Origin of the sequence: Plantactinospora sp. BB1 (genome assembly GCF_003030385.1) — a bacterium.
Taxonomy (GTDB): domain Bacteria; phylum Actinomycetota; class Actinomycetes; order Mycobacteriales; family Micromonosporaceae; genus Plantactinospora.
This window is the reverse complement of sequence record NZ_CP028159.1, coordinates 2,067,827-2,123,016: the sequence shown is the minus strand read 5'-3', so window position 1 is coordinate 2,123,016 and position 55,190 is coordinate 2,067,827. Positions and strand designations below refer to the sequence as shown.

Here is a 55,190-nt window from a genome sequence, read left to right as displayed (position 1 = left end):
CGCCTGGGCCAAGCTCCGGTTCGGCGGGCTGGAGTGGATGACCGGCTCGGTACTCGCCCGGGCCATCATCCGGCGCGGCACCGAGCTGGCCGACCTGATCGCCCAGGTGCCGTACCTGCTGATCGCGGCACAGTTCGGGATCATCGCGTTCGAGCTGCTCAGCCCGCTGGTCTTCGTGGTGTCACCGCGCTGGCGACAGGCCGTGGTGGCGTTCTTCTACTCGTTCCACCTGGTCACCATCGCCACCATCACCATCTCGTTCGCCCCGCACCTGGTGGCGATGACCAGCTTCCTGGCGCTGGAGCGGCTCCGCCCGGTCGAACGGCTGCGCCAGCTCGCCCGCCGAGGCGGTCAGGACGCCGAGGCGGTCCCGGCGGAGCCGCCCGCCGCGCGGTCGCCGGCCGTACCGTAGAGCCGGTCCCGGGTCGCCTGCGGCAGCGAGCAGGCCGCCGTACCGCCCGGCAGGCGGTGCCGGTTGCGGGCCACCCAGCGGTACGCCGGCCAGGCGAGCAGGCGCACCGGAGGCAGCCGCAGGCCGGCGCCGAGCAGCCGCCAGCCGGGGCGGCTCGCGCCGAGCAGCCGGGCGATCGCGTCCGGGCCGGCGGCGCGTACGCCGTCGGTGCCGACCCACCAGACCGCCTCCTCGCACTGGTCGACGGTCAGCCCGAGCGCGTCGAGGTCGGCGAACTGCCAGGGCACCACCTTGGCCCCGGTCGGAATCCGCCGGCCGATGAACTCGGCGCAGGTGGTGCAGAAGGCGCAGTCGCCGTCGTACACGAAGGTGGGCTGGTCCATGGGACCAGTCTCCCCCGCCGACGGCGGCGCCGGCTAATCCACGTGGGCGAGGTAACCCGACAGGGTGCGATCCAGGATCTCCTGGCCCGGCCGGGCCCAGACCTCGGCGTTGAAGACCTCGACCTCGATCGGCCCCCGATAGCCGGCGGCCTCCACCGCCTCCCGGAACCGGCGCAGTTCCACACAGCCGTCGCCGGGCAGGGCGCGACCGAGCAGCACCCCCTCGGGCAGCGGGGTCGCCCAGTCCGCGACCTGGAAGCAGGCGATCCGCTCCTCCCGGCCGGCCCGGTCGATCTGCGCCCAGACCTGGTCGTCCCACCAGATGTGGTAGGTGTCCACCACGACACCGACCGTCTCGGCCGGATGCGGCGCGGCCAGGTCCAGCGCCTGACCGAGGCTGGACACCACGCAGCGGTCCGAGCAGTACATCGGGTGCAGCGGCTCGATCGCCAGCCGTACCCCGGCGGCGCGGGCGTGCGGCACCAGCTCGCCGATCGCCTCGCCGACGTGTGCCCGGGCCGCGTCCACGTCCCGGCTGCCGTCCGGCAGGCCGCCGGAGACCAGCACCAGCACCGGCGCCCCGAGGGTGGCGGCCTCGTCGATCGCCCGGCGGTTCTCGTCGTACCAGTCGGGGGTCTGGAAGAAACCACCCCGGCACAGCGAGGTGACCGCGAGCCCGGAGTCGCGCATCAGCGTGGCGGTCTTCTCCAGCCCGTGCGCGAGGGTCTCCTCCCGCCAGAGCCCGACCTGGGTCACCCCGGTCGACAGGCAGCCGTCGACCAGCTCGGGAATCGGCCAGTACTTGGCGGTGGCCTGGTTGAACGAGAACCGTTCCCGCACGGTACTCATCGGGCGGGCTCGCCGTCGAGGTCCGGGATCTCGATCCGCCGGCCGTCCCGGGCGGAGGCGAGCCCCAGCTCGGCGAGCTGTACGCCCCGGGCGCCCGCCCAGAGGTCCCAGCCGTACGGTTCGTCGACGACCACGTGCCGGAGGAACAGCTCCCACTGCGCCTTGAAGCCGTTGTCGAACTCCTCGTTGTCCGGCACGACCTGCCACTGTGACCGGAAGTCCTCGGTCGCCGGCAGGTCCGGGTTCCACACCGGCTTCGGCGTGGTCGCCCGGTGCTGGATCCGGCAGTTGCGCAGCCCGGCCACCGCGCTGCCCTCGGTGCCGTCGACCTGGAACTCGACCAGCTCGTCCCGGTAGACCCGGACCGACCAGGAGGAGTTGATCTGGGCCACGATCCGGCCCGACTGCCCGGGCCGCTCGATCTCGAAGATGCCGTAGGCCGCGTCGTCGGCGGTGGCGTCGTAGCGCTCGCCGGCCTCGTCCCACCGGTGCGGGATGTGCGTGGTGACGTGCGCCGTCACCGCGGCTACCCGGCCGAAGATCTGCTCCAGCACGTAGTGCCAGTGGGGGAACATGTCGACCGTGATGCCGCCCCCGTCGGCGGCCCGGTAGTTCCAGGACGGCCGCTGCGCCGCCTGCCAGTCGCCCTCGAAGACCCAGTAGCCGAACTCGCCGCGTACCGAGAGGATGCGGCCGAAGAAGCCGCCCTTCACCAGCCGGTCGAGCTTGCGCAGGCCGGGCAGGAAGAGCTTGTCCTGCACCACGCCGTGCTTGATGCCGGCGGCGTCGGCCAGCCGGGCCAACTCGATCGCCCCGGCGAGGTCCTCGGCGGTCGGCTTCTCGGTGTAGATGTGCTTGCCGGCCTCGATCGCCAGCTTCAGCGCCTTCTCCCGCTGGGCGGTGACCTGGGAGTCGAAGTAGATCTGCACGTCCGGGCGGGCCAGCGCGGCGGGCAGGTCGGTGGTCCACTCGGTCAGCCCGTGCCGCTGGGCGATCTCCTGGAGCTTGGCCTCGCTGCGCCCGACCAGGATCGGTTCGGGCCAGAGCCGGCGGCCGTCGGGCAGCGCCAGTCCGCCCTGCTCCCGGATGGCGAGCAGTGATCGGACCAGGTGCTGCCGGTAGCCCATCCGGCCGGTCACGCCGTTGAGCACGATGCCGATCGTGGTGCGGCCCATGTACGTCGCCTCCTCAGGCTGGCTGATCCGCGGGTGCCACTCGTCGAGCGCGCGGGGGTACGTGTGGTGCGGTGGGGGTTCGTCCTGGCGCGCGATGGTCGCGGTGGAGCACGCCGTACGTCGGTAAGCGCTTTCCCGATTACGCTACCGACTCCGTTCCGATTCGGGCAAGAGCCTCCCGGCACCGGCGGTGATCTCCAGCCGCCGGGGTCACCGGCCCGCGACGGCCGTGAATGGCCGCGACGCCGCCGCGATATCCTCACCTGCAACCCGCCACCGGGCGGTCGGGGAGGGAACGGGTCGATGGCCACTCTGGCGGATGTCGCGCGGCGGGCCGGCGTGTCACCCGCCACCGCGTCGAGAATCATCAACGGCAGTCCGAAGCCGGTGACCGACGCGCTCCGCGAGCGGGTGCTCGCGGCGGTCGAGGAGTTGCAGTACGTCCCCAACGCGCACGCCCAGCAGCTCGCCCGCAACCACCGCAGCGCGGTCGGCGTGATCGTGCACGACGTCTCCGACCCGTACTTCGCGGAGATCACCCGAGGGCTGCAACGGGTCGCCACCGAGCACGGCCGGCTGGTCATCATCTGCAACACCTACCGGGACCCGGACAAGGAACTGGAGTACGTCGAGCTGCTCCGGGCCAACCAGGCCGCCGCGATCATCCTGGCCGGCTCGGGCTACCACGACGAGCAGTTCACCAACACGCTCGACGCCAAGCTGCGGGTCTACCAGTCCACCGGCGGGCACGTCGCGGTGATCGGCCGGCACGAGCACAGCGGGCATGCTGTCATCCCGGCCAACGAGGCCGGCGGGCACCTGATCGGCGCCGAACTCTACGGCCTCGGACACACCCGGATCGGCGTCGTCGCCGGGCCGCGACACCTCACCACCACCACCGACCGGCTCGCCGGGCTGCGCCGGGCCGCCCGGGAGCACGGCCAGAAGCTCACCACCCGGCAGATCGTCTACGCCGACTTCGACCGCTCGGGCGGCGCCACCGCCACCGCCACGCTGCTGGATACCCATCCCGAGGTCACCGCGATCGTCGCGCTGAACGACTCGATGGCGATCGGCGCCCTCGCGCTGCTGCGGTCCCGAGGCATCGACGTACCGGGCCAAATCAGCGTGGTGGGCTTCGACGACATGCCGATCGCCCGGGACGTGACGCCCGCGCTCACCACGATCCGGCTGCCCCTGGCCGACATGGGCGCCCGGGCGATGACCCTCGCGCTGCAACCGCCCGAGCCGCTGAACACCCCGCAGATCGAACACGTCGCCGCGGAACTGGTCCGCCGGGAGAGCAGTGCCCCGCCCCCCGACGGCCGGTAGCCGCAGGTCCCCGGTCAACTGACTCCGGCGGCGCCGGGGTCGTCGGCGCCGGGCGTGGCGAGTTGCGTCGGGCGTCGTACGTATGTTCGAATAATGGCCATGCGCTGGGAAAACCTGAGGTCGGCTCCCCCCGACAGCGGGCCCCCACCGGGGGCAGCGCCAGCGGCTCCACCCCTGCCGCTGGCGCTGCCCGGCGCGACCGTCCGCACCTTCGACACACCCGACTTCGCCGGCATGACCTTCTACGAGGTGCACGCCAAGTCGATCATCAACCGGGTGCCGGGCGCCTCCCGGGTGCCGTTCCAGTGGACGATCAACCCCTACCGGGGGTGCAGCCACGCCTGCGCCTACTGCCTGGCCGGCGACACCGCGATCCTGCTCGCCGACGGGCGCACCCGACCCCTTTCCGAGCTGCGGATCGGCGACCAGATCTACGGCACCGTCGCCCAGGGCAACCACCGGCGCTACGTCCGGACCGAGGTGCTGGCGCACTGGTCGACGGTGAAGCCGGCATACCGGATCGTGCTGGCCGACGGCACCGAGCTGACCGCCAGCGGCGACCACCGGTTCCTCACCCCGCGCGGCTGGAAGCACGTGGTCGGCGCACCGCCCGGCGAGCCGCCCCGGCCCTATCTGGCGATCACCGACAGCCTGGTCGGCACCGGTCGGGCCACGCCGGGCCCCGCCGACCTCCCGGCCGGCGGCCTCGACGGGACCATCCTCGGCGGCCGGGCGGTGCTGCGGATCCGCCGCATCGAGCCGCTCAACCAGGATCTCCAGCTCTACGACATCACCACCGGCACCGGCGACTTCGTCGCCAACGGCGTGGTCAGCCACAACTGCTTCGCCCGCGGCACCCACACCTATCTCGACCTGGACCCGGGGCGCGACTTCGACAGCAAGGTGGTGGTCAAGGTCAACGCGGGCGAGCTGGTCCGCCGCGAGCTGGCGGCACCGAGGTGGTCGGGCGAGCACGTCGCGATGGGCACCAACGTCGACTGCTACCAGCGGGCCGAGGGGCGCTACCGGCTGATGCCGCCGATCCTGACGGCGCTGCGCGACTTCGCCAACCCGTTCTCGATCCTGACCAAGGGCACCCTGATCCTGCGTGACCTGCCGCTGCTCCAGCAGGCGGCCACCGTCACCCGGGTCGGCATCTCGATGTCGGTCGGCTTCGTCGACGAGCGGATGTGGCGTGCCGTCGAGTCGGGCACACCCAGCCCGCGACGCCGGCTCGACGCGGTACGCCGGCTGACCGACGCCGGCTTTCCGGTCGGGGTGCTGATGGCCCCGATCCTGCCCGGGCTGACCGACAGCGACGAGTCCATCGAGGAGACGGTGGCGGCGATCGCGGCAGCGGGGGCGGTGAGTGTCACCCCGTTGCCGCTGCACCTGCGCCCCGGGGCCCGGGAGTGGTACGCGAGCTGGCTCGGCCGGGAGTTTCCGCAGCTGGTGCCGCGCTACCGGAGCCTCTACGGCCGGGGCTCCTACCTGCCACAGGCATACCAGCGCGAGCTGACCGCCCGGGTCCGGATGGCGGCCCGGCGCCACGGCCTGCACCGCTCCGAGCCGGGCGAGGCCCGCCAGGTGCCGGCACCCGCACCGACGCCCGCCGTCGAGCAGCTCACCCTGCTCTGACGGTGCCCATGGCGGGTTCGAGCCGAGCCGGCCGCACCGGAGCCGAGCTAGAGTCGCGGGGTGCGTAGCCCTCAGCAGATCCTGGCCGAGGCCGGAGTGATCGCCGTGGTCGGGGCGTCCCGCGACCCCGGCAAGCCGTCCCACAGCGTCCCGGCGCTGATGCAGCGGTACGGCTGGCGGATCATCCCGGTCAACCCGGTGGCGGACGAACTCTTCGGCGAGCGGGTCTACCGCTCGCTGGCCGAGATCCCGCACCCGGTCGACCTGGTCGACGTGTTCCGGCCGGCCGAGGACGCCGTGCAGGTGGTCCGCGAGGCGGTCGCGATCGGCGCCCCGGCGGTCTGGCTGCAACTCGGCATCGTCTCGGCCGAGGCCCGGCGGATCGCCGAGGAGGCCGGCATCGACTATGTCGAGGACCGCTGCCTGGCGGTGGAACGCGCCACCGGCGGGCTCTCCCGGCGCAGCTGACCGCCGCCGGAACTCCGCGCGTCTCCGCCACCGCAACTCCGCGCGTCTCCGCCGCCGGAACTCGGCGCGTCTCCACCACCGGAACTCCGCGCGTCTCCCGCCGCCGGAACTCGGGGCGTCTCCGCACCCACGGGTGCATCATTGCGGGCATTCGTCGCAAAGGCCGCCTCGACCGGTAGCGTTGCCGGGTGAGGAGGGGAACGCGATGAGCAACCCAGAGCCGGGTGAGCCGCAGGATCCGCACGGACGCCCGGCGCAGCCCCCGCCCGGCTTCGGTGACCGCCCCGACCAGCCCGGCCAGTACGGCTACCCGGGCCAACCCGAGCAGCCCGGCTACTACGGCCAGCCGGGCCAACCCGAGCAGCCCGGCCACTACGGCCAGCCGGGCCAACCGGGCTACTACGGCCAACCCGGCCAGCCCGGCCAGTACGGCTACCAGGAGCAGCCCGGCTACTACGGTCAGCCGGGGCAGCCCGGTACCAGGGGCGAGCCCGGCTACTACGGTCAGCCGGGCGGGCAGTCCGGGATCAACCTGCTGGCGATCCTCTCCCTGGTCTTCGCCTTCGTCTTCGCGCCGGCCGGCATCGTGCTCGGGCACCTGGCCCGGCGCCAGATCCGGCGCACCGGTGAACAGGGCGGCCAGTTGGCCACCTGGGGACTGATCCTCAGCTACGTCTTCACCGCGCTCTACCTGATCGCCTGCTGCGGCTGGCTCGCCCTGGTGGGCTGGGCCGGCTCCGAGGGCAACGGCGGCACGTACTGAGCCGTCGGGCGAGGTGTCCCGGCGGCACGGTGCACCGCCGGACGCCCGAGGCGGTGCCGAGGGGCTACCCGGCTACCGGTACTCCGCCTCCCGCACGCTGTTGCCGCCGTCCACCACCAGCATCTGGCCGGTGATGTAGGAGGCGGCCGGCGAGCAGAGGAAGGCGATCGCGGCGGCGACCTCGTCCGGGGTGCCGGGGCGGCCGACCGGGGTACCGAGCCCCTGCTTCAGTTCGGCCATGGTGGACGCCGCCGTGTAGATCGTCCCCGGCGCCACCGCGTTGACGGTCACCCCGTCGGCGATCATCTCCATCGCCAGTGCCCGGGTCAGCCCGACGACGCCGGCCTTCGCGGCCGCGTACGCCGCCTCGGTGGGCAGCGCGTTGACCGGGCCGGCGGTGGCGGCGAGGTTGACGATCCGACCCCAGCCCCGCTCGGCCATGCCGCCGCTGAACGCCCGGCTGCACAGGAACGCCGTACTCAGGTTGCGTTCGATCTCCCGGTGCCACTCGTCGTAGCTCAACTGGGCGACCGGCCGGAGCACCTCCGGACTGGCCCGGCTCGCCAGCCCGGCGTTGTTGACCAGCACCTCGACCTCGCCGAGCTGCTCGACGATGGCGTCCGCCAGCGCGCCGACCTCGGCCTCGTCGGTCAGGTCGGCGACGAAGCCCGTCGCGCCCAGCTCGCTGGCCCGATCGTGGATGCGGCGGGTGGTCGAGACTATCGCCACCCGGGCACCGAGCGCGCAGAGCCGGCGGGCCGTCGCGTACCCGATTCCGTCCGGACTGCCGGCGCCGGTGACCAACGCCACCCGCCCGTCCAGGCGCATCGTCACCGGTTCGGTGTCGCCGGCCGGTGCCACCGGCCGGCCCGGGTCGATGCTCTGCGAGACGGTGCCCTGCGAGCCGGTACGGGGCCGGCGGGCCAGCGCGGGGCGCGTGGCGTCCCGACGAGGCCGATTACCGGATCTGTCCCCGGCGCGCGCGTCGAATACCATGCCCGCGATCCTGCCCGGTCGAGTCGATACGGGCAACGCCGCACCGCCGTGGCAGCGCCGACCGGGCGCCGGTCGGCGCCGACCCGGCCCGTTCGGCCGATCCCCGCCGGCCCGTCGGCGGCGACGGGCCGGGCGGATACGGGGACACCGATCTGGCGTACGCCGACTACCCTGGCGACGCATCCGAACGGACGAAGTGAGAGACCTCGAATGACCGACCCCCAGCAGAGCGGCTACTCCAGCGATCCGTCCTGGCAGGCGCAACCACCGGCCCAACCCGGGGGCTACCAGGATCCGGGTGGCTACCAGCCGATGTACCAGGACCCTACGGCGCAGGCAGCCGCCCCCGCCCAGCCCTACCAGCCGGGATACCCGGCCGATCCCGGCTATCCGCCCCAGGCGTACCCGGCCGGCACGGATCCGATCAGCGGCCAGCCGGTGATGGCTCCGGGCTATCCACCGGCCGGCTATCCGGTCGTCACCCCGGGTCCGTCGACCAACGGCCTGTCGATCGCCGCGATGGTGGTCGCCATCGTGGGCGCGCTCGGGCTCTGCGGTTACGGGCTGGGCGGCTACCTCGGTGCCGTCGGAGCGATCATGGGCCACGTCGCCAGCAAGCAGATCCGCGAGCGCGGCGAGGGCGGCGCGGGATTCGCCAAGGCCGGCATCATCGTCGGCTGGATCTCCACCGCCATCGCGGTCCTCGCCACCATCGCCATCGTGATCTTCTTCGTCTGGTTGGCCAACCAACCGTCGTCGTACGACACCGGCTACTGAGCATCCGGACCAGCAGGAGGGCGCCGTGAACCCAGGCAGCACCGGTAACCCGTCCGAGCCCACCAGCGACCCGGGTGTCGTCACGCAGCCCGCCCTCGACGCCGGGCAGTACCCGGGCCAGGCCGGCGCCGCACCGCCGCCGGGCTGGGCACCGGGCTACCCCGGCTACCCGTACGTGGTGCGCCGGCCGACGAACGGGATGGCGATCGCGGCGCTGGTCACCGGGATCGTCGCCCTGTTCAGCTGCCAACTGGTCGGCGGGGTCGCGATCTATCTGGCGAAGAAGGCGCGTACCGAGATCCAGGCGAGCGGCGAGGAGGGCAGCGGCTTCGCCACCGCCGGCCTGGTGCTCGGCTGGGTCTCCCTCGGGCTGGTCGCCCTGGGCCTGCTCTTCTTCCTCGCCTACCTGGGCTTCATGGGGGTGCTCTTCGCCACCACGGCGAGCACCTCGGGCTGAACCCGCCCGTCGGACCGCCGGCCCCGCCCCACGATTCGAGTGGAGGCGGGGTCAGCCGGTCCGGTACGTCCCACCCGCACCCGGCCCGGCATTCGGCGAATGCGGCCCGGTTTCCGCCGAGTCCGGCCCGGTCTCCGTCGAGTGCGGCCCGGCATTCGGCATGTGCGGCTCGGTTTCCGGCAGCGGGCCCGCCTCCGGTGGCGCGGGTAGCGGCTCCGGCTGGGCGGCGGTGCCGGACCGCCGGGCGGTACGCGACTCGCCGTGCAGCACGACGGCGACGCCGGCCAGCAGCAGGGCCAGCCCGGGCAGGGCGGCCGTCCGGGGTACCTGGCCGAGCCAGGCCCAGGCGAGCAGTGCGGCGCCGGGCGCTTCGAGCAGGAAGAGGACGCTGATCGTCGTCGCCGAGATGCGGCGCAGCGCGTAGTTGAACATCGAGTGGCCGAGCAGTTGGGCCCCGACCACCAGCCCGAGTACGGCGAGCCAGGTGTGCAGGTCGTACCCGCCGAGCCGTACGCCGCCGGCCAGGCAGACCACCAGCAGCGCCGCCGCGCAGACTCCGTAGCAGATGGTGGTGTAGCCGACGGTGCTGACGGTGCTCCGGACCCGTTCGCCGAGCGCGGTGTAGACCGCCGCCGCCATGCCACCGGCGACCGCGAGCAGATCACCGGCGACAGCCCGGCCGGAGACCCCGAAGTCGGCGCCGACCGCCCAGATCGCGCCGACCACCGCCAACCCGATGCCGACCCAGGCGAGTACGGAGAGCCGTCGGCCCTGGCCGAGCGCGATCAGCCCCTGCCAGACCGGCTGGGTGACCACCAGTGCGGTGGCGGTGGCCACCGAGGTCAGTTGGGCGCTCGGCATCCAGGTGCCGAAGTGCACCGCGAGGGCGAGACCGGCGAGTACGCAGTAGCCGGCGTCCCGGCGACCGGCGCGCTCGGCCAGCGCCCGGAACTCGGCGCGTCGCCGGAACAGCGCGACCGGTCCGAGCACCCCGACGGCGAGGAAGTTGCGCCAGAAGGCGATCGCCAGCGCGGGTGCGGCGGCGAAGGCGATCAGCGGTGCCGACGAGGAGACCGCCGCGATGGCGACCGCGACCGCGCCGATGCTCAGCGGGTCGATCGAGGTCCGGGCCGGTGGTACGACGACAGGCACGGAAAAATCCTCACATGTCACTGCGGGCCACCATCAGGTCGACAACTCGTTACCATCGTCCGATCGCACCTGGCTCCATCCGGTTCCGGAGGCCTGCTCCCCCATGCCCACACACCGGTTCCCCTCGCCGCTTGCCCACTCCCAAGCCCTCGACGACCAGCCAGCCCGCCCCGCCGACCCCCACCGCCCGCCGCACGACGACCCCGATCCACCGGCGGACGATCCCGAGCCACCGCACGACGATCCCGAGCCGCCGCACGACGATCCCGAGCCGTCACCCCGGATCGCAGGGCAGTCGCGCCCGGTTCCGGAGTGGTCGGGGCGGGGCGGGCAGGGGTCGCCCGCGTACCGGGCGGTGATCTTCGACTTCTTCGGCACCCTCACCTGTGGCAGCGGGCGGGGCCAGCAGCACGCCGTGGTCGCCGCCCTGCTCGGCTGTGCCGTGGAGGCGCTGTTCGAGGTGCTCGACCGGTCCTTCCACCTGCGCGCCACCGGGGCACTCGGCGACGCCACGGACACCATGCGGTGGATCTGCGAACAGGCCGGCGCCCGACCCTCCGCCGCCGACCTGCGGGCCGCCGTCGAGGCCCGGGTCGAGGCGGTACGCGCCGACACCCGGCTCCGTCCCGAGGCGGTGACGGTGCTGCGCGCCGTACGGCGTCGTGGGGCCCGTACCGCCCTGATCAGCGACTGTACCCACGAACTTCCCGCCTTCTGGCCGCAACTGCCGGTGGCACCCCTGCTCGACGCGCGGGTCTTCTCGGTGCAGGTGGGCCGCTGCAAGCCCGATCCGGCGATCTATCTCGCCGCCTGCCAACGGCTCGGCGTCGCACCCGGCGACTGCCTCTATGTCGGCGACGGCGGCAGTCAGGAACTCACCGGCGCCGCCCGGGCCGGGATGACCCCGGTGCGGCTGGCCGCCGCCGACCTCGACGGTCACCTGGTCTTCAACCGGGACCGGGGCTGGAGCGGCCCGGCACTCGCCTCGCTGAGCGAGGTTCCCGGGCTGCTCGACGTACCCCGAAACCGGCCCGGGTCGGAGCCGGCGGGTTCCGTGCCGGTCCCGGGTGGGGCAGGATGCGGGGTGTGACGGACGAAGCGGAGGTCCCGGTCTCGCCCCTGGTCACCGAGGCGGTGAAGAAGGCCGCGGTGGCCTGGGTTTCGGTCGGCCACCGGCCAGCGGTCGCACTGTGGTGCGTCCCACTCGACGGCGCGCTGTTCGTGGTGAGCGGCCCCGGCGAGCAGTCCGCGCCGGGGCTCGCCGAGACGGACACTGCCGCCGTCACCCTGCGCGGCGACCACGGCGGGCAGATCGTCACCTGGCCGGCCGAGGTGACCCGGGTCGCACCGGACGGCGAGGAGTGGGCGAGCCTGGCCCCGCAGGTCGCGGCCAAGCGGCTCAACGCCTCCGGCAGCCCGGTGGATCTCGCCGAGCGCTGGCGGGCCGAGTGTGTGCTCAGCCGGCTGGCCCCGGCGGGGGCGCCGCTGGCCGCCGGGCAGACCCTGCCGGACGACTCGCTCGCCGCACCGCCGCGCGAGACCACCGCGGTCCGGCCGACCCGCCGGCCGTTCCGGTTGCACCGGGTCCGGCGCCGCTGACCGGGTCGGCCGTTCCGGAGCATCGGGCACGTCGCCGGTCAGTCGCTCGCCGAGCTTGCCGAGTTCGGCGAGGTCCGCCACGGCCCGCCCCCGCCGGAGAGGGCGTCGCCGGGCGGAATCGGGCATCACCGGGCGGCTCGACGGCACAGAAAACGCCGCGCGCCTCAAGGGGCTAGGCGCGCGGCGAACTTCAACGATCGTCGCACCCCGACGGGTACGGCGTCTACCGTCAAATCGCCAATTTCCCCACCCATGGCTGAACGCCCGACTTGCCGCCACGCCGTGCGGATTCCCCCTCGGCTGTTCGAGTGCCGCTGTGCTGCCGTCCGTCCTGGCACGGCCGGCCGGGCGGGCCGGTCGGCGACGTAGCATTGCGAGCATGTCTGCTCCCGCCGTTCCCGGCCAGGAGGCCGTCGCCTCCGGCACCGACTCCGCAGTCCGGCCCACGAACGCCGTCGAGGAGGCGGTGCAGGCCGCGCTGGCCACCGTCGACGACCCGGAGATCCGCCGGCCGATCACCGAACTCGGCATGGTGCGCTCCGCCGTGGTCGCCGCCGACGGCACGGTACGGGTGGAGCTGCTGCTCACCGTTGCCGGCTGCCCGCTGCGGGACAAGCTGCGTACCGACATCACCGCAGCGGTCGGCGCGGTGCCCGGCGTGACCGGAGTCACCATCGACTTCGGCGTGATGAGCCCGGAGCAGCGGCAGGCCCTCCAGGCCCGGCTACGTGGCGGCGGGCAGAGCCAGGAGCCGGTGATCCCGTTCGCCCAGCCCGGCTCCCGGACCCGGGTCTACGCCGTGGCCAGCGGCAAGGGCGGGGTCGGCAAGTCGAGTGTCACGGTCAACCTGGCCGCCGCGCTCGCCGCCCGGGGACTCTCGGTGGGCGTCGTCGACGCGGACATCTACGGCCACTCGGTGCCCCGGATGCTCGGGGTCGACGGCCGGCCGACCCGGGTCGAGGACATGATCATGCCGCCGCAGGCGCACGGGGTGAAGGTGATCTCGATCGGCATGTTCACCGACGGCAACGCGGCGGTGGTCTGGCGAGGCCCGATGCTGCACCGCGCCCTCCAGCAGTTCCTCGCCGACGTCTACTGGGGCGACCTCGACGTCCTGCTGCTGGACCTGCCGCCGGGCACCGGCGACGTCGCCATCTCGCTGGCCCAACTGCTGCCGAACGCGGAGATCCTGGTGGTGACCACGCCGCAGACCGCCGCCGCCGAGGTGGCCGAGCGGGCCGGCGGGATCGCCCTGCAGACCCACCAGCGGCTGGTCGGTGTGGTGGAGAACATGTCGTGGCTGGACCTGCCGGACGGCTCCCGGATGGAGGTCTTCGGCTCGGGCGGTGGCGCGATGGTCGCCGAGTCGCTGACCAGGGTGATCGGCGCTCAGGTGCCGCTGCTGGGTCAGATCCCGCTGGACACCCGGGTACGCGAGGCCGGCGACGCGGGTGACCCCGTCGTACTCGCCGAGCCCGAGGCGCCGGCGGCCAAGGCGCTGGCCGCGGTCGCGGACCGGCTCGCCGTCCGCCGCGAGTCGCTGCTCGGCAAGCCCCTCGGGCTACGCCCCGCCGGCCGCTGACGCAGCCCCGCACCGGCGGCCGCTGACCCGGCGCCGCCCGCCGAGGGAGGCCGGCCGGCCCCCGATCAGGCGGGGGTCAGGTCAGGTGGGGCTCAGGTCGGGGGTGGGGCTCCGGTTCAGCGATCAGGTGGCGTCGACGTCGAAGGCGCGGCGCTGGACCGGTGTCACGTCGCTGCCGCCGGCCGGCGTCGGGGCGGTCGCGCCGTTCGTCGAGCGGCCGGACGAGCGGAAGTCCGCCGAGGCAGCCACGTCGTCGACCTCGCGGCGTACGTCGGTCAGGTCGGAGCGGAGCTTCTCGAACGTCCCCTCCAGCGGCTTCCGGATCGCCTGCTCGTCTTCCTCGCTCAGCAGGTGCTTGCGGATGAACGCCTTCGGGTGCAGGTCCTCCAGCTGGATGTCGGTGCCCAGCTCCCGGCTGAGGTCGCCGGTGGCGTTGCGGGCCATGTTGCGCAGGTTGCGCAGCATCCGGAGGCCGTCGCTGATCACGTTGGGCAGCCGGTCGCCGAAGATCAGCAGCGCGACCAGCAGCAGCGCACCGATCTCCCACCAGTTCAGGTTCTCGAACACGCCTGCCTCCTCATCCCCGCCCACGGCAAGAGTACGCACGTCATGGTGGCCGGTGGGAGGGGGAGCGGACCGCTACTTGCCGGCCCGCCGCCACCGTCGCGCCCCCACCCGGCCGGTACGGTCCCGCGTTCAGGACCGGGTCGTCTCCGGGTCAGACCGACGTCACTTCGCGTCGGCGGCCAGGGTCACCGAGGCGGCCTGCCGCTCCGAGCCGCGCCGGTACTCGACGCTCACCACCGAGCCGGGGGCGTACTTGCGGACCAGCGCGATCAGGTCGCTCGGGTCCTCCAGCGGCTTGCCGTCGAGCTTGAGTACCACGTCTCCGGCGCGCAGCCCGGCGGCGGCGGCCGGTCCGGTCGGCTCGACGAAGGAGACCCGGACCCCGCCCGACCCGCCGGAGCGGGTGCCGCCGACCGTCGCGCCGATCACGGTCCGGCGCGCCTTGCCGGTGTCGATGATCTCCTGGGCCAGCCGCTTGGCCTGGTTGATCGGGATCGCGAAGGCCAGGCCGACGTTGCCGGCGGTCTCCTCGTCGGCGGCCGGCGTCTGGATCACCGAGTTCACCCCGATCACCCGCCCGCCGCCGTCGACCAGCGGCCCGCCGGAGTTGCCGCGGTTCACCGCGGCGTCGGTCTGGATGGCGGCGTAGTAGCGCACCTGGCCGCCCGTCTCACCCTGCCGGAACGTCCGGTCCAGCGCGCTGACGATGCCGGCGGTGACGGTGTTCGCCAGCGACAGCGGCGTACCGAAGGCGAGCACCGGGTCGCCGACCGCCACGGCGTCGGAGTCGCCGAACTCCACCGGTGTGAGACCGGTCCGGGACACCTTGATCACCGCGATGTCCGCCTCGGGATCCTTCCCCACCACCTCGGCCGGTGCGGTCGAGCCGTCGTTGAAGACCACCGTCGCGGTGTCGGCGCCGACCCCGACCACGTGATCGTTGGTGATCACGTAACCGTCCTGGGTGGCGACGAATCCGGAGCCGAGGCCGATCCCGCCGTTGCCGCTGACCCGTACGGTGACGACGCTGGGCAGCAGCCGTTCCGCGACACCGGCCAGCGAGTCCGGCGGGCGTCGGGCGGTGGCGGGCGGTTCCGCGGCGGTCGAGCCGAGCGTGGTCGTACCGGTGGCACCGCCGCGCACCGCGAAGGCGTACCCGAGCGAACCGCCGAGCGCACCGGCCAGCAGCGCGGTGATCAGCGAGACCAGGAAGACCGGGGCGAGCCCGCGCCGGCCGGCGGCGTTCGGGTCGGTCACCGGCTCGGGGTCGGCGCCCGCGCCTGAGACCGGCCCCGCCTGCACCACCACGGCCGCCGGGGTGGCCGGATTCCGCCAAGGGTCGTGCAACGCGTCGGACCACCACGGGGACGATCCCGGGTCGCCGGCCGACCCGGAGACCGCCGGCGTGCCAACCGCCGGGGGCGTCGGCGGCGGGGAGTTCCCCGGCGTCGCCGTCCCATCGGGCTGGCGCCAGTTCCAGCCGTCCGTCACGTTCGCTGCCTCCCAGTCCGTCCCTGAAGCCGGGCGCCGCGCGGGCCGGGGCGACCGGTTCCGGCCGCGGCGTCCGGGTTCCGCATCCAGGATCGCACGGATGGCCGAATACCGGTCATCGGTTGGTCGGAGGCCGGCTGACCGTCCGAGGTAGGCGCCTGCCGATCACGTACCGCCACCCTTAGGCTCATACCCGCGACCCCACCCCGGTCCGCCCGCACCGCCGCCCGTTCCACCGCCGCCGTTCCACCGTCGCCCCGCGAACCCGCCGTCCGCAAGCTCCGCCCGCCGGAAATCCCGCACCCTCCAAGACGCACCGCCGACCCAGTTCCATCCCTCAGCCGAGTCCCTCGCCGCCCGGAGGTGCCCCATCGCCACGGTCGCCCGGTCAGTCAGTACGACGACCGCCCAAGCACTCCAGTTCGCCGAAGCGTACGTCGCGGAGGACCTGGTCCTGCGTACCGCCCGCAGCCTCGCCAGGGAGGTCGGCCTCGACGCCGTCACGCCGGGGACCGGTGCCACGCTCCGGCTGCTGGCGGCGGCCGGCAGTGCCCGGGCCGTCGTGGAGATCGGCACCGGTACCGGAGTCAGCGGGCTCTGGCTGCTCCGCGGCATGCGCCCCGACGGGATCCTCACCACGATCGACGTGGAGACGGAGCACCAGCGGATCGCCCGGCGGATCTTCCAGGAGGCGGGCTTCGCCTCGGGGCGTACCCGGATCATCACCGGCCGGGCGCTGGACGTGCTGCCCCGGCTCGCCGACGGCGTCTACGACCTGATCTTCGTCGACTCGGAGGTCGCCGAATACAGCGCCTGCGTCGAGGCCGCGCTGCGGCTGCTCCGCCCCGGCGGGGTACTCGCGCTGCACGGCGCGCTGGCCGCCGGCCGGATCGGCGACCCCGCCGCCCGGGACGTGGAGACGGTGACCGTCCGGGAGGTGGCCAAGGCGGTTCGGGAGTCGGAGGAGTGGACCCCGGCGCTGCTGCCCACCGGCGAGGGGCTGCTCGTCGCGGTCAAGCGCTGACCGGCACCGGTCCGGTATCCGCCGGTGTGCACCCGGTCGGACCGCCGCGCACCGGTTACGGGCAGGTCGCCAGCCAGCGCAGCAGGGTGCGTACGCCCCAGCCGGTGGCGCCCTTGACCAGCTCGCCGTCGTTGCCGTCGGACCAGGCCGGCGCCGACATGTCCATGTGCACCCAGCGGTCCCGCAGGTCACCGGTGAACTCGCGGAGGTAGAGCGCGGCGAGCACCGAGCCGGCGCCCTGGGTCGGTGCGCTGTAGAGGTCGGCGATGTCGCTGCCGAGGTATTCGGCGTAGTCGGCCGGCAGTGGCATCCGCCAGGCCCGCTCGCCGGCCGCCTCGGCGGCCGACCGCACCGCCTCGGCCAGCTCGTCGGTGTGGCTGTAGAGGGCGGCGGTCCGCTTGCCGAGCGCGACCGCGTTCGCCCCGGTCAGGGTGGCGAGGTCGACCAGCAGGTCCGGCGCGAGCCGCGCCACGGCGTAGCCGAGCGCGTCGGCCAGCACCAGCCGGCCCTCGGCGTCGGTGTTGGTGCTCTCGCTGGTCATCCCGTTGTAGTGCCGCACGATGTCGCCCGGCCGGTACGCCGAGCCGCTGACCATGTTCTCGGCGAGCGGGGCGAGCGCGGTGATTCGGACCGGCAGCCCGAGCGCGGCGGCACCGATGGTGGCGGCGAGCACCGCCGCGGCACCGCCCATGTCCTTGCGCATCAGCTTCATGCCGTCCCGGGGCTTGATCGAGATGCCGCCGGTGTCGAAGGTGATCCCCTTGCCGACGAGTACCACGTGCCGGTCCGCGCCCTCGGGCCGCCAGCTCAGCTCGACCAGTCGGGGAGGCTGCGCCGATCCGCCGCCGACGGCGAGGATGCCGCCGAACCCCTCGGCGGCGAGCCGGTCCGGTTCCCAAACCTCGACGGTCAGCCCGTCCCGGCCGGCGGCGGCCTCGACGACCCGGTCGGCGAACCAGGCCGGGCTCTTCACCGAGGAGGGGGTGTTGGTCAGGTCCCGGGCGAACCGGGTGGCTTCGGCGACCACCCGGGCGGTCTCCAGGGCCGCCCGGTACGGCTCGGGGTCGGCGACCGCGAGCAGCACCTCGGTCAGCGTGGGCGGGTCGCCGGCGGCCCCGTTGGCGTCGGGCATCCGGAACCGGTACGACGCCAGCCAGATCCCCTCGGCGAGCCCGCGTACCGCCTCCGGGGTGACATCGACCGGGATCGCTATAGTGATCGAACTCTCACGCGTGGTCGCCCGGGCCACCGCCGCGCCGGCGGAGCGCCAGCCGGCCTCGTCCCCGGCACCCACGCCAACCAGCAGCAGCCGGGTGGGCCCGCCCTGCGGCCGGATCGACCGGTGCAGCGCGCCCGCACCGCCGGGCTGGTCGAGGTGGGGCAGCAGCGCGGTCGCCTCGGCGGTCAGCTCGGCGGGGAGGGCGGGGAGGGTGGGCAGCAGTGTGCCGCTGGGCCCGTCGGCGGGCTGATCCGGCGCCTCCTGGGGCGCGACCGGCAGGGTCAGGGTTTCGCACCCGGTCGGGTCGACTACCAGACGGATCGACAGCACGCCGACGTTACCTCCAGACGATCATGGATGGGCGGGAAGTAGGCGACCCGCCCGACATCACGACCCTGGGCCACCGGCATGTCGCCGGTGGCCCAGGGTGAGAAACCCCGCCGGACGGGACGAGCCGCCCGGCGGAGTCGGCGTTCACTTAGCCGGCGGCGGCCTTCAGCGCGTCACCGAGCGCGTTGGCCTCGTCGGGAGTCATCTCGACGACGAGCCGGCCACCACCCTCCAGCGGAACCCGCATGACGATGCCCCGGCCCTCCTTGGTGACTTCCAGCGGACCGTCGCCCGTCCGCGGCTTCATCGCCGCCATGTTGTCTCCCCTCAGACCTTCATCAGGGTCGGTGGGTTACCCCACATCCATTTGGTCAGCATCACCGCCCAAGGCCGCGGTGCCGACCAACGATTTTCCCTGATGAACACCGCCGGACCCAAACCGAACCGGCGTTGATGTAACAGCATCTAGCTTATCTTGAGAAGGGGTGTCACAATGTGCGGTCATGCAGGCACGGTCGGCACTCTTCGACCTGTATGGCGACTACCTCCGCTCGCGGGGTGGGCGCGCACCGGTGTCCGCGCTGGTCAAACTACTATCCCCACTCGGCATCGCCGCACCCGCGGTCCGGACCGCCGTCTCCCGGATGGTTCGGCAGGGCTGGCTGCACCCGCTCCGACTGGCGGCCGGACCGGGCTATCTGCTCACCCCGCGAGCGGCCCGACGACTCGACGAGGCGGCCGCCCGGATCTACCGGACCGGCAAGATCGGATGGGACGGCCGTTTCGACCTGATCGTGCTTGAATCCGGTACGAACCGGCGGGACCGGCAACGCCTCGCCGCCAACCTGAGCTACCTGGGCTACGGCATGCTCGACGAGCAGACCTGGGTCGCCACCCGGCCGGGCGAGGACGTGGACGGCCTGCTCACCGAGGCCGGGGTGCGCTACGAGCGGTTCACCGCCGCACACGCCGCCGGTACGCCCGGGGCGATGGGGGTGGTCCGGCGGGCCTGGGACCTCGACGAGATCGCCAACGCGTACCAGGAGTTCGTCGCCGCGCAGCGGCCCCTGCTCGCCGCGGTGACCGTACGCAGCTGCGACGAGGACGCGTACGCCGCCCGGTTCCGGCTGGTGCACGCATGGCGTACCTTCCTCTTCCGGGACCCGCAGCTGCCTCCCGCGCTACTGCCGGAACGCTGGCCGGGGACCAGTGCGGCGGCCTTCTTCGACCGGCACGCCGCGCGGCTGCGCCCGGCCGCCGACCGTTTCGTCGAGCAGTGCCTCGACGGTTCCCACCGGATTCCCCGACAGAAGGGTCAACACCTGTGACCGAGCCGTTGCTCATCGACCGCTCCGACTCCGTGGTCACGCTGACCCTGAACCGGCCGACCGCGATGAACGCCCTGGACGTGGCGCTGAAGGAGGCGCTGCGGGACACCCTCGCCGAGCTGGAGCACGACCGCTCCTGCCGGGCAGTGGTGCTCACCGGTGCCGGTTCGGCCTTCTGTGCCGGCCAGGACCTGCGGGAACACGCCGCCACGCTGGCCGACGGCAGCACCGACCCGCTCGGCACCGTCCGGACCCACTACAACCCGATCGCCGCCCGGCTGGCCAGCCTGCCCAAGCCGGTCGTCGCGGCGGTACGCGGCATGGCGGCCGGCGCCGGAGCCTCCCTCGCCTTCCTCGCCGACTTCCGGATCGGCGGCCCCGGCACCAGCTTCCTGATGGCCTTCGCCAAGGTCGGCCTGGCCGGTGACACCGGTGCCTCCTGGTCGCTGCCCCGGCTCGTCGGGCACGCCAAGGCGATCGAGCTGCTGATGCTCGCCGAGCCGGTACCGGCCGACGAGGCGTACCGGCTGGGGCTGCTGAACCGGCTGGTCGACGACGAGCAGGTGCTGGAGACCGCGCGGGAACTGGCCGCCCGGCTGGCCGCCGGACCGACGGTGGCGTACGGGGCGATCAAGCGGCAGCTCTCGGTCGGTGACGCCGGCACCCTCTCCGAGGCGCTGGCCGCCGAGGCACAGGCCCAGGCGATCTGCGGCGCCACCGCCGACCACCGGGCGGCCACCGCCGCCTTCGTGCAGAAGCGCCGGCCGACCTTCGACGGCCGCTGACCGGCCCGGCACAGCTCGGCAGGCCGACGCAGACCCGGCTCGATCGCCGGCCTTACCGGGCTCGTACACGACCGGCCTAGGGTCGGCCGCATGGTCGATCGGGACGCCGTCGTACATCTGCTGCGCCGCGCCACCTTCGGGCCGACAGCCGCCGAGGTGGAGGCGGCCGGTCGCGTGGGGCTGGCGGCCACGCTGGACCGGTTGCTCGCCCCGGTCGGCGCCGACCCCGGGGCGGCGGCCACCCCGCCACCCGACCTCGGTGCCGACCCGTACGCCGGGATCACCAAGGAGTCCAGCCGGGAGCAGCGGCAGCAGGCCCAGAAGAAGCGGGCCGAGCAGGTGCGGGTACTGCTCGACTGGTGGCTGGACCGGATGGTCGCCGCCGAGCACCAGCTCACCGAGAAGCTGGTCTTCTTCTGGCACGGGCACTGGGCGACCAGCGTACGCAAGGTCAAATCCGCCCAGCTCATGCTCGGGCAGCTCGACACCTTCCGGCGGTACGGGCGGGGACCGTTCGAGGCGCTGGTCCGGGCGATGGTGCGGGACCCGGCCCTGATCCTCTGGCTGGACGGGCAGAAGAACACCCGTACCGCCCCGAACGAGAACCTGGCCCGGGAGCTGATGGAGCTGTTCACCCTCGGCATCGGGCACTACACCGAGGCGGACGTCAAGGCCGGGGCGCGGGCGCTGACCGGTTGGCAGGTCGACCGCCGTACCGGCGAGGCGAGGTTCGTCCGGCGCCGGCACGATCCGGCCGGGAAGACGATCCTGGGCCGGACGGAGGCGTTCGACGCCGACTCGTACGCCCGGCTGCTGGCCGCCCGCCCCGAGGCCGGCGCCTTCGTCGCGGCCCGGCTCTGGGCCCGGTTCGCCGGCACCGACCTGCCGCTGCCGGCGGCGCTGGCCGGGACGACCGGAACCACCACCGACGTGCTCCGGGCGCTCTTCGCCGCGCCGGAGTTCGGGCAGGCCCGGGGCGGGCTGGTGAAGCAGCCGGTGGAGTGGGCGGTCGGGGCGATGCGCCAGCTCGGGATCCGGCCCGGCAAGCTCTCCGACCAGCAGCGCCGGGAGCTGTCCAACCGGCTGGCCGGGATGGACCAGGTGCCGCTGCGACCGCCGAGCGTCGGCGGCTGGCCGGCCGGGTCCGCCTGGCTGACCACCTCGTCGTTGCAGTCCCGGATGCGCCTGGCCGCGCTGCTGGCCGGGGCGGCGGCCCCCGAGGTGACCCGGCGGCTCGCCGGTACGCCCTCGAACGAGCGGCCGGAGGCGCTGGCCCGGCTGCTGGTGGTGGACCGGTGGACGCCACGCAGCCGGGCCGCCCTGGCCCCGCTGGCCGAGGACCCGGGCCGGCTGCTGGTCGCCGGGCTGGTCAGCCCCGAGTACACCGTCAGTTGACGAGGAGGAGAGAAAGCGGATGGACATCCTCACCCGACGCAGGTTCCTGCTCGCCAGTGGCGTGGCCGGGGCGGGCGCGCTCGCGGCCGGCGCGGGCGCGTACGGCCTGTCGGAGCTGTTCGACACGGCCGGTGACCGGGACCCGCAGGCTCGTACCCTGGTGCTGGTCACCCTCTACGGCGGCAACGACGGCCTGAACACGGTCGTCCCGTACGCCGACCCGGCCTATCAGGACGCCCGCCCCGATCTGGCGTACTCGGCCGAGGAGGTGAAGCGGCTGGACGACAGTGTGGGGCTGAACCCGGCGCTGGTCGGGCTGCACCGGCTGTACGGCGACGGCCGCCTCGCGATCGTGCGCGGTGTCGGATATCCGACACCCGACCGGAGTCACTTCCGCTCGATGGACATCTGGCAGACCGCCCGCCCCGACCGGCCGGAGCAGACCGGCTGGCTGGGCCGCTGGCTGGACGGGGCGGGCGGCGACCCCCGGCTCGCGGTCTCGTTCGAGCCCACCCTGCCACCGCTGCTCGCCGGTGCCCGCAGCGCGGGTGCCGCCGTACCGGTCACCGAGCGGAAGGCCCGGCGCCCGGTCGGCGACCCGACGCTGGCCAAGCTGGCGGTGGCCGAGCCCGGCGAGCCGGCCGGGCAGGCCCGGGCCGCCGCCTGCTTCGCCGACCTGCGCGCCGTCGACGCGATGATCACCGAGGTACGTGACGCGGCCACGGCGGAGGAGGCCGACGACGGCGGGAACGACGACCGGCCGGCGGCGACCGCCACCGGCGGGGCGCGCAGTGCGCTCGCCACCCAGCTCGACCTGGTGGCGCAGTGCGTCGAGGCCGGGGTGTCGAGCCGGGTCTTCTCGGTCTCGCTGGGCGGCTTCGACACCCACGCCGACGAGAAACAGCTCCAGGCGGTACTGCTCGGCCAGGTCGACAAGGCGCTGACCGCGTTCGTCGACCGGATGGCCGGCACCGAGGCCGGCCGCAAGGTGGTGGTGGCGGTCTACTCGGAGTTCGGCCGGCGGGTCCGGGCCAACGCTTCGGACGGCACCGACCACGGCACCGCGTCCGACGTCTTCCTGCTCGGCGCCGGGGTGCGCGGCGGCCTGCACGGCGAACCGCCGGACCTGACCCGGCTCGACGACGGCGACCTGCGGTTCAGCACCGACTTCCGGGACGTCTACGCCAGCCTGCTGGAACGGGTCCTCGACACCGAGCCGGAGCAGGTGCTGGCCGGCTGGCGGGGCCGGCTCACCGGGGTGCTCACCTGACGGCGGCCGGCGACCCGGGTCCGACGGCGGCCGGCGACCCGGCTCCGACGGCGGCCGGCGACCCGGGTCCGACAGCGGCGTGCCGGCTCGACGGGGGCGACGGCCACGGCCCGTCCCCAGGGCCGCTCCGGCGGTCTCAGTCCTCGTCCTCTTCCGGGTCCTGGTTGGCCTCGACGCCGAGCACGAACGCCTGCATCGCCAGCTCGTCGTCCGACGGCGCGACGAACGCCGGCAGCTCGCGCGGGCCCAGCTCCTGGACGTACGCCCAGAACAGCCGGACCGCCTCGGCCGGTGACCCCGCCTCGATCGGCAGGTCGAGGCTGACCAGGTAGTTCCGGCGCTCCGGCGCCGGGCCGACCCGCCCGGCCAGCTCCTGGAAGACCGCCGGGTCGACCGGAGTCACCGGGCCGTCGAGGGAGAGCCGGTCGGCCGGCACCGGCGCGTCGAAGACCTGCCGGGTGTACGTCACCGCGAGCGCCGCGCTCTCGCCCGGTCCGGACTGCGGATCGTCGGGGTCCCGCTCCCCGACACCGCCGACGGCGGTCACCCGGCCGAGTGCGACCACCAGTGGCGGCTGTTCGTCGCGCACCACCAGCACCGGGTCGCCGGGGCCGGGTCGGGGCCCACCGTTGAGCCCGGTCAGCTCCAGGGTGTCGTGGTGGAAGAGCCGCTCGGCCTCGTAGCGCTCGCCGGGGATGACCACTGCCCACGTCCCGGCCGAACCCGCTGCACTCATGCCGCTATCCCATCACGGCGGCGGCCGGCGGCTTCACGTGGCAGCCGTCGAGGTGGTCGTCGACCATGCCGGTCGCCTGCATCAGCGCGTACGCCGTGGTGGGGCCGACGAACCGGAAACCGCGCTTCCGGAGCGCCTTGGCCATCGCGGTCGACTCGGGGGTGATCGCCGGCACCTCGGCGAACGACCGGGGTCGGCCCGTCCGGGCGGCCGGGGCGAACGACCAGAGCAGGGCCGCCAGCCCGTCCGGCAGGTCGAGCGCGGCCCGCGCGTTGGCGATCGCCGCGTCGATCTTGGCCCGGTTCCGGACGATCCCGGCGTCGGCCATCAACCGGGCCACCTCCGCGTCGCCGTAGCCGGCCACGGTCGCCAGGTGGAACCCGTCGAAGGCGCGCCGGAACGCCGGCCGCTTCCGCAGGATGGTCAACCAGGAGAGCCCGGACTGGAACGCCTCCAGCGTCAACCGCTCGTAGAGCGCGTCGTCGCCGTGCAGCGGCCGGCCCCACTCCTCGTCGTGGTAGACGGCATAGTCGGGGGTGCCCGCGCCCCAGCCGCAACGGGCCAGTCCGTCGGCGCCAATCACCAGATCAGTCACGGCGTCAACGGTAGGCCAACCGCCCGACAACCTGCCGCTGAGCGGGCCGGGGACGGTTCCGCGGTGATCAGGGCAGTTGGCCGCGTTCGACCAGCCGGGCGAACCGCTTCAGCGCCTGGGTGAGGCCGAACTTGGAGCCGGGCCAGAGCACCGGCCAGGCCATCCGGCCGGTCGGGCCGCCGGGCAGGTGGAACCACTCGTGCCAGACCACCTGGGTCCGGTCCTCGGCCATCTGGGTGCAGCGCAGCACCCCGGGACCGCGCAACAGGCGCCCGCAGTGCACCACCCGTACCTCGTACGGCGGGTCCAGCCGGACCACCCGCATCTCGTCCCGGAGTACCGCCGGTCCGACCGTGGTGACCGCCTCCACCAGGCTGCCCTCGCCGCCGTCCCCCTCGACCAGGCGGACCCGGGTGAACGGGATCCAGTCGCCCTGTCGTTCCCAGGCGGTCAGCGCGGCGAAGACCCGGGGCGCGGGGGCCGCCACGATGACCGTCGCGGTGACCTCCCCGGAGCCGGGTTCGGCCGCCGCCCGGAGCCCCTCGGTGCCGTCCGGATCGGCAGCGCCCGCATCGGCGGCACTCACGCCCGCTCCGGCTGCTCCGCCGGCCCGGCCGTCCCCTCCGTCCGCACCGGCCGCTCGATCCGGCTGGTCGGCGTCCCGTCCGCCGCCCCGTCGGCCTCGACGGCGGCGTCGGCCCGGGCCGGCCGGGTCCGCTGGTCGTCGTCCGCCTCCCCGTTGCCGGGAGCGGCTCCGTCCCTGCTGCTCGGAACGACCTCGTCCCTGCTGGTCGGAACGACCTCGTCCCTGCTGGTCGGGACGGCTCCGTCCCTGCCGCCCAGAGCGGCCTCGTCGCCGCTGCCCGGCTCGGTCGGTCCGGCGTCACCGGCCGGTCGGGTCGGTGCGGTGGCCTCGGTCAGGTCGCCGTCCTCGGCCTCGATCACGGAGCCGCCCGCCCGGACCGGCCGGGTCGGCACCGGCTCGGCGTCGTCCGCCCGCTCCTCGGCCGCGGGCGGGGCTGCCGCCGTGGCGGGCTCGGGCCGGCTGGCGGAAGCGTCGAGGTCGTCCTGCTGGGGCCCGGACGGCGCGCTCTCGGCCGGGCCGGACCGCCCGCCGGAGCTGCCCGTACCGGTTCCGCCGTTCTCGATCGGGCCGCCGACCGACGGCACCGGCGACGAGCGGACCGCGCTCCCGCCGGTCGTCACCGAGGCCAGGGTACGGGCCGGGGAGCCGTCCAACCCGGCGTCCGGCGCGGCCGGGGCCGACCCGGCCGGTACGAGAGCCGCCTCCCGGGCCCGGCGGAGCACCTCGGCGTCCTCCAGCCGCCCCTCCCGCAGCGCGGTGACCTCCGCCTGGAGCACCCCGATCAGCTCGTCCTTGTAGCCGATGTCGTACGCGGTGCGGCGCAGTGCCTGGTCGACCTGGGCCATCCGGTAGCCCCGCAGTGCCAGGTCGAACCGGACCTGCCCGACGTCGGTCTCCAGCAGCGGCCGGTTGCCCGGCAGCGGCACCGCCCGTCCGTCCGGCTCGGCGGCGCCCAGCCCCGGATCGGAGCCGGTCACCAGCACCGTCACCCCGAAGACCACCGCCGCGACGGTCAGCGCCACGACCAAGAGGAGCAGAACCTGACCCATCCGCCGATGGTGGCATGGCGAGCCGGGCCGGGCGACCCCGCCACCCCGGTCATTCTTCGACACACGTGAAACCCTGCCCCCCGGTGGGCCGGACAGCGGTCTCCGACGTGCCGCCGCCCCCGGCTGCCGGCCCCGACCGACGCGGCCGCCCGCACGGGTACCCCGACCCGCCGCCGACTAGCGTGATCAGCGCCGAGACGGTGGAGGAGGAGTGGATGGCGGACGCGCTTCGACTGGGGCGGCGCACGTTCGGGCCCGGAGACCTCGCCGTGATGGCGATCGTGAACCGGACTCCGGACTCGTTCTTCGACCGGGGCGTCACCTTCGCCGCGGACAGCGCGCTGCGGGCGGTGGAGCGGGCGGTGACCGAGGGCGCCGAGATCGTCGACATCGGCGGGGTGAAGGCCGGGCCCGGTGCCGAGGTGGATGTGACCGAGGAGATCCGTCGTACCGTCGGCACCATCGCCGCTGTCCGGGCCGCCTTCCCGGAGGTGGTGCTCTCGATCGACACCTGGCGGGCCGAGGTGGCCGTCGAGGCGGTCGCCGCCGGGGCGGACCTGCTCAACGACACCTGGTCCGGTGCCGACCCGGCGCTCGCCGCGGTGGCCGCCGCGACCGGGGTGGGGCTGGTCTGCTCGCACGCGGGCGGGTTGACCCCGCGTACCCGGCCGCACCGGGCGGCCTTCCCCGACCTGCTGGCCGACGTGCTGGACACGGTCACCGGGCTCGCCGAGCGGGCGGTCCGGCTCGGGGTACGCCGGGACGGCATCCTGATCGACCCGGCGCACGACTTCGGCAAGAACACCCGGCACTCGCTGGAGATCACCCGCCGGCTGGCCGAGCTCACCGGAACCGGCTGGCCGGTGCTGGTGGCCCTGTCTAACAAGGACTTCGTCGGGGAGACCCTCGACCTGCCGGTGGACCAGCGGCTGGAGGGTACCCTCGCGGCCACCGCCGTCTCGGCCTGGCTGGGCGCCCGGGTGTTCCGGGCCCATCAGGTACGCCCGACCCGGCGGCTGCTGGACATGGTCGCCTCGATCCGCGGCGACCGCCCACCAGCGGTCTCCCGGCGCGGGCTGGCCTGAGCCCCACCCCGGTCGGAGCTGGCGGCCGGCTCTCGTCAGGCCCGGCCCACGCGGTCCGGCGTCCGGATCACTGGGTCCAGCGGAGGATGTTCTTCCGCCAGGCGTAGAGGATGCCGAGGGCGAGCACGGCGACGAAGACCGCCATCTCGATCACCGTGACGAGGCCGAACCCGGGCCGGTCGAAGACCACCGCCCAGGGGAAGAGGAAGACCGCCTCGACGGCGAAGAGCACGTAGAGGTAGGCGTAGACGTAGTAGCGGATCTGCATCTGTGCCCAGTCGCTGCCGACCGGATCCAGCCCGCACTCGTAGCTGGTCCGCTTGCCGGGCGGGTCGGCGGGGCGGGCCGGCCGGAGCACCCGATTGGCGGTGAACGCGCCGACGAAGACCAGTACGCTGGCGAGCAGCAGCAGTCCCAGCGTCGCGTACGACCCCAGGTATCCGGTCATGTGCGGCAGCCTACCGCCCGATGTCGGGTTTCTGCCCTGCGGAATTCGACGTCCGAACTTCGGTGATCTGGATAACGACACCGCTTTCCGGGTGGGGCGAAACCATGCCAATGCCACCATTACCGCGTCCCATGTGACGGACCTTGGGCAAGGATCACCTAACCACCGACGTAGGCTCTGGAGTGAAGGACTGGAGCGGGCCCGGCCCTCACCACCGCCAACCCGCCACCGGCGCTCAAGGAGGACATGTGGCCGAGCAAGGCGAGGTCACCCCTGAGCTCGGCCCGTCCGACCGGGCCGAGCGAAGCGAGGTGCAGCAGTGAGCAAGCAGGTCCAGCAACTGGATCGGGTGGTCATCCGGTTTGCGGGCGACTCCGGCGACGGCATGCAGCTCACCGGCGACCGATTCACCTCGGAAACCGCGCAACTGGGCAACGACATCTCGACGTTACCGAACTTCCCGGCGGAGATCCGCGCCCCCGCCGGCACCCTGCCCGGGGTGTCGAGCTTCCAGGTGCACTTCGCGGACTACGACATCCTGACCCCGGGCGACGCCCCCAACGTCCTGGTCGCGATGAACCCGGCCGCGCTGAAGGCCAACCTGGCCGACCTGCCGCGCGGGGCCGACATCATCGTCAACACCGACGAGTTCACCCGGCGCAACCTGGCCAAGGTGGGCTACCAGGCGAGCCCGCTCGACGACGGCTCGCTGGACGGCTACGTGCTGCACCCGGTGGCGCTGACCTCGATGACCGTCGGCGCGCTGGCCGAGCACGACGTCTCGAAGAAGGACGCCGAGCGGGCCAAGAACATGTTCGCGCTCGGCCTGCTCTCCTGGATGTACTCCCGGCCGTACGAGTCGACGATCCGGTTCCTGGAGCGGAAGTTCGCGGCCCGGCCGGAGCTGGTCGCGGCGAACACGGCGGCCTTCAAGGCCGGCTGGAACTTCGGCGAGACGACCGAGGACTTCGCGGTCCGTTACGAGGTCAAGCCGGCGAAGATGAACCCGGGGACCTACCGGAACATCACCGGCAACGCGGCCCTCTCGCTGGGGCTGGTCGCCGCCGGGGTCCGCTCCGGGCTGCCGGTCTTCCTCGGGGCGTACCCGATCACCCCGGCCTCGGACATCCTGCACGAGCTGAGCAAGCACAAGCGGTTCGGCGTGACCACGATGCAGGCCGAGGACGAGATCGCGGCGATCGGGGCGGCGCTCGGCGCGTCGTACGGCGGTGCGCTCGGCGTCACCACCACCTCCGGTCCGGGTGTCGCGCTGAAGGGCGAGACGATCTCCCTGGCGGTGGCCCTGGAGTTGCCGCTGGTCATCGTCGACGTGCAGCGGGCCGGCCCGTCCACCGGGATGCCGACCAAGACCGAGCAGGCCGACCTGAACATGGCGCTCTTCGGCCGGCACGGCGAGGCGCCGGTCGCGGTGGTCGCCCCACGCTCGCCGTCCGACTGCTTCTTTGCCGCGCTGGAGGCGGCCCGGATCGCGCTGACCCACCGCACGCCGGTGATCCTGCTCTCGGACAACTACGTGGCGAACGGCTCCGAGCCGTGGCTGCTGCCGGACGTCGAGTCGCTGCCGGACCTGCGGGTCGAGTTCGCCACCGAGCCGAACGGCGAGGACGGCAAGAGCTTCCTGCCCTACCTGCGCGACCCGGCGACCCTGGCCCGGCCGTGGGCGATCCCCGGCACGCCGGGGCTGGAGCACCGGATCGGCGGCCTGGAGAAGGCCGACAAGACCGGTGACATCTCGTACGACCCGGCGAACCACGACTTCATGGTGCGGACCAGGGCGGCCCGGATCGAGGCGATCAGGGTGCCGGACGTCGAGGTGGAGGATCCGGACTCGGACGCCCGGGTGCTGGTGCTCGGCTGGGGCTCGACGTACGGCCCGATCGGCGCGGCCTGCCGTGGCCTGCGTCAGCGCGGCCTGCCGGTGGCCCAGGCGCACCTGCGGCACCTGGCGCCGCTGCCGGCCAACCTCGGCGAGGTGCTGGCCCGCTACGAGCGGGTGGTGATCCCGGAGATGAACCTCGGCCAGCTCGCCCACGTGATCCGGGCCCGCTACCTGGTCGACGCGATCGGATACAACCAGGTCCGGGGGCTGCCGTTCACCGCCACCGAGCTGGAGACCATGCTGGAAGAGGTCGTTAAGAATGCCTGAGCCCGTCGCCCTCAAGCTCACCACCAAGGACTTCAAGTCCGACCAGGAGGTGCGCTGGTGCCCCGGCTGCGGTGACTACGCGATCCTGGCCGCGGTCCAGTCGTTCATGCCGGAGTTGCAGATCCCCCGGGAGCGGATCGTCTTCGTCTCCGGCATCGGCTGCTCGTCGCGCTTCCCGTACTACATGAACACGTACGGGATGCACTCGATCCACGGTCGGGCCCCGGCGATCGCCACCGGGCTCTCGGTCTCCCGGCCGGACCTGTCGGTCTGGGTGGTCACCGGTGACGGCGACGCGCTGTCGATCGGCGGCAACCACCTGATCCACGCGCTGCGGCGGAACGTCAACCTCAAGATCCTGCTCTTCAACAACCGGATCTACGGGCTGACCAAGGGGCAATACTCGCCCACCTCCGAGGTCGGCAAGATCACCAAGTCGACGCCGGTCGGCTCGGCGGACGCCCCGTTCAACCCGCTCTCGCTGGCCCTCGGTGCCGAGGCGACCTTCGTGGCCCGGACCATCGACTCGGACCGCAAGCACCTCCAGTCGGTGCTGCGGGCCGCCGCCGAGCACGAGGGCTCGGCGTTCGTGGAGATCTACCAGAACTGCAACATCTTCAACGACGGCGCCTTCGACGAGCTGAAGGAGCCGGCCACCCGGGACGACTACCTGATCCGGCTGGAGCACGGCCAGCCGATCACCTTCGGCTCGGCGGGCCAGTTCTGCGTCGTCCACCCGCCGGGTGGCTTCGGCCTGGAGGTCCGGGAGACCGCCTCGGTACCGGCGGACGAGATCGTGGTGCACGACGCCACGGTGACCGAGCCGGCGTACGCCTTCGCGCTCTCCCGGCTGCCGGGCTTCGCCCTGCGCAACACTCCGATCGGGATCTTCCGCAACGTCGACCGGCCGAGCTACGACGGTGTGGTGCAGGGGCAGCTCGAAGCGGCCCGGGCGAAGAGCACGGGTACCCCGGAGGAGCAGCTCGCCGGCCTGCTGAACAGCGGCGACACCTGGACGATCCTCTGACTCGTCCGACGTCCACGGCCCGTCGACCGGTGAGCACCGGCCGGCGGGCCTGAGTCGTCAGAACCGACGACGGGTGGGTCTGAGCCGCCGTCAGCGGTTCTGGTCGGCGACCGGGGCGCTGCCGCTGCTGGACCGGTCGTCGCGGACGTAGACCAGCATGTCGCCGGTCTCGATGGCGGTGGCGGCCTGGTCGGAGAGCGAGACCACCTTGCCCCGCCGGACCAGCGCGATGACCAGCGCCTCCAGCCGGCGCGGCGAGACACCGACCTCGTCCCGGGTGGCCGAGCGCATCGCCAGCGCCATGCCCTGGCCGGGGGTGAGCAGGTCCTCGACGACGTCGATCAGCGGCGGGGCCGAGGTGGAGACGCCGAGCAGCCGGCCGGCGGTCGCCGACGAGACGATGACGTGGTGCGCCCCGCTCTGCCGCAGCAGCGGGGCGTTCTCCGCCTCGCGGGCGGCGGCGATGATCCGGACCTGGCCGGCGGTGAGCTGCCGTACGGTCAGCGTGACCAGTACGGAGACCTCGTCGCTGTCGGTCGCGATGATCACGGACTTCGCGTGTCGTACGTGCGCCTCGTTCAGCGTCGCCGACCGGGTGGCGTTGCCCTCGATCACCACCAGGCCGGCCGAGGTGGCCTGCCGGACGGCTGCCGGATTGCGTTCGACGACGAGGATCCGTTGCTTGTCGAAGCCGGTTTCGAGCAGTGCGGAGATCGCGCTACGGCCCTTGGTGCCGTAGCCGCAGATGATGACGTGGTCCTTCACTTGTCTCCTCCACCGCGTCAAGCGGAGGTTGGTGCGGTACTGCTCGGTCAGGACTTCCAGGGTGGTGCCGACCAGGATGATCAGGAAGAGCACCCGGGCCGGGGTGATCACCAGGACGTTGATCAGCCGGGCGCCCTCGGTCACCGGCGTGATGTCGCCGTATCCCGTGGTGGAGAGGGAGACCACCGCGTAGTAGAAGGAGTCGAGGAGGGTGACCCCGTCCTCGTTGACGTCACGGTAACCGTCGCGGTCCACGTAGACCACCGCGACGATCAGCAGCACGAGGCCGATCGCGGCGGCGAGCCGCTGGCCCAGCGCCCGCAGTGGCCCCCGGCGGATGGCCGGAAAGTGGATCATCGTCCACCCCGCCTCATCGCCGCCCCCGCACGCACGCCCACAACATAGCCGGGATCATCGCACCGGGCTGGCCGGCTGCCCGGATCGGGGCCGGCAAGCCGGGTTGTGGCCGGCCGTCCCGCCATGCATCGAGCTGAAATTTTGGTTAGATACGTTGCGCTGGGTGCCTCCGAATTAGCACGCTGTGACGTCAGATGCGGTCATTCGCCCACCGAACCCCGCGCCCCGCCGCTCCCCCCGTCGCCTGGAGGTGCCGTGACCACGCTGCCCGCAGTTCCCGACCTGGCCGCCGGGACGGTGCTCCAGCTTCGCCAGGAGGACTGGCGGTACGGCGGCCACCCGCTCCGGCTCCGGGTCGAGCAGGTCCGGCACGACATCTCACACTATTACCAGGACGAGTGGGTCTGGATCGTCGGCGAGCGGCTCGACCGCGACGGCAGGGCGCAGGGTCGGATCGAGGCGCTGGTCAGGGTCGCCGCCCTCGGAGAGCGCGGCTGAACCGAGCACGGACCGTACGGCGGAGCGTCCATGGTCGATCGACGGCTTGCGCCCGGCACCGCCGGTGTGAAAATTTCCTTCCAGCGGCATGAGTGTGTCGGTATAAACCGCCGACGGGTGCCGCCGTGCCCCTCCCCTCCCCCGGGGGAGCCCAACGAAGGGACGCACCGGATGAAGCCATATCGGCTCGTGGCCGCCGGGCTGGCCGCAGCGCTGCTCGGTTCGCTCGCCGCCGCCCCGCCCGCGAACGCCACACCCACGAACGCCACACCCGCGAACGCCACACCCGCGACCGTCGTCACCGACCGCGCCGGCTGCGCGAGCGATCCCGCCACCCCGAAACGCCAGTTCCGGGCGATGTGGATCGCGAGCGTCGTCAACATCGACTGGCCGACCAGGGCGTCGTACACCGCGCCGGACCGGATCGCCGCACAGCAGGCCGAGTACACCGGCTGGCTCGACCTGGCCGAGCGACTGAACCACAACGCGGTGGTCGTGCAGGTCCGACCGACCGCCGACGCGTTCTGGCCCTCGCCGCACGAGCCGTGGTCGGAGTACCTGACCGGGGTGCGCGGCCAGGACCCCGGCTGGGACCCGCTGGCGTACCTGGTCGCCGAGTCGCACAAGCGGAACCTGGAGTTCCACGCCTGGTTCAACCCGTACCGGATCTCGATGCCGGACGGCGCCGGCGCCGACCTCGACAAGCTCGCCCCGGGCCACCCGGTCCGGCAGAACCCGGACTGGGCGGTCGCCTACCCGGTCAACGCGGCCGGCTCCCGGCTCTACTACAACCCGGGCATCCCGGAGGTACGCCAGTTCGTCCAGACCGCCATGCTCGACGCGGTCAAGCGGTACGACATCGACGGCGTGCACTTCGACGACTACTTCTACCCCTACCCGGCGGCCGGGCAGGACTTCGCCGACCAGGCCACCTTCGAGGAGTACGGTGCCGGCTTCGCCAGCAAGGCGGACTGGCGGCGGCACAACATCGACCTGCTGGTCCAGGAGATGGGTCAGCGGATCAAGGCGACCAAGCCGTGGGTGAAGTTCGGGGTCAGCCCGTTCGGCATCTGGCGAAACGCCTCGGCCGACCCGCTCGGCTCGCAGACCAACGGCACCCAGTCCTACGACGCCAACTTCGCCGACACCCGCAAGTGGGTCAAGGAGGAGTGGATCGACTACATCGTGCCGCAGGTCTACTGGAACATCGGCTTCGCGGTGGCCGACTACGCCAAGCTGGTGCCCTGGTGGTCGGAGGTGGTCGCCGGGACCCGGGTGCAGCTCTACATCGGGCAGGCCGACTACAAGATCGCCGATCCGGCGCAGCCGGCGCCCTGGCAGGACCCGGCCGAGATGTCGAGGCACCTCACCTTCAACCGCGACCATCCGCAGGTCGCCGGCAACATCCACTTCAGCGCGGTGCAGGTCCGGGCCAACCGGCTCGGCGCCACCGACATCTACGCGGCCGAGCACTACTCCCGGCCGGCGCTGATCCCGCCCATGCCGCACCTGGCCGCCAAGCCGCTGATGTTCCCGGTGCTGACCGGCGCCTCGCGGAAGGCGGGGGGCGTGCAACTGCGCTGGCGGCAGCCGGCGGACGGGCTCGGCCCGTTCGGCCGAGCCACCTCGTACGCGATCTACCGGTTCGACGGGATCGACCTCCCCGGCTCCTGCGGCTTCGCCGACGCCGGCAACCTGGTCGGCACCGTCCGGGCCGACGGCTCGGGCGTGCAGTCCTGGCTGGACGAGACCGCCGAGCCGGGACGGCGGTACAGCTACTACGTGACCGCGCTGGACCGGCTGGCCAACGAGAGCCAGCCCAGCCCGCCGTGGTTCGTACTCCGCTGAGCGGATCGGGCCGGCACTGACAGGCGAATGCTCCGGGGTACGGCACCTCGGAGCATTCGCCTGTTCTGGCGCCTGTCAACGAAAATAAAGGTCGGGTAGAGATCGGCGGGCGACGATGCCCCGAGACTGTCACCACATAGATCACCTACCGGTGACAGCTTCGCCCCGCCCGGGTCTCCCACGAGGGGGCCCTTCTATCCGGAGGTACGCGCCTTGTCCCGTCGCCTGCTCACGACCCTTGCCGCCGGTGCGTTCGCCGTACTGGCGCTGCTCGGGTACGCCTCGCCCGCCGCCGCCGCGGTGACCCCCGAACAGAAGCTCGCCGTGCTGTCGAGCTGGACCCAGACCAGCGCCAGCAGCTACAACGCCTGGAACTCGGCCCGCACCAACCAGGCCGCCTGGGCCGAGTACGCCTTCAACTGGAGCACCGACTACTGCTCCTCCAGCCCGGACAACCCGCTCGGGTTCAACTTCGAACTCTCCTGCTACCGGCACGACTTCGGCTACCGCAACCACAAGGCCGTCGGCCAGTTCGACCCGAACAAGGCCCGGCTGGACAGCGCGTTCTACGAGGACCTGCGTCGGGTCTGCGCGACGTACAACGCCTTCGTCCGCCCGGCCTGCTACAGCCTGGCCTGGACGTACTACCAGGCGGTACGCGCGTTCGGCTCCGTGATCATCAGCCAGTCCGACCTGGACAGGGCGGCGAAGCTCAAGGCCGACGGCGAGCGCCGGGCGGCCGCGGCCGCGGCCGCGGCCCGCTGACCTCCGCGTCCCCGCCGCACAGCTCGGCCCACTGAGCCGGTCGGGACCGGCGCCGATTGCCGTCGGCGCCGGTCCCGATGCCGTCCCGGGCCGGTTGCCGTCGGCGCCGGTCCCGACCCGGTTGTCCGGCGGAGCGGCTCAGATGGAGCGCCGGGCCAACGGTCGTCGACGCGCCCGGCCCGGCGACTGGGCCGTCCGGCGCACGTTGTCGGGCTGCCCCGACGGCGTGCCCGGCTCCGATGCCCGGGCACCGGCGACCCCGGCGGACGCCGACGGCCCGGCGCGGTTGGCCAGGCTGCCGACCGGCCGCGCCCAGCTGAGCCGCTGGTTCGTCGGCCGGACCCGGGCCGGTGGTGGCGGCGGGTCGGCGGTCACGGCCGGCCGGGCCGGTGGCATCGGCGGCCCGGCGGACCGTACCGCGCCCACCGTGCCGGGACAGCGCCACCGGTGGCCGCACCGGCAGTACCGCCAGAGTCGGCGCCAGTCCCGGCGATGTCGTTCGCGTTTACTGCGTAACCAGCTCATCTCGCGACCCCCTCCGCGTTCGCTGTGCAGGCGGGGACCGCTCGTGCGGTGCCGGCTCCGAGCGGTCCCCGCGCGGGTACCGCTCTCCCCCCAGGAAACGACCCCGGAGCGGTCCCGTCGGTGACAGTCTGGTGTAGAGGCAAATACTGTGGACGACGATCCGGAACCTTTGCGCAGTTGGGCCGCGGCGAACGCGTAGTGCTGAGTGGGCCGCGTAGATACCGACACATTTCGAGTGGAGGGTGCGTAATGGGCGCGGCGGTGGACCTGCTGGTCGAGGAGTTGATCGAGGCGCGGACGTCCCGGGCGATGACCCAGGAGGAGTGGGCACGTACCGTCAAGTTCTCTCCGACGCACGTCAGCTCGGTGGAGACGCGGCACCGGCCACCGACCGGCGAGTACGTGGCGGCGGTGGACCGGGCGTTCCAGACCGGGGGCGCGTACACCCGGCTCCTGGTCCGGCTCGCCAGTTTCGACAGCGCGCCGATCTGGCTGCGGGACTGGATCGAGATCGAGCGGGAGGCGACACTGTTGCGCTGGTTCGAGCCGGCGTACGTGCCCGGGTTGTTGCAGACCGAGGCGTACGCCCGGGCGACCCTGGCCGGCGGCCGGTTCACCGCCGAGGAGATCGACCGGCACGTCGCCTCCCGGCTGGCCCGGCAGGCGATCCTCAACCGGGACGTCCCGCCGCAGCTCATCGCGGTGATCGACGAGGCGGTACTGCGCCGGCCGGCCCCCGGGCACCCCGGGCTGATGCGCGAGCAGGTCGAACGGATCGTCGCGCTCGCCGAACTGGACCACGTCCAGGTGCAGGTCGTGCCGGCGAGCACCGGGATCTACCTCGGACTGGCCGGGCAGTTCATCGTCGCGGAGATGCCGGACGACAGCCGGGTCGGATACGCCGACAATCAGCTCAAGGCACAGATCGTGGATCAACCGGGTGAAATTGTTAGACTCGTGCGAATGTGGGAAGTCGTGCGCAACTATGCCCTTCCCCTCAAACAGTCACTCGAATTGATCAAGGAAGTGTCAAAGATATGGACCTAACTCGGGCGCTGTGGCACAAGTCGACCCGGTCCGGTGGCAACGGTGGTGCGTGCGTCGAGGTGGCGGACAATCTGTCGGAGGTGGTCGCCGTCCGGGACAGCAAGGATCCGACCGGTCCGGTCCTGGCGTTCCGCCCCGAGTCCTGGCGGATATTCGTCGATCTCGCCAAGGCCCGCTGACCGCAGCACCGCTCCGATGCTCCCGCACCCGCCCGGGTACGGGAGCATCGCCGTCTTCGCCACCCGCCCCCGGCTGCCCGACCTCGGCAGGGCCGGCCGGTGCGGTGCCGGTGCGCCCGCTTCAGCGCTCGGCCTCCCGGGGCGAGTCGACACTCTCCCGGGGCCGTGGCCGCTGCGCCGGGGTCTCCACGTGGGAGAACCGGATCGAGCCGGCCGCCAGGTCGGGATGGTCGACCTCCAGGGCCACCGCCGCCGCCTCCTCAAGGGTCAGTTCGGCCCCGGCCGCGTACGCGGTGTCGAAGGCCGCGTCCCCCATCACGTTCCGCAGCGCGGTCTGCTCCTGGAGCCAGTACGCCCCGAAGGTGCCGGGGGTGCAGCGCATCGCCGAGCGGGTGAGCTGGGCCGCGCCGAAGAGCCGCGCCGCCGACCTCGGGTCCCCGCCACCGGCACAGCGCACCGCGATCGCGTTGACCGTGTCGCACGCCCTGGCCAGATAGCCGTAGCTCATCCGGGACCGCAGCGCGACGACCAGGTGGTCGTGCGCGGCGACGAGATCACCCCGGGCCAGCGCCACCATCCCGAGCAGCATGTCGACGGAGCGCTTGCCGCGCTCGGTCGGCCGGCTCGCCTCCACCGGCCGGGCCGCGCCGAGCAGCTCGGCCGCCTCGTCCAGGGCACCCCGACGCCAGAGCAGCTCCGCCAGGCTGTAGACGGCGAGCAGCGCCTCACCGGCCACACCCTCCGTCTCGGCCTCGGCGATCACCTCCCGGCACACCCGCTCGGCCTCGGCGAACTGTCCCATGTCGATCAGCGGCGCGGCCCGGCCGGCGAGTACCCGGATCAGCAGGCCCGCGTCGCCGGCCTGCCGGGCGGCCGACTCGGCCCGCTGCGAGAAGCGCAGCTCCTCGGCGAACTCACCGTCCGCGCCGGCATGCTGCGAGTGCATGTGGTACGCCGCCGCCAGCTCCGCCTCGGGAATCTGCTCGCCGGTCTCGGCGATCCGGCCGTAGAGCCGGAACAGCCAGAGCCGCCCCTCCCGGGCCAGCCCCCGCTCCCGCCACCACTCGTCCAGCCCGCTGGCGAGTTGCAGCCCCTGCCGAGCGCTGCCGCCGGTGACCGTCCAGCGCAGCGCGGCCCGCAGCTCGTCGGCGAGCGGGTCGAGCGCGTAGAGCGAGAGGGTGACCGGCCGGTCGTCCGGACCCAGGTAGGCCCGCTGCAAGGCGTGCAGCGACCAGGCCACGTGCCGGTCCCGGGCGGTCTGCTCCTCCCCCGCGTCGACCAGCCGACGCGCCGCGTACGCCCGGATCGGGTCGAGCATCCGGTAGGTGCTGCCGGAGACGTTCGGCTCGGCCTGGATCATCGACTTGTCCACCAGCACCGAGAGCGGGTCGAGCGGATCGTCGTTGAGCAGCCACTCGACGGTGGCCAGGTCGACCGGGCCGGAGAAGACCGCCAGCCAGCGCAGCAGCCGGGCCGCCCGGGGACCGAGCGTCCGGTACGACCAGGTGACCGTGGCCTGCATCGTCACGTGCCGCTGGGTGGCCGAACGCTGCACCGCGCGGGCGCCGACGGGTGGCGCCACCCCCCGGGCCGCCGCCGCCAGGTCCACGGTGTCCTGCTGGTTCGCCGACCAGCTCCGGGCCGCCGCCGGGGCGGGTTCCACGTCGTCCCGGCCCGCGTCCAGGGCACCGAGTACGTCGTCCAGCCGCTCGGCGAGCTGGCTGGCGGAGAGTACCCGCAGCCGGGCGGCGGCCAGCTCGATCGCCAGCGGCAGCCCGTCCAGCCGGGTCACCACCCGTTGCAGGTCGGCCGACTCGGCCGGCCCGGACCGGCGCCCGCCCCGGGCCGCCGCCGTCCGGTCGAGCAGCAGGGTCACCGCCTCGCTCGGACCGCCGCCCGGTGCCGGGTCGACGGAGAGCGGTGGGATGCGCCAGATCACCTCGCCGGGCAGCCCCAGCGACTCCCGGCTGGTGGCGAGCACGCGTACGCCGCTGCCGCCGGCGAGCAGTCGCGAGATCACCTCGGCGCAGGCGGCCGGCTGGGCGTCGCAGGTGTCGAGCACGACCAGCATCCGCCGGGACGCGGCGAACTCGACAAGCGTCTCCAGCATCGGCCGGCCCGGCTCCGGCCGCAGCCCGAGGACCGCGGCGACCGCGAAGGCGACCAGCCCGGGATCGGTCACGGTGGCGATGTCGACGAACCAGACCCCGTCCGGGTACGACTCGACCACGCCGCCGGCCAGCTCGACCGCCAGCCGGGTCTTGCCGGCCCCACCGGCGCCGACCACCGTCACCAGCCGGTGGGAGTCGATGAGCTGGTCCAACTCCTCCCGCTCGGCCTGCCGGCCGACGAACGAGGTGACCTGGGTCGGCAGGTTGTGCGGGATCGCGTCGGCCGTACGCGGCCGGGGGAACTGGCGCTCCAGCCCGGGGGCGACGAGCTGGAAGAGCCGCTCCCGGTCGTCGAAACCGCGCAGCCGGTGCAGACCGAGGTCGAGCAGGGAGGCACCCGGCGGCAGCGGTGCGGCGTGCTTGGCGGTCGCACCGGAGCAGAGCACCTGACCACCGTGCGCGGCGGCGGCGATCCGGGCGGCCCGGTGCACCTCGGCACTGGCGTACTCCCCGTCGCGCGGCTCGGCGTGCCCGGTGTGCAGTCCCATCCGGACCCGTGGGGTGGCCTCCGGCGTCGGCCACTCGTGGTTGTTCAGCGCGCGCTGCGCGGCCAGCGAGGCGTCCAGCGCGGACGAGGCGTCGGCGAACGCGACGAAGAACGAGTCGCCCTCGGTGAAGAGTTCGGTCCCGTCACTGGCGGCCAGGGTCGCGCGCAGCAGGCGCCGGTGCTCGCTCAGCACCGGCCGGTAGCCCGGCCCGAGCATCTGGGCCAGCCGCGTGGAGCCCTCGATGTCGGTGAACATGAATGTCACCAACCCGCTCGGCAGGTGGATCCGTGCTGACATGCCTGGAACCTCCCGCCCCCTGGAAGTCGCGTTCATGCTGCCGCATATTTACGGGTTGGCCCATCGTAGAAACGGACGGCGCGACCCCGTACCAAGGTGCTAACCGGGGACTGTGCCACGAAACCGACATCACGGTCGCGAACTGTCCTCACTGTCCGGAACGGGAGGGGGCCAGGTCCGGACAGCCGGGCTACGGCCTCAGCAGCCGCAACTCCCGCCGCAGCAGCCGCCGCCGCTGGGGGCCATCGGCGCCGGGGCGGAACCGCCCGCGCCGCGACCGGTGAAGGCGACCGTCGACAGTAGCTTGACCGTGTCGTCGTGCCCGCGAGGGCAGGACGCCGGAGCCGAGGCCTCGGCCATCGGCCGGTTCATCTCGAAGGTGTCACCGCAGGCGCGGCAACGGAACTCGTACCGGGGCATACCAACAGCGTACGGCCAGACCTGACGTTCGACGGTGGATGGGTAATATTCGACGGGTGGCGGAGCGCGAGGAGACTTCTACGACTCGACCACTGCGACCCGCGGCGCCGGTCTTCGACGGGCCGCTGGCCAGTTCGGGTGCCGCCCCGGATCCGGACTTCGATCCACCATCGGTCGCCGTGCCGCGCCCGCGCGCCGAGGCCGAACCCGTCCCGCCCGCCGAGCCGAAGCCGACCGCCGAAACCGAGCCGACGCCGCCCGCCGAGGCCGAGCGGGCCGCCGAGACGGAGCCGAAGGCGACCACCGAGCCGAAGCCGACTGCCGAGGCCGAGCCGAAGCCGACCGAGCCGGAGCCGACCGCCGAGGCCGAGCCGCAGCCCGCCGCCGAGGCGAAGCCCGACGCCACCGCGACCAGCGCGACGGCGGCGAGCACCGCCGGCACGACCACGGCGGCGGCCACTCCGCCCACCCCGGCGGGCAAGCCGGGCGAGACGGTCATCGACCTCGACGTACCCGTGACCGCGCCGGCCGGGCGGAACCGGCGGATCCGGGTCCGGTTCGCGCACGCGGTCTCCCGCTGGCCGTCCCCCGGGGCGGTACGCGCCTGGTCCAAGCGGCCGAGTGGCCGGCTCACCCTGCCGGCGCTGCTGCTCTTCGCCCTGGTGGCCACGACCGGCGCCGCGGGAGCGTTCCTGATCCCGGCCACCGCGCGGCAGGCCCGGCCGGTCGACACGGGTGCCGCCACGAGCCTGCCACCGCCCTCGCCGACCGTACCCGGGTTCCCCGTCGACCCCGGCGGGCTGCCCTCGGGGCTGCCGAGCCCACCGGCTTTCGGCACGCCGAGCGTGCCGGCACCGCCCTGGAACGCGACCGGCGGGCGCCCCTCCGACGTACTCGCCGGCTGGGCCGGGCAGATCGGGCCCCGGGTCCAGATCTCCACGACCGCGCTCCAGGCGTACGGCTACGCCGAGCTGCGGGTCGGTCAGACGACGCCCGGCTGCCAGCTCCGCTGGACCACGCTGGCCGCGATCGGCCAGGTGGAATCCGCACACGGGCGGGCGAACGGGGCGGTCCTCGGCGCGAACGGGATCGCCGCGCCGGAGATCATCGGCCTGCCGCTGGACGGCAACGGCGGCCGGATGCGGATCATGGACACCGAGGACGGCCGGCTCGACCGGGACGCCACCTACGACCGCGCGGTCGGACCGATGCAGTTCATCCCGACCACCTGGGAGGAGATCGGGGCCGACGCCGACGGCGACGGGGTGGAGAACCCGCACAGCATCGACGACGCGGCTCTGGCGGCCGGTAACTATCTGTGCAAGGGAGGCCGCAACCTGTCGGTCGCCTCGGACTGGTGGAGCGCCATCCTTTCCTACAATGACGTGCGGCCATATGCCCAAGAGGTGTTCAACATGGCCAACAAGTACGGCACAGACAGTAGAACTTAGCGTAATGTCCTCGACACATTGACGAACTGGGCACTTTCGCCAGGCTGCGGTTGACGGCAAGCTAGACGGGTGATGGTGCGCGAGTGGGATCCCCGGACCGCCCCGGCCGCCGAGATCGAGTCCTTCCTGGACGCGCTCAACGCGGTTTTCGCGGCCGACCTACCGGAGGACCCCCTGTGGGAGAACGGCATGCTCCGGGAGTACCTCTGCGAGGTGATGCCCGGCGAACGCCGCATCTCCTGGATCGCCCAGGACGAGCCTTCGGCCGACGGGCAGCCGGGCCGCATCCTCGGGCACACCCACGTACTCCTGTTGGGTGACATCGGCGTGCTGGAGGTGATGGTGCACCCGGCGGCCCGGCGCAGCGGGCTCGGGCGCAAGCTGATCGCCACGGCCGCCCGGCGGACCTACCAGGAGGGCTTCCGGTCGATGGGCGTCGAGGTCATCGGCGACACGCCCGCGGTCGGGTTCTACGAGGCCCTCGGTTTCGTCCGGGAGTACGAGGAGGACCGCAGCGTGCTGCGGCTCGGCACGGTCGACTGGGTCGCGCTCGGCGAGATGGCCCAGGGAATCGGTCCCGGATACCGTCTGGAGTTCTGCCCCGGCGGGCCGCCGGACGAGTTGATCGAGGCGTACGCCATGGCGAAGGCCGAGACGCGCGACATTGACGACGGTGACCTGGATCTGCGCCCCAGTTCGCACGATCCGCAGCGCCTGCGGGACAGCCTGAACTGTCTGCACCGGCGCGGCATGAAGCCGTACATCGTGCTCGCGATCGAGGAGAAGACCGGCGTGGTCGCCGGACTCACCGAGGTCGTGGTGCCGGCCCAGCATCCGACCCGGGCCGACCAGTGGGACACCATCGTCGGCCAGGAACACCAGGGCTACGGCATCGACCGGGCGATGAAGGCCCGGATGCTCTTCGAGCTGCGTTCGGTCGAGCCGAAGCTCTCCGAGGTGCAGACCTGGAACGCCCGGACCAACGAGGCGATGCGGGCCGTCAACGCCGACCTCGGATTCCAGGCCGACCGGGAGTGGTACGAGTACGGCGTCGACGTGGCCGAGCTGGTGCACCGGCTGGACGCCGGCAGCTGAGGAGCGCGGCGGGGCGGGCCGGGGTCGGCCGGTCCGCCGACCCCCGGTCGGTCAGTAGCGGTCGCGGAGCATCCGGGCCGCCTCGACGGCCCAGTAGGTGAGGATGATCTGGGCACCCGCCCGGCGGATCGAGGTCAGCGTCTCCAGTACCGCCCGGTCCCGGTCGATCCAGCCGTTGGCCGCGGCGGCCTCGACCATCGCGTACTCGCCGGAGATCTGGTAGGCGGCGACCGGCACGTCCACCTCGGCCCGGACCGCGGCGAGCACGTCGAGGTAGGGCAGGGCCGGCTTCACCATCACCAGGTCGGCGCCCTCGGCGACGTCGAGGCGTACCTCCCGGAGCGACTCGCGCAGGTTGGCCGGGTCCTGCTGGTAGGTGCGGCGGTCGCCCTGCAACGACGACTCCACCGCGTCCCGGAACGGGCCGTAGAACGAGGAGGAGTACTTCACCGCGTACGCCAGGATGCTCGTGTCGGTGTGCCCGGCGGCGTCCAGCGCGCGCCGGATCACCCCGACCTGGCCGTCCATCATCCCGGACGGCCCGACCACGTGCGCGCCGGCCTCGGCCTGCGCCACCCCCAGCTCGGCGTACGCGGCGAGGGTGGCGTCGTTGTCGACGCTGCCGTCCGGGGCGAGCAGCCCGCAGTGCCCGTGCGAGGTGAACTCGTCCAGGCAGAGGTCGCTCATCACCACCGTGGCGTCGCCGACCTCGGCGATCACGTCCCGGATCGCCACGTTGAGGATGCCGTCCGGGTCGATGCCGCCGGAACCGGTCTCGTCCTTCTCCGCCGGGATCCCGAAGAGCATGATCCCGCCGACGCCCGCGTGCACCGCCTCGGCCGCCGCCTTGCGCAGCGACTCCCGGGAGTGCTGCACGACGCCCGGCATCGAGGCGATCGGCCTCGGCTCGGCCAGCCCCTCCTTGACGAACATCGGCAGCACCAGCTCCGCCGGGGCGAGCCGGGTCTCCTCGACCAGCCGGCGCATCGCCGGGGACCGCCGCAACCGGCGCGGACGGATCTCTGGGTACGACATGACCACTCCTCACGACCGACCGGCCGACACTCGACCCGGCGTCTGCCGGGCCGCCCGGGCCGCCGACGGCCCTAGGACCGATGGTGCCTGAAAGACCTAGCGGGCTTCACATCCGATGGTGCTACAGAAATCCGACAGAGATTACCGGAACCGCAGCGCCGTCGGGCCCTGGACCTTGGAACCCCGGCGCTGCTTGGCCGGCATCGCGGCCAGCTTCTCCCGCAGCTCCACCGCGTACGACGCCAGCGCCTCCACCAGGTCCGGCACCGAGGCGTGCGCCGGCTGGGCGTCCACCCGCAGGCCGAACTCGGTGGCGGTCTCCGCCGTCTTCGGGCCGATCACCGCGACCACGGTCCGGGCGTGCGGCTTGCCGGCGATGCCGACCAGGTTGCGCACGGTGGAAGAAGAGGTGAAGAGCACCGCGTCGAAGCCGCCCGACTTGATCGCGTCGCGGATCTCGGCCGGCGGCGGGGCCGCCCGCACCGTCCGGTACGCGGTCACGTCGTCGACCTCCCAGCCGCGCTCGGTCAGCCCGGCCGCCAGCGTCTCGGTGGCGATGTCGGCACGGGGCAGCAGTACCCGGCCGACCGGGTCGAGGATCTCGTCGTGCGGCGAGAACTCGGCGAGCAGCCCCTCCGAGGACTGCTCCCCGGACGGGATCAGCTCCGGCTGGATGCCGAACGCGCGTACCGCCTCGGCGGTCGGCTCACCGATGCAGGCGATCTTGACGCCGCCGAAGTGCCGGGCGTCGAGACCGTGCTCGGCGAACTTCTCCCAGACCGCCCGGACCGCGTTCACCGAGGTGAAGATCACCCAGGCGTACCTGCCGTCGACCAGGCCCTTGACCGCCCGCTCCATTTGGGCCGGGGTACGCGGCGGCTCGACCGCGATGGTCGGCACCTCGCACGGGATGGCGCCGTACTCACGCAGTCGGGCGCTCATCACCCCGGCCTGCTCCTTGGTGCGCGGGACGAGCACCTTCCAGCCGTACAGCGGGCGGTTCTCCCACCAGCTCAGCTTGTCCCGGTGCGGTACACCGGCGCCGAGGGTGAGCACGACCCGGCCGGTGAAGCCGAGCGCGGCGGCGACGAAGCTGTCCACCGTCGAGGTGGTGGTGTACTGCGTCTCCCCGGTGCCGTCCCCGGTCACCGCGACCGCGGTGGAGCCGTCCACCCCGACCGCGAGCAGCCCGTCCCGGACCGCGGCGAGGTCACCGGCGTCCACCGCCAGCGCGAGCGAGCCTCGGTTGACCGCCGCCGCGAGCGCCTCGAAGTCCATCGCCGTGACGTCGTCGACGTCGGCGGCGGTGCGTACCCCGTGCAGCGGTACCCCGGCGTAGGTGGCCACCCCCTCGGCCTGGCCGACCCCCGGCACCACCTCGAAGTGCACGGCGGTACGCGCCACCGCCTGCACCTCCTTGACCACCGAGTCGTGCCCGAACGGGTCACCGGCGACCAGGTGCACGGCGGAGAGGCCGGAGCGGGCGGCCGACAGCAGCACCTTGGCCACGTCGCCCGGCGCCCCCTCGGCGGGGGTGAACTGGGCGTCCTCCCTGGCCTCGGCCTTGACGGCCGTGAGCAGGGCCTCGGGCACGCTGCGGTCGTATACCACCTGGTCGGCGTCGACCAGGGCGTCGTGCGCCCGGCGGGTCAGCAGGCCGGGGTCGCCGGGTCCGGCCCCGACGAACGCGATGCGGCCTGCGGGCTTACGGGTGCCGATCATTCTGTAGCTCCAAAATGCTGGGTCCTCGCGCCGGATTCCTTGGGCGCCCCGAGGATCGAGTCGGCGCCGAGGTCGAGGAGTTCGGCGGCGAGTGCCTTTCCGATCTCCGTCGCCTCGGCGGGCGTACCGGTGCGGGACAGCCGGATGTCACGGGTGCCGTCCGGACTGATCACCGCCCCGCGCAGGTAGATCTCCTCGCCGTCGTCGCCCTCGGCGACTTCGGCGTACCCGGCGACCGGTGCACTGCACCCGGCCTCCAGGGTGGCCAGAAATGCCCGTTCCGCGGTGACCGCGGCCCGGGTTGGGGCGTGGTCGAGCGCACCGAGCAGCTCGACCAGTTCCGAGTCGTCGACCCGGCACTCGACCGCCAGCGCACCCTGGGCGGGGGCCGGCAACATCAGCATCGGGTCGAGGGTTTCGCTGATCTCTTCGGCCCGGCCCAGCCGGGCCAGTCCGGCCCGGGCCAGCACCACCGCGTCGAGATCCGCCTCGGCGCCGCGCACCCGGCCCACCCGGGTGTCCACGTTGCCGCGGATCGGCACCACCGTGAGCTGGAGCCCGAGCGCGTGCAGCTGGGCGATCCGGCGCAGCGCGCCGGTGCCGACGGTGGCGCCGGGTGGCAGCTCGGCGAGGGTACGCCCGTCCTTGGCGACCAGCGCGTCGCGCGGGTCCTCCCGGGGCGGTACCGCCGCGATGTGCAGCCCGGTCTCGACGGCGGTCGGCAGGTCCTTGTACGAGTGGACCGCGAAGTCGATCTCTCCGGCGAGCAGCGCGTCCCGCAGCGCCGAGACGAAGACCCCGACGCCCAGCCGGTGCACCGGGGCGTTGGACCGGTCGCCGGCCGTGACGACCTCGACCAGCTCCACCTGCCGGCCGGTTGCCGCCGTCACCGCCTCGGCCACCGTCCGGGACTGGGCGAGGGCGAGGGCGCTCCCCCGGGTACCGAGCCGCAGCGCGGTCATGCCGGCACCTCGATCCGCTCGGCGAGGTCGGCCCACCCCGGGTCACCGGTCCGGCCGGCGCCGGCCTGAACCTCGGTCATCGTTCTCCTCCGGATTGCTGTCGGGGCACCGGTGCACGCAGGGCCGGGCCGGCGTCCAGGTCGGCCTGCCCGCCGACGGCCGGCAGGTCGCCGAGACCGGGCAGGCCGGCGAGACCGGTCAACCGGTTGCCGGCCGGTACCCCGGCCAGCTCGGCGGCGGCCAGTTCCGGCACGGTGTCCGCCTGTGAGGTGACCGGCACCTCTAGGTCGAAGAGTTCCCGGAGCAGGGCGGCGTACTGGTCGCCGCCGGGCTCGGCGGCGAGTTGCCGGACCCGTACCGTCGGCGAGTGCAGCAGCCGCTGCACCACCCGGTGCACCGTGTGGCTCACGTCGGCGCGCTGGTCGTCGGTGAGGTCCGGCCGGCGCTGGGCGAGCCGGCGCAGCTCGGCGGTGACCACCTCGTCGGCCCGGGCCCGCAGCGCGGCCACGGTCGGCGCGACGTCGGCACCGCGCAGCCAGGTGAGGAACGCCTCGACCTCGGAGCCGACGATCTGGGTGACGGCGGCGGTGTCGGCGGCGGCCGGGCCGATCGGCTGGGCCGCGGCGAGCCCGTCGATGTCGATCACCACCGTGCCGGGCAGCTCGGCGATCGCCGGCTCGATGTCCCGGGGTACGGCGAGGTCGAGCAGTACCAGCGGATCGGGGCGGTCGGCCGCGCGTTCCCGCAGCGCCCTGGCCACCGTCTCGCGGGTGAGGACCGGCTCGATCGACGCGGTGGCGGCGACTACTATGTCCACTGTGGAAAGGGCGGTCGGGAGTTCGGCGATCGGCACCGCCGAGGCACCGTACGCCTCGGCCAGCCGCAGCGCCCGGTCGTGGCCCCGGTTGCTGATCCCCACCGGGCCGGCGCCCAGCCGGGAGAGCGTGGCCACGGCCAGCGCGCCCATCGAGCCGGCCCCGACCACCAGCACCGGGCGACCCTCGACGCTGCCGCCGAAGTGGGTGGCGGCCAGGTCGAGCGCGGCGCTGACCACGCTCTGCCCGGCCCGGTCGATGTCGGTCTCGGCGTGCGCCCGCTTCCCCACCCGGAGGGCCTGCTGCATCAGCTCGTGCAGCAGCCGGCCGGGCGCCTCGGCCTCGCTCGCGGCATGGTAGGCGTCGCGGAGCTGGCCGAGGATCTGCGCCTCGCCGACCACCATCGAGTCCAGCCCGGCGGCGACCCGGAAGGCGTGCTCCACCGCCGCGCCGTCGTAGTGCACGTAGAGGTGGTTGGCCAGTTCGGCCGGGGCGGAGCCGGCGTGCCCGGCCAGTACGGTGCAGATGTCCCCCAGCCCGCCGTGGAAGCCGGTGACGGCGGCGTAGACCTCGACCCGGTTGCAGGTCGAGACGACGACCGCCTCGCCGACGTACGGCTGGGCGAGCAGCCGGGCGAGGATCTCCGGCAGCTCGGTGTTGGCCACGGCCAGCCGCTCCAGGATCGCGACCGGCGCGGTGCGGTGCGATGCACCGACGACGAGCAGGTTCATGAGCCGACCGCCTCCGCGTTCGTCGACCGGAGTGTCCCGGTGGGCGCTGCCTCGGTGGTGCCGGTGGCGGCGAGCCCGCCGGGCAGGGCCGTCAGCCCCGTCGTGGCGGTGCCGCCCAGGGTGGTGCCGTTCGCCGTGCCGAGCGCCGCGGCCGGACCGGTGCTCGCCGGCAACCCGGTCAGCGCCGCCTTGCGGTGCTCGTGGAAGGAGAGGATCTGCAGCTCGATGGCGAGGTCGACCTTGCGGACGTCGACGCCGTCCGGCACCGCCAGCACGCACGGGGCGAAGTTGAGGATGCTGGTCACCCCGGCCGCGACCAGTTGGTCGGCGACGCTCTGCGCGGCGGTGGCCGGGGTGGCGATCACACCGATCGCGATGCTCTCCTCGGCGGCCACCTGCGGCAGCTCGTCGATGTGCCGGACGACCAGCCCGTTGATCACCTCGCCGAGCCGGGCCGGGTCGGCGTCGAAGAGCGCCGCGATCCGGAAGCCACGGCCGGCGAAGCCCGCGTAGCCGGCAAGGGCGTGACCGAGATTACCCACACCGACCAGGGCCACCGCCCGGCACTGGGTGAGCCCGAGCACGAACTCGATCTGGTCGATCAACAGGGCGACGTCGTAGCCCACGCCCCGGGTGCCGTACGACCCGAGCTGTGAGAGGTCCTTGCGCAGCTTCGCCGAGTTGACCCCGGCCGCCGTCGCCAACTCCTCGCTGGAGACCGTGTCGTTGCCGGACTCGGCGAGATTGTGCAGGGCACGGAGGTATTCGGGGAGCCGGGCGACCGTCGCCTCAGGGAGATCCGGAAGCGCCGGCACCGCACCGGCGCGGCCGGGCGTGCCTACGGGGCGGTGCTGATTCATGCGACTCCGTGCCGTGCGATCTTCGACCAGCCGGACCGGCGGGTCGTTCCGGGGCACCCGCTGGCGACCGCTGTGACCGGCTGTGCTAGCAGGGCTCGTCGGAGTAACAGAGTAGGCGCTTGTGAAGACACGCACAAATCGCGATCTTGATAGACCGCGATAACGCCTCACCTGGGCCTCCACTTACAAGATCAGTTCGCGACCCAACCGGAGCCGTCACGGCGATTATTACCTAAGTCCGACTTATCTGACCAACTCGCCACTACCACGCCGGCCGATCGACCGGCTCTCTCGGCCGATCCAGCAATCACGATGCGCCGCGAATTTCCTGACGTCCACCATTACATTCGGCGCCAAACCGTCGCGGCCCCCGCACATTCCCGGCTGCCGGCCTTCCGGATCGGCCCGCGAGCGGCGCGGCACCCGCCCGGACCGGCACCGCCGCCCGGACCGGCCCGGCCCACCCGGTGGGCGCGGATCTCCCGCCCGGGTGGCGCGGATTTCCCGCCCCAGTGGCGCGCGGATTTCCCGGTCGGGTCGCGCGCGGATTTCCCGGTCAGGTGGGGACAGCCCTACCGTGAAGAGGCCAGCCGATGGGATGGGGACCGACCGCAGCGATGCCTAGCGTCGAGAACATGACCACGACCACCGCCACCAGCGTGGCCGTCGGCGCCGAACCCGGCGCCGGCCGCAGCGTGCTCCGCCAACTCGCCATCGACTCCGGCTACGTGTTCCTCGGCCTCCCCCTCGCGCTGGCGAGCTTCGTCGTGCTCGTCGCCGGGACCGCGCTCAGTGCCGGACTGGCGGTGACGGTGACCGGACTGCCGATCCTGGCCGGCACCCTCTACGCCGCCCGGGGCTTCGCCGACATCGAACGGCTGCGGATGCCGGCGGTGCTGCGGCAACCCCGGGTACGCCCCAACTACCGCACCGCCGAGCCCGGGGCCAGCATGTGGCGGCGGATCTTCGTACCCATCGCCGACGCCCAGTCCTGGCTCGACCTCGCGCACGGCTGGGTCCGGCTGATCGTGGCGCTCGGCACCTTCGTGATCACCGCGGTCTGGTGGCTCGGCGCGATCGGCGGCTCGCTCTACTGGGCGTACGACTGGGCGATCCCGCAGGGCCCGAACGACGAGGGCCTGCACGAGCTGCTCGGGCTGGGCGACAGCGCCGCCGCCCGGATCGGACTGAACACCGCCCTCGGGGTCTTCTTCCTGATCACCCTGCCGCTGGTGGTCCGGGGCTGTGCGCTGATGCAGGCCGGGCTCGGCCGCGCGCTGCTGACCGGGGTGGCGGAGATGCGCAACCGGATCACCGTGCTGGAGGAGCAGAAGCGGGCTGCCGTCTCGGCCGAGGCCACCGCGCTGCGCAAGCTGGAGCGGGACATCCACGACGGGCCGCAGCAGCGGCTGGTCCGGCTGGCCATGGACCTGAGCCGGGCCCAGCAGCAGCTCGACTCGGACCCGGAGGCGGCCCGGCAGACCCTCGGCGAGGCGCTCGCGCAGACCCGGGACACCCTCGCCGAACTGCGGGCACTCTCCCGGGGCATCGCCCCGCCGATCCTGGTCGACCGGGGCCTGCCCAGCGCCCTGGCGGCGCTCGCCGGGCGCGGGCTGATCCCGGTCGAACTCGCCGTCGACCCCCGGCTCGGCACCCCGGACGGCCGACCCGGCCCGGCGATCGAGTCGACCGCGTACTTCGTGGTGGCCGAGGCGCTGACCAACGTCGCCAAGCACAGCCGGGCCACCGAGTGCTGGTTGACGGTGACCCGGGAGGAGCGGGCGCTGCGGATCGTGGTGATCGACGACGGCGAGGGCGGCGCGCACCTCTCCAAGGGGCACGGCCTGGCCGGGCTCGCCGACCGGGTACGTGCCAACGACGGCACCCTGACCGTGCTCAGCCCGCCCGGTGGGCCGACCGAGATCCGGGCCGAGCTGCCGTGCTGAGCCACTCCGACGCCCCGGCCGGCACCGCACCGACCTCCCCGGAAGTTGACCGGATGGGACGGGAACACCCGTCCGACGGGCCGGCAGTGGTAGACAACAACATCATGCGCGTAGTGATCGCCGATGACGCCGTTCTCCTCCGGGAGGGTCTGGTACGCCTGCTGACCGAGCACGGCCACGAGGTGGTGGCCGCGGTCGGCGACGGTACGACCCTGGTCGAGGCCATCGTCACGCACCGCCCCGACGTCTCGATCGTGGACGTCCGGATGCCGCCCTCGCACACCGACGAGGGACTGCGGGCGGCGGTGGAGGCCCGGCAGCGGGTACCCCGGACCCCGATCCTGGTCCTCTCCCAGTACGTCGAGGTGTCGTACGCCGACGACCTGCTCGCCACCGTCAAGCCCAGCGGCGGCGTCGGCGGCGGTGGGATCGGCTACCTGCTCAAGGACCGGGTGGCGGCGATCGACGAGTTCCTCGACGCCGTGAACCGGGTCGCCGGCGGCGGCACGGTGCTCGACCCGGAGGTGGTCGGCCAGCTCCTCGTCCGGCGCCGTCGGGACGACCCGCTGCGGGAGCTGACACCGCGCGAGCGGGAGGTGCTCGGACTGATGGCCGAGGGGCGGTCGAACACGGCCATCGCCCGGGCCCTGGTGGTCAGCGACGGCGCGGTGGAGAAGCACGTCCGGAACATCTTCACCAAGCTGCAACTGCCGCCGGACGAGGAGCAGCACCGCCGGGTCCTCGCCGTGCTCGCCTACCTGCGCGGCTGACCCACCCGCCCGTCGCGCGGCCGGCCCGCCCGGGTGCCTGCCCGGCCGCGTGGCCGGGGCGTGCGGCCCGGATATTCAGTCCAGGCTGGCGGCGAGTTCGACGGCCTCGGTGAGCGAGTCGGCGACCGGCCAGCCGGCGGCGCGCAGCCGGGCCGAATCGGTGAACCCGCCGCTGTAGAGGACACAGCGGGCGCCCACCGAGTCGGCCGCCTCGGCGTCGTCGATCGAGTCGCCGATCAGCACCGCCGAACTCCCCTCGACACCGGACTCCGCCAGGTGCCGGGCCAGGTGCCGGGCCTTGCGGTCGCCGCCGACGGTGCCGCGCAGCCCGTCGACCCGGCGGAACACGGCGCTCAGCCCGTACCGGTCGACCGCCGGCACCAGCTCGTCGTGGAACCACATCGACAGCAGCGACTGGGTACCGGTCCAGGTCTTGATCGCGGTGGTGGCGTCGGCGGCCAGCTCGCAACTGGCCAGCCCGACCCGGTACGCCTCGTGGAAGAGCTGGTCCAGCCGGCTGAACTCCTCGGCGTCCACGGCCCGGCCGAGCACCTCGGCGTAGTAGTCCGCGATCGGCCGCCGGAACTGCGTACGGTGCTCCTCGGCGGTCACCTCGGGTCCGCCGGCTCCGGCCAGCGCCACGTTGGTGGCGGCGACGACCAGGGTCAGGTCGTCGAGCAGGGTGCCGTTCCAGTCCCAGACGAGGTGCTCGCGCATCCGAGCACGATACGCGGCACCGCCGACGGTTCGGCCGGTGCCACCTCGGTCAGCCGCGCGGTGCGGTCAGGTCGCGGAGCAGGCGCTCCTCCTCGACCCGCCAGTAGCCGTGCTCGCGGCCGTCGAGCAGCACCACCGGCAGCCGGTCGCCGTACTCGCGCTCCAGCTCCAGGTCACCGGTGACGTCCAGCTCGGTCCAGCGGTCTCCGGTCACCGCCACCACCCGGTCGACGGCCTCCCTGGCGACCTCGCAGAGGTGGCAGCCGGGCCGGGTGATCAAGGTCAGCCGTGGCTCACTCGTCGTCACTCGCGCCCCTCGTGCCGGATCACCGATCTGCGTACCCGGCCGATCGCGGAGAGCGGCAGGGACCCGACGAACTCTATCCTGCTCGGGCACTTGAACCGGGCCAGGCTACCGGCGCAGTGCGCGGCCAGCTCGGCGGCGGAGACCTCGCTCTCCGGTGCCCGCACGACGTACGCGGTGACCGCCTCCCCGGCCAGCGGGTCCGGCCTGCCGAACACCACCGACTCGACCACCTCCGGATGCGCGCCGAGCACCCGTTCGACCTCCTGTGGATAGACGTTGAAGCCGTTGACCAGGATCAGTTCGCCGAGCCGGTCCACCAGGAAGAGGTCACCGCCCGCGTCGGCGTACGCCACGTCGCCGGTCCGCCACCAGCCGTCGGCGTCCGGGCCGCCGTGCCCGTCCGGCCAGTAGCCGGAGAAGAGGTTGGCGCCCCGGACCACGATCTCGCCGGGATCGGTGCCGGGCGAGGAGAGGTCGAGGTCGGGCTCGTCCGGGTCGTCCCCGCCGTCGGCCGGCTCGACCGCGGAGCCGTCCCGCCACAGCTCCTCCCCGTCGGCGGCGACGAGCCGCAGCTCGACGCCGGGGATCGGCCGGCCGATCGAGTTCGGCTTCGCCTCCGGGCCGGAGAGCGTGGTGGTGAGCACCGGAGCGGTCTCGGTGAGGCCGTAGCCGACCTGGATCCGCCGGCCGGTCGCCTCGGCGAACCGGGTCGCGCCGCCGACCGCCAGCGGGGCGGCGCCGCAGATCGCGACCCGCACCGAGGCCATCGCGGTGCGCAGCGCCGAGCCGGCCGGCACCCCGGCCGCCGCCGGGGCGTCCGGCAGCATCGTCCAGCCGAGGAACATCGACGGTACGCCGACCAGCACGCTCACCCGGTGCCGGGCGACCACCTCCAGTACGGCGGCCGCGTCGAACCGATCGACCAGCACCCCGCACGCCCCGTGGTACGCCACCGCGCCCAGCCCGGCGTTCAGCCCGTACGCGTGGAAGAGCGGCAGGGCCAGCAGCACCCGGTCGTCCGGCCCGACCACCGGCGGGGAGATCCGGCCGACCTGCTCGTGGTTGGCGAGCAGCGCCCGGTGCGACAGCATCGCGCCCTTCGGCTCGCCGGTGGTGCCGGAGGTGTAGAGGAGTACGGCCACCGCCTCCGGGTCCGTCCGGATCGGCCGGTCGGCCGGGTCGCCTTCGGACGCCGACACCACCTTTTCCTTGGGCGCCGGCCCGGTCAGGCTCGACAGTGCGGTGTGCAGTTCGGTCAGTGCCGGCAACTCGGCCCGGACCCCGTCGACTGCCGCGCCGACCTGTTCGGTGCAGATCAGGATGCTCGCCGCCGAGTCGGCCAGGATGTGTCGCAGCTCCGGGCCGGTCAGCGCCGGGTTCACCGGTACCGCGACCAGCCCGGCCCGCTGGGTGCCGAAGAACGCCACCGCGAAGTCGGGCGAGTTGGCCAGGGCGATGGCGACCCGGGCCGGGTGCCCGTCGGTCGGCGCGCCGGCCCGGCGGCGGAGCGCGGCGGCGACCCGGTCGACGGCACTGTCCAGTTCGGCCCAGCTCAGCGCGGCGTCGGTCCAGAGCAGCGCGGGCTCGTCGGGGCGGCTCGCGGCGGCCAGGCGTACCCGGTCGGCCAGGGTGGCCGCGGCTGGCTCGGCGGGGGTATCCGGTCCATCCTGCACGGTCGCTGAGTCTGGCACAGCGCCGGGCGCGACGCGCGCTCCGACCGCCGGCTCGTCCAGCGGTCGCACAACCGGCCATCCCGGACCGGTACGCCCGGATCGGTACGCCCGGTGGACACGGATCGGTGGAACTTTCCCTCGACGTGGAACTTCTCTCGACTTCGCCCCGGGTCCCGAGGTAAGTTCCAGCAGGCCGTAACGGGTTTCGGATATCGACGCCCCCGTGCGGTGGACAGCTTCTAACACGTTCGCGACGGCGCGCCCAAGGCCCGTCGCGCATTGGCGTGTCTGCACGTTTCCCCTGCTCAGGGCTCTTGATACCGCACTGTCAGGCATCTGACAACGCACAAGCTGTGCGCCCCGTTCGGGTGGCTTGGCGGAAATACTTTGGCTCTGTGTAACGGACTTGCCGCACATGGGTGACGTTGGCCCTATCATCACTCGGGTCGGCTCACCCCTTTTGCCGTGAGTCGACACCCCTCAGCCCGAGGAGGCCGCCGTGCCTGTGAGAGCACTGCACCAGCAGCTGTGGGGCGTGTGCCGTCGTACGGCGCACCCCGGAACTGCCGTGCCGGATCGCGCCGACCCCGGCGCGGGTACGGCCCCCATCGCGGCCCGGTTCCGGCGACCGGTCCCGCGGCCTCGGCCGGCCGGGGAGGTCCAGTGAGCACATACGGATACGTCGACGGAGCATCCGGCGGCGGGCCACGGAACACCCGCCTCGCCCTCACCCAGGGCCTCGACCGGCTCCGCGCGTCCATGGACGACATGCTGAGCCTGGCGGTGCGCGGCGACGGGGGCTCGAAGCGGATCCGGAACCGTCCACATCCGAACGAGACGCCGACCCGGCACAACAACCCGGGCGGCAACGCGCGGCCGGTCGGCGGCCGGGTGGCCAGTCCGGCCCGGCCGGCGATGCCCGCCCAGCCGGGTACGGCGGCACCGCCCGCCCGGCCCGAGGTGCCGGAGACCGAGACGGCGATCCTGCCGGTGGTGCCGGCGACCGAGACCTCGACCGGTTCGGGCGGCGGTACGCCGACCGGTTATCCGGACCGCCCGGA

General features: G+C 73.1%; 52 protein-coding genes and 2 pseudogenes (2 of these 54 running past the window's edge). 28 read left to right on the top strand and 26 right to left on the bottom strand.

Annotation, left to right across the window (positions count from 1 at the left end):
* Nucleotides 1–412, top strand: partial view of an MFS transporter permease gene (locus C6W10_RS09130; protein WP_234361673.1) — the end only. The gene continues 518 nt to the left of window position 1, outside the view; the window shows 412 of its 930 coding nt (coding positions 519–930); the start codon falls outside the window, past its left edge; its stop codon occupies nt 410–412.
* On the opposite strand, the gene C6W10_RS09125 is transcribed toward C6W10_RS09130, so the two are convergent.
* From C6W10_RS09125 to C6W10_RS09115, 3 genes are read right to left on the bottom strand one after another with little or no spacing between them, the layout of a single operon-like run.
* Nucleotides 352–795 (bottom strand): thiol-disulfide oxidoreductase DCC family protein, encoded by a 444-nt coding sequence (locus tag C6W10_RS09125; RefSeq protein ID WP_107257698.1) that lies wholly within the window; start codon nt 793–795, stop codon nt 352–354. The two genes, C6W10_RS09130 and C6W10_RS09125, sit on opposite strands and share 61 nt — an antisense overlap.
* Before the next feature lie 33 nt (nt 796–828).
* The gene (locus C6W10_RS09120) at nt 829–1,644 is read right to left on the bottom strand and encodes a sugar phosphate isomerase/epimerase (RefSeq protein WP_107257697.1); all 816 of its coding nucleotides are present in this window, start codon (nt 1,642–1,644) and stop codon (nt 829–831) included.
* Nucleotides 1,641–2,819, bottom strand: a complete 1,179-nt coding sequence (locus C6W10_RS09115) for a Gfo/Idh/MocA family protein (protein WP_107257696.1) — start codon at nt 2,817–2,819, stop codon at nt 1,641–1,643. The genes C6W10_RS09120 and C6W10_RS09115 overlap by 4 nt, the downstream gene beginning before the upstream one ends.
* Before the next feature lie 303 nt (nt 2,820–3,122).
* Between C6W10_RS09115 and C6W10_RS09110 the strand changes: the two genes are divergently transcribed.
* The 4 genes from C6W10_RS09110 to C6W10_RS09095 all read left to right on the top strand — a co-directional run bounded on the left by C6W10_RS09110 (nt 3,123) and on the right by C6W10_RS09095 (nt 7,020).
* The gene (locus C6W10_RS09110; protein WP_107257695.1) at nt 3,123–4,151 is read left to right on the top strand and encodes a LacI family DNA-binding transcriptional regulator; all 1,029 of its coding nucleotides are present in this window, start codon (nt 3,123–3,125) and stop codon (nt 4,149–4,151) included.
* A 93-nt stretch (nt 4,152–4,244) separates the two neighbouring features.
* The gene (locus C6W10_RS09105; RefSeq protein WP_369938108.1) at nt 4,245–5,789 is read left to right on the top strand and encodes an Rv2578c family radical SAM protein; all 1,545 of its coding nucleotides are present in this window, start codon (nt 4,245–4,247) and stop codon (nt 5,787–5,789) included.
* 60 nt (nt 5,790–5,849) lie between these two features.
* Nucleotides 5,850–6,257 carry a CoA-binding protein gene (locus C6W10_RS09100; RefSeq protein WP_107257694.1) on the top strand — a complete coding sequence of 136 codons (408 nt, stop codon included), beginning with the start codon at nt 5,850–5,852 and terminating at the stop codon, nt 6,255–6,257.
* Nucleotides 6,258–6,462: 205 nt separating this feature from the next.
* A complete protein-coding gene (locus tag C6W10_RS09095; RefSeq protein WP_107257693.1) occupies nt 6,463–7,020 on the top strand; it encodes a DUF4190 domain-containing protein in 558 nt (185 codons plus the stop codon).
* A 72-nt stretch (nt 7,021–7,092) separates the two neighbouring features.
* Here the strand turns inward: C6W10_RS09095 and C6W10_RS09090 are convergent, their stop codons facing one another.
* Nucleotides 7,093–7,947, bottom strand: a complete 855-nt coding sequence (locus tag C6W10_RS09090) for an SDR family NAD(P)-dependent oxidoreductase (protein WP_369931422.1) — start codon at nt 7,945–7,947, stop codon at nt 7,093–7,095.
* 279 nt (nt 7,948–8,226) lie between these two features.
* Between C6W10_RS09090 and C6W10_RS09085 the strand changes: the two genes are divergently transcribed.
* Both C6W10_RS09085 and C6W10_RS09080 read left to right on the top strand, forming a co-directional pair.
* Nucleotides 8,227–8,793, top strand: a complete 567-nt coding sequence (locus C6W10_RS09085) for a DUF4190 domain-containing protein (protein ID WP_107257691.1) — start codon at nt 8,227–8,229, stop codon at nt 8,791–8,793.
* Between the two features lie 25 nt (nt 8,794–8,818).
* A complete protein-coding gene (locus C6W10_RS09080) occupies nt 8,819–9,250 on the top strand; it encodes a DUF4190 domain-containing protein (protein ID WP_107257690.1) in 432 nt (143 codons plus the stop codon).
* A 51-nt stretch (nt 9,251–9,301) separates the two neighbouring features.
* On the opposite strand, the gene C6W10_RS09075 is transcribed toward C6W10_RS09080, so the two are convergent.
* Complete coding sequence (locus tag C6W10_RS09075) at nt 9,302–10,402, bottom strand: DMT family transporter (protein WP_107257689.1); 1,101 nt, start codon at nt 10,400–10,402, stop codon at nt 9,302–9,304.
* A 103-nt stretch (nt 10,403–10,505) separates the two neighbouring features.
* Between C6W10_RS09075 and C6W10_RS09070 the strand changes: the two genes are divergently transcribed.
* The 3 genes from C6W10_RS09070 to C6W10_RS09060 all read left to right on the top strand — a co-directional run bounded on the left by C6W10_RS09070 (nt 10,506) and on the right by C6W10_RS09060 (nt 13,583).
* A complete protein-coding gene (locus tag C6W10_RS09070; RefSeq protein ID WP_199853898.1) occupies nt 10,506–11,492 on the top strand; it encodes an HAD-IA family hydrolase in 987 nt (328 codons plus the stop codon).
* On the top strand, nt 11,480–12,001 hold the full coding sequence (locus tag C6W10_RS09065) for a hypothetical protein (RefSeq protein ID WP_107257687.1): 522 nt from the start codon (nt 11,480–11,482) through the stop codon (nt 11,999–12,001). Before C6W10_RS09070 ends, C6W10_RS09065 begins: the two co-directional genes overlap by 13 nt.
* Nucleotides 12,002–12,380: 379 nt before the next feature.
* Nucleotides 12,381–13,583: an Mrp/NBP35 family ATP-binding protein gene (locus C6W10_RS09060; RefSeq protein WP_107257686.1), complete on the top strand. Its 1,203-nt coding sequence runs from the start codon at nt 12,381–12,383 to the stop codon at nt 13,581–13,583.
* 123 nt (nt 13,584–13,706) lie between these two features.
* Here the strand turns inward: C6W10_RS09060 and C6W10_RS09055 are convergent, their stop codons facing one another.
* Together C6W10_RS09055 and C6W10_RS09050 are read right to left on the bottom strand one after the other, a co-directional pair.
* The gene (locus tag C6W10_RS09055; protein ID WP_107257685.1) at nt 13,707–14,150 is read right to left on the bottom strand and encodes a preprotein translocase subunit TatB; all 444 of its coding nucleotides are present in this window, start codon (nt 14,148–14,150) and stop codon (nt 13,707–13,709) included.
* Nucleotides 14,151–14,312: 162 nt separating this feature from the next.
* Nucleotides 14,313–15,641 (bottom strand): S1C family serine protease, encoded by a 1,329-nt coding sequence (locus tag C6W10_RS09050; protein WP_107257684.1) that lies wholly within the window; start codon nt 15,639–15,641, stop codon nt 14,313–14,315.
* 448 nt (nt 15,642–16,089) lie between these two features.
* Between C6W10_RS09050 and C6W10_RS09045 the strand changes: the two genes are divergently transcribed.
* Nucleotides 16,090–16,665: an O-methyltransferase gene (locus C6W10_RS09045; RefSeq protein WP_101371792.1), complete on the top strand. Its 576-nt coding sequence runs from the start codon at nt 16,090–16,092 to the stop codon at nt 16,663–16,665.
* Nucleotides 16,666–16,720: 55 nt separating this feature from the next.
* Here the strand turns inward: C6W10_RS09045 and C6W10_RS09040 are convergent, their stop codons facing one another.
* Together C6W10_RS09040 and C6W10_RS09035 are read right to left on the bottom strand one after the other, a co-directional pair.
* A complete protein-coding gene (locus C6W10_RS09040; protein WP_107257683.1) occupies nt 16,721–18,214 on the bottom strand; it encodes a leucyl aminopeptidase in 1,494 nt (497 codons plus the stop codon).
* Nucleotides 18,215–18,362: 148 nt separating this feature from the next.
* Nucleotides 18,363–18,530: a DUF3117 domain-containing protein gene (locus tag C6W10_RS09035; RefSeq protein WP_007455245.1), complete on the bottom strand. Its 168-nt coding sequence runs from the start codon at nt 18,528–18,530 to the stop codon at nt 18,363–18,365.
* A gap of 187 nt (nt 18,531–18,717) precedes the next feature.
* Between C6W10_RS09035 and C6W10_RS09030 the strand changes: the two genes are divergently transcribed.
* The 4 genes from C6W10_RS09030 to C6W10_RS09015 all read left to right on the top strand — a co-directional run bounded on the left by C6W10_RS09030 (nt 18,718) and on the right by C6W10_RS09015 (nt 22,992).
* The gene (locus tag C6W10_RS09030; RefSeq protein ID WP_107257682.1) at nt 18,718–19,542 is read left to right on the top strand and encodes a PaaX family transcriptional regulator C-terminal domain-containing protein; all 825 of its coding nucleotides are present in this window, start codon (nt 18,718–18,720) and stop codon (nt 19,540–19,542) included.
* Entirely contained in the window at nt 19,539–20,327 is a 789-nt protein-coding gene (locus C6W10_RS09025; RefSeq protein WP_107257681.1) for an enoyl-CoA hydratase-related protein, read from the top strand. Before C6W10_RS09030 ends, C6W10_RS09025 begins: the two co-directional genes overlap by 4 nt.
* 90 nt (nt 20,328–20,417) lie before the next feature.
* Nucleotides 20,418–21,722, top strand: coding sequence for a DUF1800 family protein (locus tag C6W10_RS09020; protein WP_107257680.1), 1,305 nt, complete (start codon nt 20,418–20,420; stop codon nt 21,720–21,722).
* A 19-nt stretch (nt 21,723–21,741) separates the two neighbouring features.
* Nucleotides 21,742–22,992 (top strand): DUF1501 domain-containing protein, encoded by a 1,251-nt coding sequence (locus C6W10_RS09015; protein WP_107257679.1) that lies wholly within the window; start codon nt 21,742–21,744, stop codon nt 22,990–22,992.
* Nucleotides 22,993–23,128: 136 nt separating this feature from the next.
* Here the strand turns inward: C6W10_RS09015 and C6W10_RS09010 are convergent, their stop codons facing one another.
* The 4 genes and pseudogenes from C6W10_RS09010 to C6W10_RS08995 form a co-directional block, all read right to left on the bottom strand.
* Nucleotides 23,129–23,728 carry a hypothetical protein gene (locus C6W10_RS09010; RefSeq protein ID WP_107257678.1) on the bottom strand — a complete coding sequence of 200 codons (600 nt, stop codon included), beginning with the start codon at nt 23,726–23,728 and terminating at the stop codon, nt 23,129–23,131.
* A gap of 4 nt (nt 23,729–23,732) precedes the next feature.
* Complete coding sequence (locus C6W10_RS09005) at nt 23,733–24,323, bottom strand: DNA-3-methyladenine glycosylase I (RefSeq protein ID WP_107257677.1); 591 nt, start codon at nt 24,321–24,323, stop codon at nt 23,733–23,735.
* A 67-nt stretch (nt 24,324–24,390) separates the two neighbouring features.
* The gene (locus tag C6W10_RS09000; RefSeq protein WP_107257676.1) at nt 24,391–24,909 is read right to left on the bottom strand and encodes an SRPBCC family protein; all 519 of its coding nucleotides are present in this window, start codon (nt 24,907–24,909) and stop codon (nt 24,391–24,393) included.
* Nucleotides 24,910–25,556: 647 nt separating this feature from the next.
* Nucleotides 25,557–25,958 (bottom strand): annotated as a pseudogene (locus tag C6W10_RS08995) (DivIVA domain-containing protein); the annotation flags it as partial.
* Nucleotides 25,959–26,173: 215 nt separating this feature from the next.
* On the opposite strand from C6W10_RS08995, the gene folP reads away from it, so the two are divergent.
* Nucleotides 26,174–27,043: a dihydropteroate synthase gene (folP, locus tag C6W10_RS08990; protein ID WP_107263777.1), complete on the top strand. Its 870-nt coding sequence runs from the start codon at nt 26,174–26,176 to the stop codon at nt 27,041–27,043.
* A 67-nt stretch (nt 27,044–27,110) separates the two neighbouring features.
* Here folP and ndhC read toward each other — a convergent pair whose 3' ends face one another.
* Entirely contained in the window at nt 27,111–27,491 is a 381-nt protein-coding gene (gene ndhC / locus C6W10_RS08985) for an NADH-quinone oxidoreductase subunit A (RefSeq protein ID WP_107257675.1), read from the bottom strand.
* Between the two features lie 385 nt (nt 27,492–27,876).
* Between ndhC and C6W10_RS08980 the strand changes: the two genes are divergently transcribed.
* Nucleotides 27,877–29,658: a 2-oxoacid:acceptor oxidoreductase subunit alpha gene (locus tag C6W10_RS08980; RefSeq protein WP_369938659.1), complete on the top strand. Its 1,782-nt coding sequence runs from the start codon at nt 27,877–27,879 to the stop codon at nt 29,656–29,658.
* Nucleotides 29,651–30,685 carry a 2-oxoacid:ferredoxin oxidoreductase subunit beta gene (locus C6W10_RS08975; RefSeq protein WP_107257673.1) on the top strand — a complete coding sequence of 345 codons (1,035 nt, stop codon included), beginning with the start codon at nt 29,651–29,653 and terminating at the stop codon, nt 30,683–30,685. The genes C6W10_RS08980 and C6W10_RS08975 overlap by 8 nt, the downstream gene beginning before the upstream one ends.
* Nucleotides 30,686–30,775: 90 nt before the next feature.
* On the opposite strand, the gene C6W10_RS08970 is transcribed toward C6W10_RS08975, so the two are convergent.
* Nucleotides 30,776–31,807: a TrkA family potassium uptake protein gene (locus tag C6W10_RS08970; protein WP_107257672.1), complete on the bottom strand. Its 1,032-nt coding sequence runs from the start codon at nt 31,805–31,807 to the stop codon at nt 30,776–30,778.
* Nucleotides 31,808–32,062: 255 nt separating this feature from the next.
* Here C6W10_RS08970 and C6W10_RS08965 point away from each other — a divergent pair, with 255 nt between their 5' ends.
* From C6W10_RS08965 to C6W10_RS08955, 3 genes are all read left to right on the top strand, one after another.
* Nucleotides 32,063–32,305, top strand: coding sequence for a hypothetical protein (locus tag C6W10_RS08965; RefSeq protein ID WP_107257671.1), 243 nt, complete (start codon nt 32,063–32,065; stop codon nt 32,303–32,305).
* A 171-nt stretch (nt 32,306–32,476) separates the two neighbouring features.
* A complete protein-coding gene (locus C6W10_RS08960) occupies nt 32,477–34,153 on the top strand; it encodes a glycoside hydrolase family 10 protein (protein ID WP_107257670.1) in 1,677 nt (558 codons plus the stop codon).
* 213 nt (nt 34,154–34,366) lie between these two features.
* A complete protein-coding gene (locus C6W10_RS08955; RefSeq protein ID WP_107257669.1) occupies nt 34,367–34,918 on the top strand; it encodes a phospholipase in 552 nt (183 codons plus the stop codon).
* A gap of 138 nt (nt 34,919–35,056) precedes the next feature.
* On the opposite strand, the gene C6W10_RS08950 is transcribed toward C6W10_RS08955, so the two are convergent.
* Complete coding sequence (locus C6W10_RS08950) at nt 35,057–35,314, bottom strand: hypothetical protein (RefSeq protein ID WP_159104524.1); 258 nt, start codon at nt 35,312–35,314, stop codon at nt 35,057–35,059.
* A 378-nt stretch (nt 35,315–35,692) separates the two neighbouring features.
* Here C6W10_RS08950 and C6W10_RS08945 point away from each other — a divergent pair, with 378 nt between their 5' ends.
* On the top strand, nt 35,693–36,490 hold the full coding sequence (locus tag C6W10_RS08945; RefSeq protein WP_107257667.1) for a helix-turn-helix transcriptional regulator: 798 nt from the start codon (nt 35,693–35,695) through the stop codon (nt 36,488–36,490).
* On the top strand, nt 36,481–36,669 hold the full coding sequence (locus C6W10_RS08940; protein WP_107257666.1) for a DUF397 domain-containing protein: 189 nt from the start codon (nt 36,481–36,483) through the stop codon (nt 36,667–36,669). Before C6W10_RS08945 ends, C6W10_RS08940 begins: the two co-directional genes overlap by 10 nt.
* Nucleotides 36,670–36,790: 121 nt before the next feature.
* Here C6W10_RS08940 and C6W10_RS08935 read toward each other — a convergent pair whose 3' ends face one another.
* A complete protein-coding gene (locus C6W10_RS08935; RefSeq protein ID WP_107257665.1) occupies nt 36,791–39,625 on the bottom strand; it encodes an adenylate/guanylate cyclase domain-containing protein in 2,835 nt (944 codons plus the stop codon).
* A 198-nt stretch (nt 39,626–39,823) separates the two neighbouring features.
* Nucleotides 39,824–40,045, bottom strand: coding sequence for a zinc ribbon domain-containing protein (locus tag C6W10_RS08930; protein ID WP_107257664.1), 222 nt, complete (start codon nt 40,043–40,045; stop codon nt 39,824–39,826).
* Nucleotides 40,046–40,083: 38 nt separating this feature from the next.
* On the opposite strand from C6W10_RS08930, the gene C6W10_RS08925 reads away from it, so the two are divergent.
* On the top strand, nt 40,084–41,496 hold the full coding sequence (locus tag C6W10_RS08925) for a lytic murein transglycosylase (RefSeq protein WP_107257663.1): 1,413 nt from the start codon (nt 40,084–40,086) through the stop codon (nt 41,494–41,496).
* A gap of 72 nt (nt 41,497–41,568) precedes the next feature.
* Nucleotides 41,569–42,591 carry a GNAT family N-acetyltransferase gene (locus C6W10_RS08920; protein ID WP_107257662.1) on the top strand — a complete coding sequence of 341 codons (1,023 nt, stop codon included), beginning with the start codon at nt 41,569–41,571 and terminating at the stop codon, nt 42,589–42,591.
* Nucleotides 42,592–42,642: 51 nt separating this feature from the next.
* Here the strand turns inward: C6W10_RS08920 and hemB are convergent, their stop codons facing one another.
* From hemB to C6W10_RS08895, 5 genes and pseudogenes are all read right to left on the bottom strand, one after another.
* Nucleotides 42,643–43,626, bottom strand: coding sequence for a porphobilinogen synthase (hemB, locus tag C6W10_RS08915; protein WP_107257661.1), 984 nt, complete (start codon nt 43,624–43,626; stop codon nt 42,643–42,645).
* Nucleotides 43,627–43,767: 141 nt separating this feature from the next.
* Complete coding sequence (locus C6W10_RS08910) at nt 43,768–45,348, bottom strand: uroporphyrinogen-III synthase (protein ID WP_107257660.1); 1,581 nt, start codon at nt 45,346–45,348, stop codon at nt 43,768–43,770.
* Nucleotides 45,345–46,310: a hydroxymethylbilane synthase gene (gene hemC / locus C6W10_RS08905; protein ID WP_107257659.1), complete on the bottom strand. Its 966-nt coding sequence runs from the start codon at nt 46,308–46,310 to the stop codon at nt 45,345–45,347. The genes C6W10_RS08910 and hemC overlap by 4 nt, the downstream gene beginning before the upstream one ends.
* 226 nt (nt 46,311–46,536) lie before the next feature.
* Nucleotides 46,537–47,856: pseudogene (locus tag C6W10_RS08900) on the bottom strand (glutamyl-tRNA reductase); the annotation flags it as partial.
* Complete coding sequence (locus C6W10_RS08895) at nt 47,853–48,716, bottom strand: redox-sensing transcriptional repressor Rex (protein ID WP_107257657.1); 864 nt, start codon at nt 48,714–48,716, stop codon at nt 47,853–47,855. The pseudogene C6W10_RS08900 and the gene C6W10_RS08895, both read right to left, overlap by 4 nt.
* 635 nt (nt 48,717–49,351) lie before the next feature.
* On the opposite strand from C6W10_RS08895, the gene C6W10_RS08890 reads away from it, so the two are divergent.
* Both C6W10_RS08890 and C6W10_RS08885 read left to right on the top strand, forming a co-directional pair.
* Nucleotides 49,352–50,662, top strand: a complete 1,311-nt coding sequence (locus C6W10_RS08890) for a sensor histidine kinase (RefSeq protein WP_234359457.1) — start codon at nt 49,352–49,354, stop codon at nt 50,660–50,662.
* Nucleotides 50,663–50,766: 104 nt separating this feature from the next.
* Nucleotides 50,767–51,432 (top strand): response regulator transcription factor, encoded by a 666-nt coding sequence (locus C6W10_RS08885; protein ID WP_107263776.1) that lies wholly within the window; start codon nt 50,767–50,769, stop codon nt 51,430–51,432.
* Nucleotides 51,433–51,507: 75 nt separating this feature from the next.
* On the opposite strand, the gene C6W10_RS08880 is transcribed toward C6W10_RS08885, so the two are convergent.
* The 3 genes from C6W10_RS08880 to C6W10_RS08870 are packed head-to-tail and all read right to left on the bottom strand — an operon-like array spanning nt 51,508 to nt 54,129.
* Entirely contained in the window at nt 51,508–52,149 is a 642-nt protein-coding gene (locus tag C6W10_RS08880; protein ID WP_107257655.1) for an HAD family hydrolase, read from the bottom strand.
* Nucleotides 52,150–52,198: 49 nt separating this feature from the next.
* Nucleotides 52,199–52,456 carry a glutaredoxin family protein gene (locus tag C6W10_RS08875; RefSeq protein WP_107257654.1) on the bottom strand — a complete coding sequence of 86 codons (258 nt, stop codon included), beginning with the start codon at nt 52,454–52,456 and terminating at the stop codon, nt 52,199–52,201.
* Nucleotides 52,453–54,129 (bottom strand): AMP-binding protein, encoded by a 1,677-nt coding sequence (locus tag C6W10_RS08870; RefSeq protein ID WP_234361671.1) that lies wholly within the window; start codon nt 54,127–54,129, stop codon nt 52,453–52,455. Before C6W10_RS08870 ends, C6W10_RS08875 begins: the two co-directional genes overlap by 4 nt.
* Nucleotides 54,130–54,897: 768 nt before the next feature.
* Here C6W10_RS08870 and C6W10_RS08865 point away from each other — a divergent pair.
* Nucleotides 54,898–55,190 carry the 5' portion of an ECF subfamily RNA polymerase sigma factor, BldN family gene (locus tag C6W10_RS08865; RefSeq protein ID WP_199854005.1) on the top strand. 574 nt of this gene lie beyond the right edge of the window, so only the first 293 of its 867 coding nucleotides appear in the window; the start codon lies at nt 54,898–54,900; its stop codon lies off the right edge, out of view.

Excerpts from the sequence above, each read along its gene's own strand:
- C6W10_RS09125 (WP_107257698.1), bottom strand. The coding sequence starts at position 795 with ATGGACCAGCCCACCTTCGTGTACGACGGCGACTGCGCCTTCTGCACC.
- C6W10_RS09120 (WP_107257697.1), bottom strand. The coding sequence starts at position 1,644 with ATGAGTACCGTGCGGGAACGGTTCTCGTTCAACCAGGCCACCGCCAAG.
- C6W10_RS09115 (WP_107257696.1), bottom strand. The coding sequence starts at position 2,819 with ATGGGCCGCACCACGATCGGCATCGTGCTCAACGGCGTGACCGGCCGG.
- C6W10_RS09110 (WP_107257695.1), top strand. The coding sequence starts at position 3,123 with ATGGCCACTCTGGCGGATGTCGCGCGGCGGGCCGGCGTGTCACCCGCC.
- C6W10_RS09105 (WP_369938108.1), top strand. The coding sequence starts at position 4,245 with ATGGCCATGCGCTGGGAAAACCTGAGGTCGGCTCCCCCCGACAGCGGG.
- C6W10_RS09095 (WP_107257693.1), top strand. The coding sequence starts at position 6,463 with ATGAGCAACCCAGAGCCGGGTGAGCCGCAGGATCCGCACGGACGCCCG.
- C6W10_RS09085 (WP_107257691.1), top strand. The coding sequence starts at position 8,227 with ATGACCGACCCCCAGCAGAGCGGCTACTCCAGCGATCCGTCCTGGCAG.
- C6W10_RS09070 (WP_199853898.1), top strand. The coding sequence starts at position 10,506 with ATGCCCACACACCGGTTCCCCTCGCCGCTTGCCCACTCCCAAGCCCTC.
- C6W10_RS09065 (WP_107257687.1), top strand. The coding sequence starts at position 11,480 with ATGCGGGGTGTGACGGACGAAGCGGAGGTCCCGGTCTCGCCCCTGGTC.
- C6W10_RS09060 (WP_107257686.1), top strand. The coding sequence starts at position 12,381 with ATGTCTGCTCCCGCCGTTCCCGGCCAGGAGGCCGTCGCCTCCGGCACC.
- C6W10_RS09035 (WP_007455245.1), bottom strand. The coding sequence starts at position 18,530 with ATGGCGGCGATGAAGCCGCGGACGGGCGACGGTCCGCTGGAAGTCACC.
- C6W10_RS09030 (WP_107257682.1), top strand. The coding sequence starts at position 18,718 with ATGCAGGCACGGTCGGCACTCTTCGACCTGTATGGCGACTACCTCCGC.
- C6W10_RS09020 (WP_107257680.1), top strand. The coding sequence starts at position 20,418 with ATGGTCGATCGGGACGCCGTCGTACATCTGCTGCGCCGCGCCACCTTC.
- C6W10_RS09015 (WP_107257679.1), top strand. The coding sequence starts at position 21,742 with ATGGACATCCTCACCCGACGCAGGTTCCTGCTCGCCAGTGGCGTGGCC.
- C6W10_RS09010 (WP_107257678.1), bottom strand. The coding sequence starts at position 23,728 with ATGAGTGCAGCGGGTTCGGCCGGGACGTGGGCAGTGGTCATCCCCGGC.
- folP (WP_107263777.1), top strand. The coding sequence starts at position 26,174 with ATGGCGGACGCGCTTCGACTGGGGCGGCGCACGTTCGGGCCCGGAGAC.
- ndhC (WP_107257675.1), bottom strand. The coding sequence starts at position 27,491 with ATGACCGGATACCTGGGGTCGTACGCGACGCTGGGACTGCTGCTGCTC.
- C6W10_RS08980 (WP_369938659.1), top strand. The coding sequence starts at position 27,877 with ATGCAGCTCACCGGCGACCGATTCACCTCGGAAACCGCGCAACTGGGC.
- C6W10_RS08975 (WP_107257673.1), top strand. The coding sequence starts at position 29,651 with ATGCCTGAGCCCGTCGCCCTCAAGCTCACCACCAAGGACTTCAAGTCC.
- C6W10_RS08970 (WP_107257672.1), bottom strand. The coding sequence starts at position 31,807 with ATGATCCACTTTCCGGCCATCCGCCGGGGGCCACTGCGGGCGCTGGGC.
- C6W10_RS08960 (WP_107257670.1), top strand. The coding sequence starts at position 32,477 with ATGAAGCCATATCGGCTCGTGGCCGCCGGGCTGGCCGCAGCGCTGCTC.
- C6W10_RS08950 (WP_159104524.1), bottom strand. The coding sequence starts at position 35,314 with ATGCCACCGGCCCGGCCGGCCGTGACCGCCGACCCGCCGCCACCACCG.
- C6W10_RS08945 (WP_107257667.1), top strand. The coding sequence starts at position 35,693 with ATGGGCGCGGCGGTGGACCTGCTGGTCGAGGAGTTGATCGAGGCGCGG.
- C6W10_RS08940 (WP_107257666.1), top strand. The coding sequence starts at position 36,481 with ATGGACCTAACTCGGGCGCTGTGGCACAAGTCGACCCGGTCCGGTGGC.
- C6W10_RS08935 (WP_107257665.1), bottom strand. The coding sequence starts at position 39,625 with ATGTCAGCACGGATCCACCTGCCGAGCGGGTTGGTGACATTCATGTTC.
- C6W10_RS08930 (WP_107257664.1), bottom strand. The coding sequence starts at position 40,045 with ATGCCCCGGTACGAGTTCCGTTGCCGCGCCTGCGGTGACACCTTCGAG.
- C6W10_RS08925 (WP_107257663.1), top strand. The coding sequence starts at position 40,084 with ATGGGTAATATTCGACGGGTGGCGGAGCGCGAGGAGACTTCTACGACT.
- C6W10_RS08920 (WP_107257662.1), top strand. The coding sequence starts at position 41,569 with ATGGTGCGCGAGTGGGATCCCCGGACCGCCCCGGCCGCCGAGATCGAG.
- hemB (WP_107257661.1), bottom strand. The coding sequence starts at position 43,626 with ATGTCGTACCCAGAGATCCGTCCGCGCCGGTTGCGGCGGTCCCCGGCG.
- C6W10_RS08910 (WP_107257660.1), bottom strand. The coding sequence starts at position 45,348 with ATGATCGGCACCCGTAAGCCCGCAGGCCGCATCGCGTTCGTCGGGGCC.
- hemC (WP_107257659.1), bottom strand. The coding sequence starts at position 46,310 with ATGACCGCGCTGCGGCTCGGTACCCGGGGGAGCGCCCTCGCCCTCGCC.
- C6W10_RS08895 (WP_107257657.1), bottom strand. The coding sequence starts at position 48,716 with ATGAATCAGCACCGCCCCGTAGGCACGCCCGGCCGCGCCGGTGCGGTG.
- C6W10_RS08890 (WP_234359457.1), top strand. The coding sequence starts at position 49,352 with ATGACCACGACCACCGCCACCAGCGTGGCCGTCGGCGCCGAACCCGGC.
- C6W10_RS08885 (WP_107263776.1), top strand. The coding sequence starts at position 50,767 with ATGCGCGTAGTGATCGCCGATGACGCCGTTCTCCTCCGGGAGGGTCTG.
- C6W10_RS08880 (WP_107257655.1), bottom strand. The coding sequence starts at position 52,149 with ATGCGCGAGCACCTCGTCTGGGACTGGAACGGCACCCTGCTCGACGAC.